Origin of the sequence: Sphingomonas horti (assembly GCF_009753715.1) — a bacterium.
GTDB lineage: Bacteria > Pseudomonadota > Alphaproteobacteria > Sphingomonadales > Sphingomonadaceae > Sphingomonas_B > Sphingomonas_B horti.
The window spans coordinates 1-56,830 of sequence record NZ_WQMS01000006.1; the positions used below are offsets into that span (position 1 = coordinate 1).

51 protein-coding genes, 1 tRNA gene and 1 pseudogene (1 of these 53 cut by a window edge) are annotated in these 56,830 nt (G+C 67.5%); 26 read left to right on the top strand and 27 right to left on the bottom strand.

All coding sequences use genetic code 11. The annotated features are described in order from the left end of the window. Window positions 1–85 precede the first annotated feature (85 nt). The 3 genes and pseudogenes from GON01_RS03575 to GON01_RS17395 all read left to right on the top strand — a co-directional run. Window positions 86–370 carry a tannase/feruloyl esterase family alpha/beta hydrolase gene (locus tag GON01_RS03575; RefSeq protein WP_309503168.1) on the top strand — a complete coding sequence of 95 codons (285 nt, stop codon included), beginning with the start codon at window positions 86–88 and terminating at the stop codon, window positions 368–370. 85 nt (window positions 371–455) lie between these two features. After that, window positions 456–2,312 carry a tetratricopeptide repeat protein gene (locus tag GON01_RS03580; protein WP_181599872.1) on the top strand — a complete coding sequence of 619 codons (1,857 nt, stop codon included), beginning with the start codon at window positions 456–458 and terminating at the stop codon, window positions 2,310–2,312. Window positions 2,313–3,362: 1,050 nt separating this feature from the next. Continuing rightward, window positions 3,363–3,470 (top strand): annotated as a pseudogene (locus tag GON01_RS17395) (PEPxxWA-CTERM sorting domain-containing protein); the annotation flags it as partial. 10 nt (window positions 3,471–3,480) lie between these two features. Here GON01_RS17395 and GON01_RS03590 read toward each other — a convergent pair. Continuing rightward, window positions 3,481–5,265 (bottom strand): adenylate/guanylate cyclase domain-containing protein, encoded by a 1,785-nt coding sequence (locus GON01_RS03590; RefSeq protein WP_198159772.1) that lies wholly within the window; start codon window positions 5,263–5,265, stop codon window positions 3,481–3,483. 181 nt (window positions 5,266–5,446) lie between these two features. Here GON01_RS03590 and GON01_RS03595 point away from each other — a divergent pair, with 181 nt between their 5' ends. The 4 genes from GON01_RS03595 to GON01_RS03610 are packed head-to-tail and all read left to right on the top strand — an operon-like array spanning window position 5,447 to window position 10,351. Next, window positions 5,447–7,135, top strand: coding sequence for a copper resistance system multicopper oxidase (locus tag GON01_RS03595; protein WP_258558380.1), 1,689 nt, complete (start codon window positions 5,447–5,449; stop codon window positions 7,133–7,135). Continuing rightward, complete coding sequence (locus GON01_RS03600; protein WP_157026444.1) at window positions 7,135–8,049, top strand: copper resistance protein B; 915 nt, start codon at window positions 7,135–7,137, stop codon at window positions 8,047–8,049. The genes GON01_RS03595 and GON01_RS03600 overlap by 1 nt, the downstream gene beginning before the upstream one ends. 50 nt (window positions 8,050–8,099) lie before the next feature. Further along, the gene (locus GON01_RS03605; protein WP_157026019.1) at window positions 8,100–9,590 is read left to right on the top strand and encodes a class I adenylate-forming enzyme family protein; all 1,491 of its coding nucleotides are present in this window, start codon (window positions 8,100–8,102) and stop codon (window positions 9,588–9,590) included. Further along, the gene (locus tag GON01_RS03610) at window positions 9,587–10,351 is read left to right on the top strand and encodes a crotonase/enoyl-CoA hydratase family protein (protein ID WP_157026020.1); all 765 of its coding nucleotides are present in this window, start codon (window positions 9,587–9,589) and stop codon (window positions 10,349–10,351) included. Before GON01_RS03605 ends, GON01_RS03610 begins: the two co-directional genes overlap by 4 nt. On the opposite strand, the gene mnhG is transcribed toward GON01_RS03610, so the two are convergent. From mnhG to GON01_RS03645, 7 genes are all read right to left on the bottom strand, one after another. Next, a complete protein-coding gene (mnhG, locus tag GON01_RS03615; protein ID WP_157026021.1) occupies window positions 10,348–10,692 on the bottom strand; it encodes a monovalent cation/H(+) antiporter subunit G in 345 nt (114 codons plus the stop codon). The genes GON01_RS03610 and mnhG overlap by 4 nt on opposite strands. Next, the gene (locus GON01_RS03620; RefSeq protein ID WP_157026022.1) at window positions 10,689–10,970 is read right to left on the bottom strand and encodes a K+/H+ antiporter subunit F; all 282 of its coding nucleotides are present in this window, start codon (window positions 10,968–10,970) and stop codon (window positions 10,689–10,691) included. The genes mnhG and GON01_RS03620 overlap by 4 nt, the downstream gene beginning before the upstream one ends. Continuing rightward, entirely contained in the window at window positions 10,967–11,455 is a 489-nt protein-coding gene (locus GON01_RS03625; RefSeq protein ID WP_157026023.1) for a Na+/H+ antiporter subunit E, read from the bottom strand. Before GON01_RS03625 ends, GON01_RS03620 begins: the two co-directional genes overlap by 4 nt. Next, window positions 11,452–13,017 carry a monovalent cation/H+ antiporter subunit D gene (locus GON01_RS03630; RefSeq protein WP_157026024.1) on the bottom strand — a complete coding sequence of 522 codons (1,566 nt, stop codon included), beginning with the start codon at window positions 13,015–13,017 and terminating at the stop codon, window positions 11,452–11,454. The genes GON01_RS03625 and GON01_RS03630 overlap by 4 nt, the downstream gene beginning before the upstream one ends. Window positions 13,018–13,019: 2 nt before the next feature. Beyond that, the gene (locus GON01_RS03635) at window positions 13,020–13,358 is read right to left on the bottom strand and encodes a Na+/H+ antiporter subunit C (RefSeq protein WP_157026025.1); all 339 of its coding nucleotides are present in this window, start codon (window positions 13,356–13,358) and stop codon (window positions 13,020–13,022) included. Beyond that, window positions 13,358–16,252 carry a monovalent cation/H+ antiporter subunit A gene (locus GON01_RS03640; RefSeq protein WP_157026026.1) on the bottom strand — a complete coding sequence of 965 codons (2,895 nt, stop codon included), beginning with the start codon at window positions 16,250–16,252 and terminating at the stop codon, window positions 13,358–13,360. The genes GON01_RS03635 and GON01_RS03640 overlap by 1 nt, the downstream gene beginning before the upstream one ends. A 61-nt stretch (window positions 16,253–16,313) precedes the next feature. Continuing rightward, entirely contained in the window at window positions 16,314–17,198 is an 885-nt protein-coding gene (locus GON01_RS03645) for a universal stress protein (protein WP_309503051.1), read from the bottom strand. A 116-nt stretch (window positions 17,199–17,314) separates the two neighbouring features. Here GON01_RS03645 and GON01_RS03650 point away from each other — a divergent pair, with 116 nt between their 5' ends. Beyond that, window positions 17,315–17,893 (top strand): NADPH-dependent FMN reductase, encoded by a 579-nt coding sequence (locus GON01_RS03650; protein WP_157026028.1) that lies wholly within the window; start codon window positions 17,315–17,317, stop codon window positions 17,891–17,893. 7 nt (window positions 17,894–17,900) lie between these two features. On the opposite strand, the gene GON01_RS03655 is transcribed toward GON01_RS03650, so the two are convergent. The 3 genes from GON01_RS03655 to GON01_RS03665 all read right to left on the bottom strand — a co-directional run bounded on the left by GON01_RS03655 (window position 17,901) and on the right by GON01_RS03665 (window position 21,430). Further along, a complete protein-coding gene (locus tag GON01_RS03655; RefSeq protein ID WP_232328645.1) occupies window positions 17,901–18,581 on the bottom strand; it encodes a trimeric intracellular cation channel family protein in 681 nt (226 codons plus the stop codon). A gap of 16 nt (window positions 18,582–18,597) precedes the next feature. Next, window positions 18,598–19,866 (bottom strand): amidohydrolase, encoded by a 1,269-nt coding sequence (locus GON01_RS03660; protein ID WP_157026029.1) that lies wholly within the window; start codon window positions 19,864–19,866, stop codon window positions 18,598–18,600. Between the two features lie 79 nt (window positions 19,867–19,945). Continuing rightward, a complete protein-coding gene (locus GON01_RS03665; RefSeq protein ID WP_157026030.1) occupies window positions 19,946–21,430 on the bottom strand; it encodes a catalase in 1,485 nt (494 codons plus the stop codon). A gap of 290 nt (window positions 21,431–21,720) precedes the next feature. Between GON01_RS03665 and GON01_RS03670 the strand changes: the two genes are divergently transcribed. The 5 genes from GON01_RS03670 (at window position 21,721) to GON01_RS03690 (ending at window position 25,126) form a co-directional block, all read left to right on the top strand. After that, the gene (locus GON01_RS03670; protein WP_181599873.1) at window positions 21,721–22,152 is read left to right on the top strand and encodes a DUF2231 domain-containing protein; all 432 of its coding nucleotides are present in this window, start codon (window positions 21,721–21,723) and stop codon (window positions 22,150–22,152) included. Further along, entirely contained in the window at window positions 22,149–23,471 is a 1,323-nt protein-coding gene (locus tag GON01_RS03675) for a PQQ-dependent sugar dehydrogenase (RefSeq protein WP_157026031.1), read from the top strand. The genes GON01_RS03670 and GON01_RS03675 overlap by 4 nt, the downstream gene beginning before the upstream one ends. Window positions 23,472–23,662: 191 nt before the next feature. Then, a complete protein-coding gene (locus GON01_RS03680; RefSeq protein ID WP_198159773.1) occupies window positions 23,663–23,986 on the top strand; it encodes a carboxymuconolactone decarboxylase family protein in 324 nt (107 codons plus the stop codon). Continuing rightward, entirely contained in the window at window positions 23,973–24,539 is a 567-nt protein-coding gene (locus tag GON01_RS03685; RefSeq protein WP_157026032.1) for a hypothetical protein, read from the top strand. Before GON01_RS03680 ends, GON01_RS03685 begins: the two co-directional genes overlap by 14 nt. Window positions 24,540–24,547: 8 nt before the next feature. Further along, entirely contained in the window at window positions 24,548–25,126 is a 579-nt protein-coding gene (locus GON01_RS03690) for a uracil-DNA glycosylase family protein (protein WP_157026033.1), read from the top strand. Window positions 25,127–25,178: 52 nt separating this feature from the next. On the opposite strand, the gene mreB is transcribed toward GON01_RS03690, so the two are convergent. From mreB to GON01_RS03760, 14 genes are all read right to left on the bottom strand, one after another. Next, window positions 25,179–26,183, bottom strand: coding sequence for a rod shape-determining protein (gene mreB / locus GON01_RS03695; protein ID WP_157026034.1), 1,005 nt, complete (start codon window positions 26,181–26,183; stop codon window positions 25,179–25,181). 56 nt (window positions 26,184–26,239) lie between these two features. Then, complete coding sequence (locus GON01_RS03700) at window positions 26,240–27,799, bottom strand: FAD-dependent oxidoreductase (protein ID WP_157026035.1); 1,560 nt, start codon at window positions 27,797–27,799, stop codon at window positions 26,240–26,242. Window positions 27,800–27,905: 106 nt separating this feature from the next. Continuing rightward, a complete protein-coding gene (locus GON01_RS03705) occupies window positions 27,906–28,319 on the bottom strand; it encodes a nuclear transport factor 2 family protein (RefSeq protein WP_157026036.1) in 414 nt (137 codons plus the stop codon). A gap of 18 nt (window positions 28,320–28,337) precedes the next feature. Next, the gene (locus tag GON01_RS03710) at window positions 28,338–29,252 is read right to left on the bottom strand and encodes a two-component system sensor histidine kinase NtrB (RefSeq protein ID WP_232328646.1); all 915 of its coding nucleotides are present in this window, start codon (window positions 29,250–29,252) and stop codon (window positions 28,338–28,340) included. A 310-nt stretch (window positions 29,253–29,562) separates the two neighbouring features. Next, window positions 29,563–30,960, bottom strand: coding sequence for an efflux transporter outer membrane subunit (locus GON01_RS03715; RefSeq protein ID WP_157026037.1), 1,398 nt, complete (start codon window positions 30,958–30,960; stop codon window positions 29,563–29,565). 119 nt (window positions 30,961–31,079) lie between these two features. Further along, window positions 31,080–34,265 (bottom strand): efflux RND transporter permease subunit, encoded by a 3,186-nt coding sequence (locus GON01_RS03720; RefSeq protein WP_157026038.1) that lies wholly within the window; start codon window positions 34,263–34,265, stop codon window positions 31,080–31,082. A 66-nt stretch (window positions 34,266–34,331) separates the two neighbouring features. Then, window positions 34,332–35,597 (bottom strand): efflux RND transporter periplasmic adaptor subunit, encoded by a 1,266-nt coding sequence (locus GON01_RS03725; protein ID WP_157026039.1) that lies wholly within the window; start codon window positions 35,595–35,597, stop codon window positions 34,332–34,334. 3 nt (window positions 35,598–35,600) lie between these two features. Further along, window positions 35,601–35,987, bottom strand: coding sequence for a hypothetical protein (locus GON01_RS03730; protein WP_232328647.1), 387 nt, complete (start codon window positions 35,985–35,987; stop codon window positions 35,601–35,603). A 279-nt stretch (window positions 35,988–36,266) separates the two neighbouring features. Beyond that, window positions 36,267–36,878, bottom strand: coding sequence for a TetR/AcrR family transcriptional regulator (locus GON01_RS03735; protein WP_157026040.1), 612 nt, complete (start codon window positions 36,876–36,878; stop codon window positions 36,267–36,269). Window positions 36,879–37,145: 267 nt separating this feature from the next. After that, the gene (locus tag GON01_RS03740) at window positions 37,146–37,778 is read right to left on the bottom strand and encodes a response regulator (protein ID WP_220128448.1); all 633 of its coding nucleotides are present in this window, start codon (window positions 37,776–37,778) and stop codon (window positions 37,146–37,148) included. Between the two features lie 8 nt (window positions 37,779–37,786). Further along, window positions 37,787–38,935 (bottom strand): sensor histidine kinase, encoded by a 1,149-nt coding sequence (locus GON01_RS03745; RefSeq protein ID WP_157026042.1) that lies wholly within the window; start codon window positions 38,933–38,935, stop codon window positions 37,787–37,789. A 73-nt stretch (window positions 38,936–39,008) separates the two neighbouring features. After that, a complete protein-coding gene (locus GON01_RS03750) occupies window positions 39,009–39,617 on the bottom strand; it encodes a thioredoxin family protein (protein WP_157026043.1) in 609 nt (202 codons plus the stop codon). Window positions 39,618–39,633: 16 nt separating this feature from the next. Then, window positions 39,634–41,679, bottom strand: a complete 2,046-nt coding sequence (locus GON01_RS03755) for a protein-disulfide reductase DsbD family protein (RefSeq protein ID WP_232328648.1) — start codon at window positions 41,677–41,679, stop codon at window positions 39,634–39,636. Window positions 41,680–42,014: 335 nt separating this feature from the next. Continuing rightward, window positions 42,015–42,887, bottom strand: coding sequence for a LytTR family DNA-binding domain-containing protein (locus GON01_RS03760; protein WP_181599874.1), 873 nt, complete (start codon window positions 42,885–42,887; stop codon window positions 42,015–42,017). 130 nt (window positions 42,888–43,017) lie between these two features. Here GON01_RS03760 and GON01_RS16555 point away from each other — a divergent pair, with 130 nt between their 5' ends. Further along, window positions 43,018–43,482: a hypothetical protein gene (locus GON01_RS16555; RefSeq protein WP_181599875.1), complete on the top strand. Its 465-nt coding sequence runs from the start codon at window positions 43,018–43,020 to the stop codon at window positions 43,480–43,482. Window positions 43,483–43,706: 224 nt separating this feature from the next. Beyond that, entirely contained in the window at window positions 43,707–43,922 is a 216-nt protein-coding gene (locus GON01_RS03770; RefSeq protein WP_157026046.1) for a hypothetical protein, read from the top strand. A gap of 196 nt (window positions 43,923–44,118) precedes the next feature. Here GON01_RS03770 and GON01_RS03775 read toward each other — a convergent pair. Next, window positions 44,119–44,193, bottom strand: a tRNA-Glu gene (locus GON01_RS03775). Between the two features lie 196 nt (window positions 44,194–44,389). Further along, the gene (locus GON01_RS03780; protein ID WP_157026047.1) at window positions 44,390–45,817 is read right to left on the bottom strand and encodes a hypothetical protein; all 1,428 of its coding nucleotides are present in this window, start codon (window positions 45,815–45,817) and stop codon (window positions 44,390–44,392) included. Between the two features lie 83 nt (window positions 45,818–45,900). Between GON01_RS03780 and GON01_RS03785 the strand changes: the two genes are divergently transcribed. The 11 genes from GON01_RS03785 to GON01_RS03835 all read left to right on the top strand — a co-directional run. Then, on the top strand, window positions 45,901–46,905 hold the full coding sequence (locus tag GON01_RS03785; protein ID WP_157026048.1) for a D-alanine--D-alanine ligase family protein: 1,005 nt from the start codon (window positions 45,901–45,903) through the stop codon (window positions 46,903–46,905). A gap of 52 nt (window positions 46,906–46,957) precedes the next feature. Then, on the top strand, window positions 46,958–47,740 hold the full coding sequence (locus tag GON01_RS03790; RefSeq protein WP_157026049.1) for a succinate dehydrogenase iron-sulfur subunit: 783 nt from the start codon (window positions 46,958–46,960) through the stop codon (window positions 47,738–47,740). A gap of 40 nt (window positions 47,741–47,780) precedes the next feature. Then, window positions 47,781–48,236, top strand: coding sequence for a PaaI family thioesterase (locus GON01_RS03795; RefSeq protein ID WP_157026050.1), 456 nt, complete (start codon window positions 47,781–47,783; stop codon window positions 48,234–48,236). Continuing rightward, window positions 48,233–49,345 carry a cell division protein ZapE gene (gene zapE, locus GON01_RS03800; protein WP_157026051.1) on the top strand — a complete coding sequence of 371 codons (1,113 nt, stop codon included), beginning with the start codon at window positions 48,233–48,235 and terminating at the stop codon, window positions 49,343–49,345. Before GON01_RS03795 ends, zapE begins: the two co-directional genes overlap by 4 nt. Window positions 49,346–49,373: 28 nt before the next feature. After that, window positions 49,374–50,774: a M20/M25/M40 family metallo-hydrolase gene (locus tag GON01_RS03805; RefSeq protein ID WP_157026052.1), complete on the top strand. Its 1,401-nt coding sequence runs from the start codon at window positions 49,374–49,376 to the stop codon at window positions 50,772–50,774. A gap of 61 nt (window positions 50,775–50,835) precedes the next feature. Next, window positions 50,836–51,630 carry a cytochrome b/b6 domain-containing protein gene (locus GON01_RS03810; protein WP_157026053.1) on the top strand — a complete coding sequence of 265 codons (795 nt, stop codon included), beginning with the start codon at window positions 50,836–50,838 and terminating at the stop codon, window positions 51,628–51,630. Next, window positions 51,627–52,376, top strand: a complete 750-nt coding sequence (locus GON01_RS03815) for a molybdopterin-dependent oxidoreductase (protein WP_157026054.1) — start codon at window positions 51,627–51,629, stop codon at window positions 52,374–52,376. The genes GON01_RS03810 and GON01_RS03815 overlap by 4 nt, the downstream gene beginning before the upstream one ends. 45 nt (window positions 52,377–52,421) lie before the next feature. Beyond that, window positions 52,422–53,699: an SAM-dependent methyltransferase gene (locus GON01_RS03820; protein ID WP_157026055.1), complete on the top strand. Its 1,278-nt coding sequence runs from the start codon at window positions 52,422–52,424 to the stop codon at window positions 53,697–53,699. 65 nt (window positions 53,700–53,764) lie between these two features. Then, window positions 53,765–54,988, top strand: a complete 1,224-nt coding sequence (locus tag GON01_RS03825) for an argininosuccinate synthase (protein ID WP_157026056.1) — start codon at window positions 53,765–53,767, stop codon at window positions 54,986–54,988. A gap of 48 nt (window positions 54,989–55,036) precedes the next feature. After that, window positions 55,037–56,749 carry a hypothetical protein gene (locus GON01_RS03830; RefSeq protein ID WP_157026057.1) on the top strand — a complete coding sequence of 571 codons (1,713 nt, stop codon included), beginning with the start codon at window positions 55,037–55,039 and terminating at the stop codon, window positions 56,747–56,749. Between the two features lie 8 nt (window positions 56,750–56,757). Beyond that, window positions 56,758–56,830: the beginning of a hypothetical protein gene (locus GON01_RS03835; protein ID WP_157026058.1), read on the top strand. Its footprint extends 1,412 nt past the window's final position; only the first 73 of its 1,485 coding nucleotides appear in the window; it begins with the start codon at window positions 56,758–56,760; the stop codon falls past the right edge of the window.

The following is a 56,830-nucleotide window of genomic DNA, read 5'->3' on the forward strand; positions in this document are numbered from 1 at the left end:
TGTGCCTGCGACCTGCCATCCCAATTCTCCTTCGGGTTCCAGACTATGATACAATCTGGACCACTCAGAAGGGGGCAGCTCACTGATCGCGCCGCGGCTCGCGCTCGATTTCTACCGCAGGGCAGGCGCGAGTGGCGACTTCTACCGGCTGTTCATGGTTCCCGGCATGAGCCATTGCCAGGGTGGCACCGGCCCCGTGGATTTCGGCCAGTCCGCCGCCGCGCCCGCCGCGACGGCCGATGCCGACCACGACATCCGCGAGGCGCTCGAACACTGGGTGGAGCAGCATGTCGCGCCTGTCCGCCTGCTGGCGAGCAAACCCGGCAGCAACGTCGTGGCCGAGCTCCGCCCGGAACAAGCCGGCCATTGACCCCGCTGCGGGTTTCGACCCGTGTGCGCTGCTTCACAGAAGCGCTCCCGTCGACAAGCGAGAATGATCGCCTATGGTTGCGGGAATGACCAAATACGCCGCGTTCATCAGCTACAGCCACGCGGACCAGGTCGCCGCGCGCTGGCTGCACCAGGCGCTCGAAACCTATCGCCTGCCGCGCGCGCTGATCGGAACGCCGTCCGCATTCGGTCCAGTTCCCCGCCGCCTGCCGCCGGTGTTCCGCGATCGTGACGAGCTGCCGGCCAGCGGCGACCTTGGCGAGAAGCTGCGCAACGCGCTCGCGGATTCCCGCTTCCAGATCGTGCTGTGCAGCCCGCGCGCCGCCCGGTCGAAATGGGTCAACGAGGAAATCCTCACTTTCAAGCGCATCCATGGCGAGCAGCGCACGCTGGCGGTGATCCTTTCCGGCGAACCCTATGCGGGCGGCGATACCGAATGCTTCCCGCCCGCGCTGCGCTTTCACCTGGGTTCCGACGGCGAGTTGTCCGACGATCCGGCGGAGCCGATCGCCGCCGACCTGCGGCCGGGCAAGGACGGCAAGCGCCTCGCGCTGCTGAAGCTGGTCGCGGGCATCGCCGACGTCCGGCTGGACGCGCTGGTCCGGCGCGACGCCGCGCGGCGGCAGCGGCGGCTGATGTGGATCACCGGGGCGTCGCTGGCAGTGATGGTGGTGACGATCGGGCTGGCGATTTACGCGGAGAGCCAGCGGCGGATCGCGGTCCAGCAGCAGCTGCTGGCCAATCGCAGCCTCGATTTCCTGATCGGCACGTTCGAGATCGCGAACCCGGCGACGGAGAACCCGCGCACGATCACCGCGCTCACCATCCTGAACCGGGCCAGCCGCCGCGCCGGCGTCGAGCTGAGGGGCGAACCGGCGGTCAGCGCGCGGCTGCTCCGGGCGACCGGTGAAATCTACTATAATCTCGGCCTGCCCAAAGAGGCGGCGGTCGATCTGCGCGCGGCGCTGATGCGGACACCGGAGAAGGGCGAAGAGCGCGCGCGCATCCTGCTCAAGCTGGCATCGGTGGATTTCAAGCGCGGCGATCTTGCCGCAACCCGGCGGGACATCGCGGCGGCTGCCTCCGCTTATCCCAAGAACGCCGACTACGCGCCCGTGCTGGATGCCGAGGTGATCGAGCAGAGAGGCATGGCGGAGATTCTCGCCGGGCAATATGCCGAGTCCGCGCGCCTGTTTGGAGAGGCGGCCGCCCGTTATGCCAAGCTGGACGGCGACCATCGCCAGGAACTCGGAAACATATGGATGGAGCAGGCCCAATCGCTGATCCGTCTCAAGCGCTTCGATGAGGCCGAGCGACTCTTCGCCCGTGCGCGTGCCATCTTCGCGGCGCGCTTTGGCGAAAATCATGTGCTGACCGCGACCGCCATCCAGAATCAGGCGCTTGCGGATTTCGAGCGCGGCGACGCCGGACGCGCAGCGCGGCGTATCGACCAGGCGCTCGCGATCTACGAGAAGGTACTGGACAGCAATCACCCGAAGATTGCCAGTGCGCTGATCCTGATGGGGCGTATCCGGACGGCCGAGGGCGATTACGGAAATGCGATCCGCGCACTGGACCGCGCCCGAAACCTGTACGCACGCCTGTACGGTCCGCGCAACGCCGCGGTGGGCGACGCCGATTTCTATGCGGCAGATGCGGAGGCCAGGCGCGGTGCAACCGATGCGGCGCTGGAGCGACTGGCGCGCACGAAGTCGATCTATGACGAGAATTACGGTCCCGAGGATCCGGATCAAGTCGAGCTGCTGATGGCGCGTTCCCGCATCCTGGCCAGGGCGGGGCGCAGGGCCGACGCGTGGCGGGATTGCAATGCCGGGGCCTTACTGCAGGCCAAGCTCGATGCGTCGGACCCCGAATTGCCCAGGACGCGCGCAACCTGCGCGGCGCTTGCCGCCCCCGGTTGAGACCAGTCGAGTCGCTTTGATCCTATTCTCACGACTGGAATAGGGTTAATATGGCAGCGTCATCGAAGGGGGTTTCGTATGATGCACAACAGTAATGGTCGGCGTCTTGCGCACCGGCTCTTCGCTTCCAGCGCCCCATTGGCGCTGATCGCTGCTTTTGCGGCGACCCCTGCAAAGGCGATCGTGATCGAGAACGTCACAATCGACAACAGCTATGGCTATGTGATCGGCAATCAGCCGGCAGTGGGCCCGCAGCCGGGCGGATCGACGCAGTCGTCCTTTGTCGGCTTCAAGTCACCCGGAGAGCAGGCCGAACTGGGCCTCAATTACAACGCCACGGCGGATAAGGGCGGGTTCTTCTTTCTCCACGATCATTATTGCGTCGGCGTCTGCGCGACGGTCAGCTCGACCCAGATCACGTTCGACCTGTTCAATGACGGCGACGGGCGGGAAGCGACGCGGTTCGATTCCCAGATCACGCCGGGCCACCTCGCGCGGATATTCGGTGAGGGCCGCAAGTTCGGCTCGTTCGACTTTACGGTGACGCAAGTGATCGGCGACCAGACGATCGAACTGTATCACGCCAGCGGCAATGTCGGCCCCGAGTCGATCTCTCTCGACACCGGCGGGCTGGCCTATAACGGCCTCACCCACACCGTCGACCCGAGCGGGAAATTCGAAGTCTATGACTGGGGCACGACGAACCTGAACCTTCCGCTGAATGTGATCTCCGGGTTCCAGAGATCGCAGCTGATATATACGGCGACATACCAGACGACGGTGCTGGCGACCTGCCCGGATGTCACCGATTGCGCCGGCGTGGAGGTCGCGTTCGGCGATCCGCGCAACAATGGCGGCGTGATCAACATCAGCGACGCTGCCGACCTGAAGGGTGTCGATCTGAATGCCGTCGAGCTGACGCGGCCGGTCATCGGGGGATTGTACGATCCCGTCTTTGTCAAATACGCATTCGTGCCGGCTGGGTCCGATCTGCCGCCGCCGCCGGATGCCGCACCCCATTCGACCTACAACCGGCTGTTCCAGTCGAACGTTCTTGCGGTGCCCGAGCCCGCCAGCTGGGCGATGATGCTGGGCGGCTTCGGGATCATCGGGACCGCGATCCGGCGGCGGCGCAAGGACCGCTTGGCCGCCGCCTAGCGCGCGGAAGCTATTCGGCGACGGCCTCGGCGGCGTGCAGCAGCGTGGTGGCGGGGCGCCGGCGCAAAGCGTACAGCGGATATTGACCGAACCCCTTCGGCAAGTCGATCTTGCCGACATAGGTCGCGCTGAACCGGTCCGACGAGGTATTGGCGAGCACCGCGGCCAGCGGCTCGCTCGCATAGACGCTGCCGGGAGGGGTCAGCGCCTCCACTCGCGCCGCGCGCGAGATTTCGGTGCCGTAGAAGGTCTCGCGATTGGTGATCGGGTCCTGCCCGAAATAGACCGGCCCGAAATGAAGGCTGACGCGCATCTGGGTCGGGCGGTCGCGGCCAAGCTCCTCCGGCGCGATGCCGAGCAGCGCCGCCTGGAGCGCGAGCCCCGCGTCGGCGGCCGCCTCGGCGGTGTCGAACACCGCGAACACCGCGTCGCCCCAGCTGTTCGCGAAATCCAGCGTCGCGCTGTAGCGGGCGAGCACGTCGCCGGCCGTCGCCATTACCCGTGACCAGAAATGCGGCAGCCGGTCTTCGGTGATGCGGGTGAACCCGGGAAAGTCCGCGAACATGAACGCCTTCAGGCAGCGGTCCGGCGGCGCGATGTCGCTGCCGCTATAGGCGATCGATCGATCGAGGCCGTCGGCGGGTATCACGAACGTCGTGCCGCCGGTCGACCGCCACTCCTGCACGTCATGGCCGGTGCCGGCTGGGCCGCCCTTGGCCTTGCCGTCCCAGATCGCGAGCTGGACGGCGCGCGTGCACAGATGCTGGGCCCTGAGGCGTGCCATCCCCATCGCAACGGTCGCGCCATAGCCGAATTGGGCCGGGTCATGGACGTAATTGGCGAGCGTGGCGAAGCTGATCCCGGCCGCTTTCTCGCGCACCGCATAATAGCGTTTCAGCCATTCGTCGCCGGCCGGCAGCACCGAGCTGGCGATGAAATCGTCCTCGCGGAACGGGAAGACGAGATTGAGGGTGGCGCCGCGCGCGAGCAGCCGCTCCGCGATCACAATGTCGGCGCCGGCCGCCAGAGCGCCATAGCCAAAGCCGATGTTCAGCGCCGCCAGCTGGTCGTCGATGGCGGCTGCGAGCGTGGCCTCGGTGGCCGGATCGGCCCGGAAGATGTGACCGGAGAAAGTCGCGACCGCCGGCGGGGTCAGGCGGCTGATGATCGGGCGCAACTGGTGGCCGCCCGAGCGGTGGCGCGCGAGCAGCTCGAATTGCCGCAGCGTCGTCGATCGCGCGCCGACATCGGCGCCCGGCAGCTTGAGCGCGAGCTCGATCGCCGCCATCGCCTCGGCTTCGCGGCCAAGAATGGCGAGCGCCTCCGCCCGTGTCGCGGCGCCGTAATAGTCGGCCGGGGCATCGACGGACGGCGCGCCAAGCGCCGCCTGCGCGAACTGGCGCGCCCGGTCCTCGTCCCCGGCAAGCAGGTTCAGCGTGGCGGCATTGATCGCCGGAAACGGGTCCAAGCTGCGACGATAGGCCTCCGCATAGGCTTCCGCGGCCAGCTTGAGGCCCGAATAGGCGGCGCCGTTCTGGAGGGCCTGATCCTTCAGCAGCCGCGCGCCGAGCGCCTGGCTGTCGACGTCGCCGGCCGTCGACAGGCCGCTCTGCTGATAGAGCCGCATCGCCTGCTCCGCCTCGCCCATGCGCGCCATGGCGAGCACCGCGATATAGGAGAGCTCGGCCGAGGTGCCGCTTCCGCCGTCCTGGCGCGCCAGATCATAGGCCGAGAGCAGGTCGCCGCGCCCGATCGCCGCGCGTGCGCGCTCGACCAGGGAGGGCTGCGACCACATCTTCACGGGAAGGGCGCCCGGCCGCGACCGCGTGGGAGAGGAACACAGGGCCGATCTGGCTGCATCGACTCAAATGTTAGCGTGCCGATGGGCAATTGAACATGGAGCAGGGAATCGGCATGTGCCGCGCCGAACACCGCGCTCGCTTTCAAGAGAGACCAGATCGTTGCTTCATTCCTGTTTGAGCCGCCGCGATCTGATGCGCGGCGCCGCGTTCGCCGGCGGCGGCGCCGCCCTGCTGTCGCACCTTCCGGCCTGGGCGCAGCCGGTTTCGGCCGGCATGGCGCCGCTGCCGACCGTTTCGGGCGAGGACATCACGCTCAAGATCGCGCGCCAGAGCCTGAAGGTCGATGGCCGGCCGAGCCGCGCAATCGGCATCAACGGCACCGTACCGGGCCCCCTGATCCGGCTGCGCGAAGGCCAGCCTGTGCGGCTGCATGTGCAGAACGCCCTGGACGAGGACAGCTCGATCCACTGGCACGGCCTGCTCCTGCCCGCGCAGTTCGATGGCGTGCCGGGGGTGTCCTTCCCCGGCATCCCGGCGCATTCGACCTTCACGTACGAATTCCCGATCCGGCAGGCGGGCACCTATTGGTACCACAGCCATTCCGGCTTCCAGGAGCAGCTTGGCCTCTACGGCCCGATCGTGATCGACCCGGCCGATGCTGACCCCGTTGCCTTTGACCGCGAGCATGTCGTCGTGCTCTCCGACCACAGCCGGATGGCGCCGGAGACGATCCTGCGAAAGCTGAAGCAGCAGCCGGGCTATTTCAACTATCACAGGCAGACCCTGGCCGGGCTGCTCGCCGGCCGCGGCCAGTCCCTTGCCGAGCGGCTGGAATGGGGCGCGATGCGGATGGACCCGACCGACATCGCGGACGTGACGGGGGCGGTCTATACTTTCCTCGTCAACGGCCATGGCCCTGGCGACAATTGGACCGCATTGTTCACCCCGGGCGAGCGGGTGCGGCTGCGCGTCATCAACGCCTCCGCGATGACGACCTTCAACGTCCGCATTCCGGGCCTTCCGCTCACCATCGTGCAGGCCGACGGCAATAATGTACGCCCGATCGAGGTGGATGAGTTCCAGATCGGCGTCGCCGAGACCTATGACGTGATCGTCACGCCACCCGACGATCGCGCCTATGCGCTGATCGGCGAGAGCATCGACCGCTCGGGGCTGGCGCGCGCCACGCTGGCGCCGCGCGCGGGGATGGCAGCGCCGGTCCCGCCGCTGCGCACGCCGCCGGTCGCCACGATGCGGGACATGGGCATGGATATGTCCGGCATGGACCATGCCGGGCACGACATGAGCATGGGGATGCGCGACTTCGCCAATGCCGCCCAGGTCGAGCGAAACCCGGGCGTCCAGACCATCTCACCGATGCCGGTGGACCGGACCGGCGAGCCGGGACAGGGGCTGGAAGACGTCGGCCACCGCGTGCTCGTCTATCGCGACCTGGTCGCGCTCGACCGCAACCCCGACCCTCGCGCGCCCGCTCGTTCGGTCGACGTCCATCTGACCGGCAACATGGAACGCTTCATGTGGTCGTTCGACGGGGTGAAGATGTCGGACAAGATGGAGCCGCTGCCGTTCTTCCACAACGAACGGGTGCGGGTGAACCTGATCAACGACACGATGATGGGGCATCCGATCCACCTTCACGGTCATTTCTTCGAGCTGGTGACCGGCCATGGCGACCACGCGCCGCGCAAGCACACGGTGATCGTGCAGCCGGGCGGCAAGGTCAGCTTCGACCTGACCGCCGACGCGCTCGGCGACTGGGCATTCCACTGCCATCTGCTCTACCACATGGAAGCGGGCATGATGCGCGTCGTCAGCGTCCGCGCGCGCGAGGGGCAGGCGTGATGCGGCTCGTGCAGGCACTCGCCGGGATCGCGCTTTCGGTGGCAATGCCCGCCGCGGCGCAGGACCATTCGATGCACGGCCAGCATGGCGGCCACGACACGCCCGCCGCGACGCAGGATCATTCGATGCACGGCCAGCACGGCGGTCACGATATGCCCGCCGCTCCCGTTCCGGCCGCAGAGGCAAAGGCACCGCCGGTCCCGACGGACCATTATGCCGACCGCTTTTTTCCGATCGCGGAGATGGGCCGTGCCCGTCACGCCATGATGAAGGAAATGGGCGGCCGCAGCTTTTATCAGGTCATGTTCAACCTGGCCGAGTACCAGGCCCGCAAGGGCAGCGACGGCTATCGCTGGGACGGCGAAGCCTGGTTCGGCGGCGACATCGACCGGCTGACGCTGAAAACGGAAGGCGAAGCGACGGCACGCGACGGCGTGGACAGCGCCGAGGTCCAGGCGCTCTACAGTCGCGCGATCGGACCCTATTTCAACATTCAGGCCGGCATTCGGCACGACATCCAGCCCGGTCCCGCGCGGACCTACGCGACCGTCGGCGTCGAGGGGCTGGCGCCCTATTGGCTCGAGGTCGAAGGGGCGCTGTTCCTGTCGGACAAGGGCGACCTGCTCGCCCGGGTCGAAGGCTATTACGACCAGCGGATCACCGAGCGGCTGATGCTGCAGCCGCGCGTGGAGCTGAACCTCGCGGCCCAGGACGTGCCGGCAAACCGCATCGGCGCCGGCCTCTCCAATGCCGAGCTCGGGCTGCGCCTGCGCTACGAAATCGCACGCGAGTTCGCGCCCTATGTCGGCGTCTCCTACGAGCGCAAGCTTGGCCACACCGCGCGCTTCGCCCGGGCGGCGGGCGACGACGTATCGGAAACCGGGCTGGTCCTTGGCGTGAGGTTCTGGTTCTGATCGGGACGCGCGGGCTTTCGACCCGCGACCGGGGCCGCTAGGCTGCCGCCATGCTCCTGACCGACATCATTCGCGCGGGCGCGGCGCGGTATGGACCCGAGGTCGCGGTCCGCTTCGGCGACGAAGCCTTGAGCTTCGCTGCGGTGGATGCGCTCTCGACCGGAATGGCGTTGCGGCTTGGCCGAGATCTTAGCGCTGGCGCAATGCTCGGCATCCTGGCCAGCAACGGGCTGATGAGCCTGCCGCTCGACTTCGCCTGCGCCAAGGCGCGGGTGGTGCGGGTGCCGTTGAACGCGCGCCTGTCACTAACCGAGCACGAGACGATGCTTCGGCGCGCGGGCGTCGGGCTGCTCGTCTATTCGCCGGACCAGCGGGAGCGCGCGGAGGTGCTGGCTGGCCTCGTTCCCGGCCTCGGCCTGCTTGCGCTCGACGAGCTCGCGACCGGGGCCGATGTGGAGGGCGGGCCGCTGCCGGAGCCGGCGGCGGACGATCCGGTGCTGGCGGTGTTCACGTCGGGCACGACGGGCCGGCTCAAGGCCGTGGTCCACAGCCAGGCGAGCTATGGCGCGGTCGCGCTGAACATCCTCGGCAATCTCGTCGATCCGCGCCGTGGCGACGCGATGCTTCACGCCGCGTCGCTGTTCCATGCATCGGGAACGCTGCTGCTGCCCTATTGGCTTCGCGGCGGGGCCGCCGCCGTCCTCCCCGGGTTCGAGCCGGCAGCCTATATGGATGCAGTCGAAAGATGGCGTCCCACCGCGGTCATGCTGGTGCCGACGATGCTGGGCATGCTGCTCGACCATCCCGGCTTCGATCCGGCGCGGTTTTCGTCGGTCGACACGATCCTTTACGGTGCGTCGCCCATGCCGCGGCCGCTGATCGAGCGGGCGCTGGCGGCGCTCGGCCCGCGCTTCGTCCAATTCTACGGCCAGACCGAGGCGCCGCTCGCGATCGCCGCCCTGAGCAAGGAAGACCATCGGGATTCATGCCGGCTCGGCGCCTGCGGCCGCCCCGCCCGCGACGTGGAGGTCCGCGTGGAGGCCCCCCCCGGCGAGCCCGGCGAGGTCCTGCTCCGCGCGCCGTTCCGGATGGTCGGCTATCATGACGAGCCTGCGCTCACCGCCGAGACGATCACGAGCGACGGCTGGCTCAGAACGCGCGACATCGGTCGGATCGACGAAGACGGCTATCTGACGTTGGTCGATCGAACATCGGACATGATCGTGACCGGCGGCTACAACGTCTATCCGAAGGAAGTGGAGGATACGCTGCTCGCCCATCCGGCGGTTCGCGAAGCCGTGGTGGTGGGCGTGCCCGACGCGAAATGGGGCGAGGCGGTGCTGGCCTTCGTGGTGCTTCGATCCGGGGCGAGCGCGCAGGCGGACGCGCTGCGCAGTCACTGCCAGGAGCGGCTGGCGCGCTACAAGACGCCGAAGGAGATCCGCTTCTTGGACGCCGTGCCGGTCAGCGCGGTCGGCAAGCCGCTGCGCCGGGCGCTTCGCGATCCGTTCTGGACCGGGCGCGACAGGAGAGTGGGATGAGCAAGGTCCTCCTTGAGCGGCGCGGGCATGCGACGGTGGTGACGATCAATCGCCCCGAGCGCCGCAACGCGGTTGACGCCGAAACCGCGAGTCTGCTCCGCACGGCGTTCGACGCGTTCGATTCGGATCCCGATGCGCGCGTCGCGGTGCTGACCGGCGCCGGCGGCAGCTTCTGCGCGGGCTATGACCTGCACAGCGTCGCGTCCGCGCCGCCGCCCTACGACCCGAACGGCCCGGGCCCGATGGGGCCGACCCGGATGCTGCTGTCCAAGCCCGTCATCGCGGCGGTCGAAGGGCATGCGGTCGCGGGCGGGCTGGAGCTGGCGCTGTGGTGCGATCTGCGCGTGGCCTCGGCTAGCGCCACTTTCGGAGTGTTCTGCCGCCGCTGGGGCGTCCCGCTGATCGACGGCGGCACCGTCAGGCTGCCGCGGATCGTCGGACAGGGCCGCGCGCTCGACATGATCCTGACCGGGCGGCCCGTGGGCGCCGAGGAAGCGCTGGCGATCGGGCTCGCCAACCGCGTCACGCGAGAGGGTGAGGCGCTCGACGGAGCTCTCGAACTGGCGGACGCGATTGCGGCTGTCCCGCAGATGTGCATGCGCGCCGATCGGCTTTCGGCATATCGGCAATGGGACGCCGACCTGACCGGCGCGCTGCGGGCGGAAGCGATCGGAGGCGAGGCGCCGCTCCGCGCGGAAGGACTGGCAGGGGCCGGGCGCTTCGCCGGCGGCGCCGGCCGCGGCGGGCAATTCCAAGGCTAAACAACCGGCGGGACACTGTCCTTTCCTTCGATGCGGTCGCGCGAAAGCGCCGACCGCGCCAGCAGCATCAGCGACACCGGCGTCGTCACCGTCACGAACAGCAGGATCAGCAGCTCGTGCGCGACGAAGCGGGACTGGAGCGCGGAAAAGCAGGTGATCGAGCTCAGCACGATGAATAATGTGCCGAGCGTCGTGCCGAGCGTCGGCGCATGGACGCGCTCGTAGAAAGTCCTCAGCCGCAACAGGCCCAGCGCGCCGATGAGGGTGATGCCGGCGCCGAGCAGGATGAACAGCGCGGTGAGAATGGCCGCCCAGGCGGGAAGGTCCGGCGCCTGCGTCATTCGATCACCTCGCCGCGCATCAGGAACTTGGCCAGCGCCACGGTCCCAGCGAAACCGACCAAAGCGATCGTCAGCGCCGCCTCGAAATAGAGCGTGCGGCCGGTCTGGATGCCGAATGTGACCAGCATCAGCATCGCGGTCGCGTAGAATGTGTCGAGGCCGAGGATACGGTCCTGCGCCCTCGGCCCGAACAGGAGCCGATAGGCCGCGCAGGCGGCGGCCAGCCCGAGCATCACCTGCGCGGCGGTAATGGCCCAGGCGAGCTGCAGCGTGGTCATCCGAAAATCTCCATCAGCGGGCGCTCGTAGCGGTGCTTGGTTTCGCGAATCCATGCGTCCGGGTCGACGAGATCGAGAACATGGACGACCAGCACGTTCGCGCGCCGGTCGAACTCGACCCAGATAGTGCCGGGTGTGGCGGTGATGATGCAGGCGAGGACGGTCAGGCCGTAGCGGCTCCGCATGTCGAGCGGCAGCCGCACGAAGCCGGACACGCGTTCCGGCCGGTCGCGCAGCAGCACGATCCGGGCGACCGCGACGTTCGACCGCACGATATCGGCGAACACGATCGCGGCGAGGCGGGGGATCGGCCGGACCGAGCGGATGCCGGCGTCTTCGGGCTGAAGCGCCGCCATCGCGTGGGAGCCGAGCACGGCGACGATCGCGCCGAGAACGAGCTGGCCAGGCGACAGCGACGCGGTCAGCAGCAGCCACATGAGGAGGATGCCGAGGGCCAGCAGCGGATGGGGAAGCAGGCGCTTCATCGCGCCACGCCCGGCGGTGGTCCCGCCGCTCCCGGCAGCGCCCGGGCGGCCGCCTCCATATAGACGTAAGCCGGGCCGGCGAAGACCGTAAGCCCCAGGCAGAGCGCCAGCAACAGGCCGACCGGCGCCGCCTCGGCCAGGCGCAGCGTCCGCGGCGCGCGCTCCGACGCCCAGAGGAGATCGATGCCGGCGCGGCTGGCCGCGATGATCGTCGCCATCCCGGAGACGATGATCAGCGCGATCAGGGTCCAGCGCGCCCAGCCGATCGGGGGCTGCGCGTCCAGCAGCCCGTCGATGATCGCGAACTTGGCGACGAAGCCGGACAGCGGCGGCAGGCCGGCAAGCAGCAGCGCGCACATCAGGAAGCCGCCGCCCAGGATCGCGAGCGTCGCGGGAATGACGACGCCGACTTCGTCTCCTTCATCGTCCGGGTCATGGACGACCTCGTCCTCGAAGACCGGGTCGGCTGCGGCGGCGACGTTCGGCTCTGCTTCGTTGCGCGCGATCGGCTCGATCAGCAAATAGAGCGCGCCGACCGCCAGCGTGGAGCTGACCAGGTAGAACAGGGCTCCCGCCAGCGGTCCGCCGCCGGCGATGGTCGCAAGCAGGATGCCGGAGGAAATGATCAGGCTGAACCCGGCGAGGCGCGACAAGGTCCGCGACGCAAGCACGCCGATCGTGCCGAACAGGATCGTCGCCATGCCGCCGGCCTGCAGCCATTGCCCGGCGATCGACGCCGGATCGGCGGCCTCTCCGCCCCTCCCCAGCAGCAGGACCCGCAGCACCGCGTACACGCCGACCTTGCTGAGGATCGCGAACAGGGCGGCAACCGGCGGGCTGGCGGCGGAATAGGTCGTCGGCAGCCAGAAGCCGACCGGCCACATCGCGGCCTTGATCAGGAAGGCGACGCCCAGGATCGCGAGGCCGCTTTGCAAGAGCATCCGGTCGCTCTCCGGCACCGACGGCATGCGGATGGCGAGGTCGGCGATGTTGAGCGTGCCCGTCGTCCCGTAGATCAGGCTGGCCCCGACCAGGAAGAGCAGCGACGTCGCGACGTTGATCGTCACATAATGTAGCGCCGCGCTCACCCGCGCGCGGCCGGAGCCGTGCAGCAGCAGCCCATAGGACGCCGCCAGCAGAACCTCGAAGAACACGAACAGGTTGAACAGGTCGCCGGTCAGGAAGGCGCCGTTCAGCCCCATCAGCTGGAGCAGGAACAGCGCGTGAAAGCGCGGCCCCCCCCGGTCCCAGCGCGCGGATGCGTAGATCAGCGATGCCAGGCCGAGCACGCTGGCGAGTGCGAGCATCATCGCCGACAGCCGGTCCACGATCAGGGTGATGCCGAACGGCGCCGGCCAGCCGCCGATCGCATAGACGATCGCGGCGGCGCTGCCCGCCCGGCCGACGAGCACTATCGAGATTCCCACCAGCGCGATCGTCGTCAGCATCGCGACCGCAAGCTTGGCCCCGCGCCGGCGCTCGTCGAACAGCAGCATCAGCGCGCTGGCGGCGAGCGGCAGCAGGATCGGCGCGACCGCGAGATGATCGATCCATGCGGCCATGGCTAGGGCTCGTCCCCGTCGACATGATCGTTGCCGGTCAGCCCGCGAGACACCAGCAGCACGACGAGCAGCAGCGCTGTCATCGCGAAGGAGATCACGATCGCGGTCAGCACCAGCGCCTGCGGCAGCGGATCGGCATAGGCGGCCGGATCCGGCGCCGCGTCGCGGCCGACGATCGCCGGCGCGTCGACGCGCAGCCGCCCCATCGTGTAGATGAACAGATTGACGGCATACGACATCAGCGACAGGCCCAGCACCACCTGGAAGGTGCGCGGGCGCAGCACCAGCCACACACCCGAGGCGGTCAGGACGCCGATGCCGAGGGCGAGAACGATTTCCATCAGCTCTCCCCGGCCCTGGAGAGCGGCTTGCGGATCGACTGGTGGGCGATCGCGATCAGCATCAAGGCGGTCGCGCCGACCACCAGCACGAACACGCCGAGATCGAACAGCAGCGCGCTGGCCGCCGGCACGCGGCCGAACAGCGGCAGGTCGAGATAGCTGAAATAGGTGGTGAGGAACGGGCGCCCGACGATCAGCGCCGCCGCCCCGGTCAGCACGGCCAGGAGCAGGCCGATGCCGATCCACCGGACCGGCTGCACCCGCAGCCGCGCCTCCACCGACCGCGTTCCCGCCGCCATATATTGGAGGATCAGCGCGGTCGCCATCGTAACGCCGGCAATGAAGCCGCCGCCGGGCATGTCGTGGCCGCGCACCCACAGATAGAGCGCGAGCGCGACGATGAAGGGGAACAGCCATTCCATCAGCACGCGCGGGATCATCAGATAGTCGACCAGCGTGTCCCCGACCTCCCGCCCGCTCTGCGCGTCGTCATAGGCGTTCTGCAGCCTCTGCTGCGCCGGCAGGCCCAGGCTTTCCGGGGCGGGGCGGAAGCGCCGGAGCAAGGCGAAGACGGTCAGCGCGACGATCGCGAGCACCGTGATCTCGCCCAGCGTGTCGAAGCTGCGGAAATCGACCAGGATGACGTTGACGACGTTGGTGCCGCCCGCGTCCGGATAGGCGCGCTCCATGTAGAAGCGGGAAACCGCGTCGGCGGGCGGAGCCCGCGTCAGCGCGGCATAGGCCAGCAGCCCCAGGCCCAGCCCGGCCGCGACCGCGATCGCGGCGTCGACGGCGCGGCGGAACGGGAAGGCCGCACCTTTCGCGGGTGCGAGCGCGGCGCTGCGCTGCGGCAGCCAGCGGAGCCCGAGGAGAAGGAGCACCGTCGTGACCGTTTCGACCAGCAGCTGCGTCAGGGCCAGGTCGGGCGCCGACAGCCAGACGAAGCTGATGCAGCTCACCAGGCCCGCCCCGCCCATCAGCACCAGGGCAGTGAGGCGGTGATATTTCGCCCGCCACGCTGCGCCGAGCGCGCAGGCTCCGCCGACGGCCCAGATCACCGCGAAGCCGGGATCGACCACGGTTCCTTCCATACCGCCCAGCGAATAGCCGTGCCGCATAACCGGCAGCAGTCCCGCCGCGATCGCCACGAACAGCAGCAGGCGAAGCTGCGGCTGAAGCCGCCGCGTCCCCAGCCGGCGCTCCAGGACGCGCGCCGCCGACGCGGTGAAGGCGAGCGCGCCGTCGAATATCCGCCGGGTGTGGAAACGGCGCAGGAGCGGCGCGCCCTCGGTCCGGTTGAGCATCTTGCCGAAGCGCAGATAGGCGATGGTGCCCAGCACCAGCGCCGCCAGACTCATCAGCATCGGCCAGGTGAAGCCGTGCCAGATCGCGAGGCTGTAGCTGGGCGTGGCGTCGCCCAGCACCGACCGGACCGCCGACGAGAGGACCGGGCCGATCGTCATCGCCGGGATGATGCCGACCAGCAGGCAGGCAAGCACCAGGATCTCGATCGGCACGCGCATCCAACGCGGCGCTTCGCCGGGCGTGCGGGCCAGCTCCGTCGGTGGCGGGCCGAAGAAGGTCTGGTGGATGAAGCGGACCGAGTAGAGCACCGCGAAGGCGCTCGCCAATGTCGCCAGCACAGGCAGCGCCTGGTCGATCACTGTGCCGCTATGCCGCTGCAGCGATTCCGACAGGAACATCTCCTTGGACAGGAACCCGTTGAGCAGCGGCACGCCCGCCATCGCGGCAGCCGCGATCATCGCCAGCGTGGCGGTGATCGGCATGAACCGGTACAGTCCGCTCAGCCGCCGCAGGTCGCGGGTGCCGGTTTCGTGGTCGATGATGCCGGCGGCCATGAACAGCGATGCCTTGAACGTGGCGTGGTTGACGACGTGGAAGATCGCCGCGACGGCCGCGAGCGGGCTGCCGAGCCCCAGCAGCAAGGTGATCAGGCCCAGATGGCTGATCGTCGAATAGGCGAGCAGGCCCTTGAGGTCCTGCTGGAAGATCGCCGCCCAGGCCCCGACCAGCAAGGTCAGCAGCCCGGCCGAGGAGACGAGGACATACCATTCGTCGGTCTGCGACAGCACCGGCCACAGACGGATCAGCACGAAGATGCCAGCCTTCACCATCGTCGCCGAGTGGAGATAGGCGGAAACCGGCGTCGGCGCGGCCATCGCTTTGGGCAACCAGAAATGGAAAGGGAATTGCGCGCTTTTCGTGAATGCGCCGATCAGGATCAGGGCCAGCGCGGGGCCGTAGAGGCCGCTCGACCGGATGAGGTCGCCCGCAGCCAGTACGCGGTCGAGGTCATAGCTGCCGACGATGTTGCCGAGCAGCAGGACGCCGGCGAACAGGCACAGGCCGCCGCCGGCTGTGGTCAGCAGCGCCATCCGCGCGGAGTCGCGGGCCGCGCGATTGTGATGCCAATAGCCGATCAGCAGGAAGGAAAAGAGGCTGGTCAGCTCCCAGAAGAAAGCGAGCTGGACGAGATTACCCGAGAGCACCAGTCCCAGCATCGATCCCGTGAAGGCCAGCAGGAACGAGAAGAAGCGCGGCACCGGATCTTCCGGCGACATATAGTAGCGCGCGTACAGCACGACGAGCGCGCCGATGCCCAGCACCAGCGTCGAGAAAAGCCATGAAAGGCCGTCCAGCCGGATGACGAGGCTGAGGCCGAGCGACGGCATCCACGCGATCTCGCCGCGAACTGCGGTGCCGTCGGCCACTGCCGGATAGAGCAGCGCGACCAGGATCAGGCCGGCCAGCGCGACGGCGCCGCTGAGCAGTGCCGCGGCATTGCGGGCGGCGGTCGGCAGGAACGCGGCGAGGATGCTTCCCGCAAAAGGGAGGACCAGGATCGAAAGGAGCAGCCCGTCAACTCCCGTCATGCCGGCGCCGCCCCGATCGGAACCTGGGCCGAGCTTCGCAACCGGGCGCGCGCGACAAAGCTCATCGCGCCGGCACCACCAGCACGTCGCGGTCCGCATCGCCGAGCACCGTCTCCGCGATGCTGCCAAGCATGAAGCGTTCGATGCCCGTCCTCTGGCTCGTCCCGACGACGATCAGCGACGCGCCTTCGTCGCGCGCGCTTTCCAGGATTCGCCTGCCGGGCGAACCGTGGGCAGGCATGGTGATCTTGCGCGCGCCGGTCAGGCCGATATCGGCCAGCAGCGCATCGAAATCGGACTGCGCCTCGGTCTGCGCGTCGGCAACGGAGTCGAGGATCAAATCCGGCTCGACCATGGCGCGCCGCATCATGCCCTGCCCCGGCACCTCGAACGCGTGCATGGCGACGATCTCCGCGCGATCGACGAGCTCCAATTCCTGCACGAGGGGCGCGGCCGCCCGGGATGCCTGATCCAGATCCAGCGCCACGAGCACGCGGTCATAGGGAGCGGAAGGGACGCCGGCGGTCATCAGCACGGGCCGGCGGCTGTGCGCGATCGTCCGCTCCGCAGTGGTGCCCATGAACACGTCGCGCAACTGGCGGCGATGGGGACCGACGACGACCAGGCCCGCCGCGACGTCGTCGGCGATCTGCAGGATGCCCGAGAAGACATCGCCGGCGAGCAGCTGCGCCCTGGCCGCGATACCGTCCATCCGCTCGATCGTCTCGACGGTCTCATCGAGAATCGCGCGCGATGCGGCCAGCTGATGATCGACGAGATGCCGCGGCTGATCGTCGTCCACCACATGCGCCAGCACCAGCGCTGCGCCCGATTGCCGCGCGATGATCGTGGCGCGGCGCAGCGCCCGATCGGATCGGGTGGAGAAATCGGTCGCTACGACGATGGGGCCGGTGATCGGCATCTGGTCCTCCGTGCCTTCCGCCACCCATGCAGGTTCGTTCGCGGTCCCGCAACCGGCCGATCGGCGACGAAACGGGCGCCCGTGCGTTGGCGACGCAGCGACGGGGTGATCGGCAACCTGTCGCGCTGAGGAGGAATGTCATGACGACATACAAGGTCGGCTATCTGGTCGGCAGCCTGGCGAGGGAGTCGATCAACCGCAAGCTGGCCAAGGCACTGATCCGGATCGCGCCCGAACAGCTTCAATTCTCGGAGATTTCGTTCCGGGACCTGCCGCTCTACAGTTACGACTATGACGCGGATTATCCGCCTGAGGCGCGCGCCTTCAAGGATGCCATCAAGGCGGCGGACGCGGTGCTGTTCGTCACGCCTGAATATAACCGCTCGATTCCGGGGGGCCTGAAGAACGCGATCGACTGGGCGAGCCGGCCCTATGGCACGAACGCCTTCACACACAAGCCGTCGGCTGTGATCGGCACCTCGCCCGGCGCGATCGGAACCGCGGTCGCGCAGCAGAGCCTGCGCAGCGTGCTCAGCTTCTGCAACTCGCCGCAGATGAATGCGCCGGAGGCCTATATCCGCTTTACGCCCGGCCTGATCACGGACGAAGGCGAGGTCACGGTCGCGGCGACCGAGGAGTTCCTGCGCACCTACATGGCGGAGTTCCACACCTTCATCGCCCGCGTGCTCGCCGTATTGCCGCGCGAGGCGCTGGCCTGACGCCTGTTCAGCCCTGGTCCTCATCCGACCGGGCCACCGGCAGGCTCCACCCGCGCCGGATCGCGACGAGGCGAAGGGCGAGGCACGCCATCGCGCCGCCGATCGCGGTCGGCACCACCGGCCAGCCGAGCAGGTGCCCGACCACGACCACCCCTGCGCCGAGCAGCGCGGCCACCGCATAGAGGTCGCCCTGCAGCACCGCCGGGGTACGGGCGACGAGGAGGTCGCGCGTGATGCCGCCGCCGATCCCGGTCAGCATGCCGAGCAGCGCGGCCATCAGCGGGTTGAGCCCGAAAGCGAGCGCCTTCTCAGCGCCGGCCACTGCGAAAAGCGCCAGGCCTCCGGCGTCGAAGACGAGGATCGGGGTCTGCAGCCGGGACAAGGGCGAGTACCAGAAGAAGATCACCAGCCCCGCGGCGGCGGCGACGGCGATATAGCGCCAGTCGCTGATCGCGGCGGGCGGCGTCGCGCCGATCAGCACGTCCCGCGCGATCCCGCCCGCGCTGGAGGCGGCGAACGACAATACCATCACGCCGAAAATGTCGAGCCTGCGCCTGACCCCGAGCATTGCCCCGCTGATCGCGAAGACGAAGGTTCCGGCGAGATCGAGGACGAGCAGCAGGTCCTTAAGGAGGCGTTGGTCGAGAAGCGGGTTCAGCGGCAACGGCGCGTCACCCCCACGTCCCAATCTGCCGCCGTCTGCCTCACTTGCCGAGCCAGGCGAGAGCGCCGATGGCCATCGCTTCGACGCCAGTCTGCAGGGTCGGATGAATTACCGGGGCAAACAGCGGGCTGTGGTTCACGGGCAGGTCGTTGACCCGGCCTTCCGCCTTGGCGCGCGCATAGGTCGCTGGATCGGTGCCGCCGACGAACCAGAACACCGAAGGCACGTCCCATTCGGTGCCGAAGCAGCCGAAATCCTCGCTTGCCGGAGCGGGACCGGTATGGCGGACGCTGTCCGCCGGGAAATGGCGGCGCAACGCTTCCGCGACGCGTTCGCTCGCCTGCTTGTCGTTGACGTTCAGCGGATAGCGATCGAGCGGCGTGATCTCCGGCGGTCGCGGCGCGCCCGATGCGGCGGCCTCGGCGTTGGCGATCCGCGCGATCGCATCCAGCACATGCTTGCGCACGCCTTCGTCGAACGTGCGCACGTTGAGCTTGATCACGGCTTCGTCGGGAATGACGTTCTCCTTCGAGCCGGCCTGCAGCACGCCGACAGTGACCACAGCGGCGTCGGTCGCAGCAATCTCGCGGGAGACGATGGTCTGCAGCCGCAGCACGAGCGAGGCGGCCATGACGACCGGATCGACCGCTGCCTGCGGCATCGAGCCGTGCGCGCCGCGGCCGAACAGCCGGATCTGGAGGCTGTCGGCGGCCGAGGTGATAGGCCCCGCGCTGCCGGCAACCATCCCCGCTGGCCCGACCATCACATGCTGGCCCAGCACGACCTCGGGCTTGGGAAAGCGGGTAAGCAGGCCGTCGCCGATCATCGCGCGGGCACCCTGCGCGGTTTCCTCGCCGGGCTGGAAAACAGCGAGCAGCGTGCCGCGCCAGGCATCCCGCGCCCCGGCGAACAGCGAGGTGACGCCCATCAGCCAGGCGACGTGCATGTCGTGGCCGCAGGCGTGTGCGACGGGGACGCTGTTCCCGTCCGCGTCCTCCGCCGTCGCCTTGCTCGCATAGTCGAGCCCGGTCGCTTCGCGGATCGGCAGCGCGTCCATGTCGGCGCGCAGCATCACGGTCGGGCCGTCCCCGTTGCGGAGCAGGCCGACCACACCCGTCTCGCCGACACCCGTGGTGACGTCGTAGCCGCTATCCTGAAGGTGCTTCGCGGCAATCGCCGCGGTGCGATGCTCCCGCATCGACAGTTCGGGATGGGCGTGAAAGTCCTTGTAGGCCGCCTCGAGGGCCGGGAGCATGGCCGGCAGGCCGGCGAGGAGCGGGGCCGCGGAATCGCGTGACGTCGCTTCCATGAACCCACTCCTGCGCTGTCCGGCAATCGCTGCTTAGCCGCCACGACGCCGAACTAATGGCGGCCTGTCAAGTTGCGCCTCAGCCTTCGCCCATGCCTTCGGCAGGCCTGGAGGCGCTTCCCGCGCGAACCTTCTCCTCGATCCGGGCACCGACATCGGCGTCGACATTCTTCCAATATTGGAAGGCGCGGCTCAGCACCGGCTCACGCACGCCGCCCAACAGGCTGCCGGCGACCTGGTTGACCAGCGCGGCGCGCTGGGCTTCGTCGAACACCTCGCGGACGAGGATGCCGGGCTGGGTGAAGTCGTCGTCGTTCGAGCGCGGCGTATAGGCGCTGCGCACCATCGCGCCGTCCGCTTCCCAGCCGTCGTCAACCGGGCCGGTGTCGTCTGCCCAGGGCCGGCCGCCGCTGTTGGTCGCATAGACCGGCGCGGCGCCGCTGTGGTGATAGGCCATCGGCCCGTCGAACATGTAGCTGTTCACCTTCACCTTGGGTTGGTTGACCGGCAGCTGGTGGAAGTTCGCGCCGATCCGGTTCCGCTGCGCGTCATTGTACGCAAAGGCACGGCCCAAGAGCATCTTGTCCGGCGACAGGCCGATGCCGGGCACGGTGTTGCCGGGCGAGAAGGCCGCCTGCTCGATCTCCGCGAAGAAATTCTCCGGGTTGCGATTGAGGGTCATCGTTCCGACCCGGATCAGCGGATAGTCCGCGTGCGGCCAGGTCTTGGTCAGGTCGAACGGGTTGATCCGGTAGGTCTTGGCATCCTCGTAGGGCATGACTTGGACCGACAGAATCCAGCTCGGGTGCTCGCCCCGCTCGATCGCCTCGAACAGGTCGCGGCGGTGAAAGTCGGCGTCCGTTCCGGACATGGCCGAGGCTTCATCGTTCGAGAAGAACTTCATGCCCTGCTGAGTGTGGAAATGGTATTTCACCCAGAATTTCTCGCCCCGGGCGTTGATCCACATGTAGGTGTGGCTGCCATAGCCGTTCATGTGGCGCCAGGTGCGCGGCAGGCCGCGCTCGCCCATCAGATAGGTGACCTGGTGCGCGCTCTCCGGGTTGTTGGTCCAGAAATCCCACTGCATGTGGTTGTCGCGCAGGCCCGAGGCCGGGAGTCGTTTCTGGCTGCGGATGAAATGCGGGAACTTCATCGGGTCGCGGACGAAGAAAATCGGCGTGTTGTTGCCGACCAGGTCGTAATTGCCTTCGTCGGTGTAGAACTTCAGCGAAAAACCGCGGACGTCGCGCCAGGTATCGGGGCTGCCCTGCTCGCCGGCGACGGTCGAGAACCGGGCCAGCATGTCGGTCTTCGCGCCCGGCTGGAACAAAGCCGCCTTGGTATAGGCGGACACGTCCTCGGTCGTCTCGAACACGCCGAACGCGCCCGACCCCTTGGCGTGCGGCTGGCGCTCGATCGTCTTTTCGCGGTTGAAGTGCGCCATCTGCTCCAGGAAGTGAACATCGTGCAGCAGGATCGGGCCATCGGGGCCGATCGTCAGCGAATTGCGGTCGCTGGGCGCCGGCGCGCCGGCACCGGTGGTCGAAGCTGGAAGTTCTGACATGCGGAATCCTTTCCCTGGCTGCAGTTGAGCGGCCCCGGGCCGCAAATGTTCCCCTTCAACCTGAGGTCGGTCCGCAGGATAACAAGCCGAATAAATCGAATGCTGTATTCGGGATTATTGATCAGAGCCTCGCTCTTGTCCCAACGATCTGGAATATGATCATATTCTCACGAGGCCCCTTCGCCGCCGGGGGAGGTTCCTTCCCGGGCCGGAACAATGCGCCGCCCCTCGCATTCTCGATCTGATCCCGGCTCGCGTCCGGCTCGCCGCGGCCGCAAAGGAGGAATGTCGTGACCGCTGCGGCTCCAGTCCGAACCTATCGAGGCCCGCTGCACCCGCTTCACGCGGTGCTGCTGGCGGGGATGCTCCCGCTGTTCCTGGGCGCGCTGCTCAGCGATATCGCCTATTCGCAGAGCTATCAGGTCCAGTGGAAGAATTTCGCGTCCTGGCTGATCCCGGGCGGACTGGTGTTCGGCGGTTTCGCGCTGCTGTGGGCGTTGATCGAATTGTTCCGTGCGGACCGGCGCGGGCAGAGGGCGATCACTTACGTCCTGGTGCTGCTGGCCGCCTGGGTGCTGGGCTTCATCAATGCCTTCATCCACGCCAAGGATGCCTGGGCCAGCATGCCGGCCGCCCTGATCCTGTCGATCATCGTCGCGGCGCTGGCAATCGCCGCGACCTGGCTTGGCTTCGCGACGCTGCGCACGGGAGAGGTGAGATGAGCCGCGCTGCTCCCTTTGTCGGTGCTGCGCTCCTGGGCGTCCTCGGCGCCTGCGGCAGCACGTCCGAACCACAGCAATACGGGCCGAACCCGACGCTGCCCGACCCTCAGCGCGGCCTGCTGCCGACGATGAAGATCGCGAAGCCGGCGGAATGGGGCGACCAGCGCCCGATCGTGCCGCAGGGATACCGGATCGCGGCCATCGCCACCGACCTTCAGATCCCGCGCCAGACGCTGGTGCTCCCCAATGGCGATATCCTGGTCGCCGAAGGCCGGGGCGGCGGCGCGCCGAAACTGACGCCCAAGGACGTGGTCGCCGGCATCATCAAGGCGAAAGGCACCAGCCCGGTGAAGGGCGGCAACCGCCTGACCCTGCTGCGGGATAGCGACGGCGACGGCACTTATGAAGGCCGCTGGGTGTTCGCCGAGAATTTGAACGCGCCCTATGGCCTCGCCCTGGTCGGCAGCACCCTCTACGTCGCCAACCAGGACGCGCTGGTGCGCTTCGACTATCGCGACGGGCAGACCCGCGCGAGCGGACCTCCAGTCAAGGTCACGGACCTGCCGTCCGCGATCAATCATCACTGGACGAAGGCGCTGACCGCCAGCGCCGACGGGCGGCTCCTCTATGTGGGGATCGGCTCCAACAGCAACATCACCGAGCGCGGGATGGCGGCCGAGATCGACCGGGCTATGGTCTGGGAAATAGACGCGCAGACGGGCGCGCACCGGCCCTACGCCACTGGGCTGCGCAACCCGACCGCGCTCACCATCCAGCCGGGCACGGGGCAGCTCTGGGCGGTGGTGAACGAACGCGACGAGATCGGGCCGAACCTCGTCCCCGATTATATCACTTCGGTGCGCGGCGGCGCGTTCTACGGCTGGCCCTACAGCTATTGGGGACGCCATGTGGACACGCGCGTGCGGCCGCAGGACCCGCAGAAGGTCGCCTCCGCGATCGCGCCCGATTATGCGCTCGGCTCGCACGTCGCCGCGCTCGGCCTCGCCTTTTCGGCGCCGGCGATGGGCGCGCGCTTCGCCGACGGCATGTTCGTCGGCGAGCATGGCAGCTGGAACCGCAAGACGCCGTCCGGCTACAAGGTCGTCTTCGTGCCATTCCGCGCAGGACGGCCGGCCGGCCCGCCGATCGACTTCGTCACCGGCTTTCGCGGCGACGACGGCAAGACCCGCGGACGGCCGGTGGGCGTGACCGTGGACCCGCGCGGCGCCCTGATCGTCGCCGACGACCTGTCGAACACCGTCTGGCGAGTCACCCCCGTCGGCCCGCCGCAGCCGGTCCCGGCGGCGGGCGGTCGATGAACGACGAGCGGTCGCTGCCGAGACGGGTTTGAATGCAACTTCTTGCCTCGTACGCGGCAATACTATTCCTTTGCTTTCCTGAATCCGCACCCCACCTCATTTCCTGAGGAGGAGCTGTGGAGCATCCAGTCGACATGCCGAAGCGCGAGGACGCTTCGCTTTATCCGCGACCCACGCGTGACCTTGCCCGGATGCGGCGCGATCTCGCGCCCGAGATGTCGGACGCGTTCAGCAGCTTCAGCCAAAAGGTGTTTGCCGACGGCGCACTGCCGGCGCGGATGAAGCAGATCATCGCGGTCGCGGTCGCACACGTCACTCAATGTCCCTACTGTATCAAAGGACACACCCGAGCCGCGCTGCGCGCAGGCGCGTCGGCCGAGGAACTGATGGAAGCGATCTGGGTGGCGGCCGAAATACGCGCGGGCGGCGCCTTCGCCCATTCGATCATCGCGCTCGCGGAAGTCGAAGCCGAGGCGGCAGCCAGCCCGGAAGAAGCGCACCATGATCATGGATGAACCCCAGGCCGCCGTCCGCGAAGCCATCGGCATTTTCCAGAATCCGCACGATCTCGAAGCGGCAATCGACGAGCTGCTGAGCTCGGGTTTCGATCGTGCCGAGGTCAGCCTCCTCGCCGGTGAACGGGCGATCGAGGACAAGCTTGGCCATCGCTATCGCCGGGTCAATTCGCTGGCGGACGATCCTGCGGCTCCGCGCACGGCTTATGTCTCGACCGAAGCCATAGGCGATGCCGAGGGTGGGCTGGTCGGCGGCCTGATGTATGTCGGCGCGACGGTCGCGGCCGGCGCGGTCGTCGTCTCCGGCGGCGCGATCGCAACCGGCCTTGCGGCAGCCGTGCTGGCCGGCGGAGCCGGCGGGCTGATCGGAGCGCTCCTCGCCAAATGGGTAGGCCATCACCACGGACACTATCTGCAGGAGCAGATCGAGCGCGGAGGCCTGCTGCTGTGGGTGCGCACCTGGGATAGCGCGCACGAGGCGCGTGCCGCCGACATCCTGCGCCGGCACGCAGGCGATTGCGTTCACGTGCACGGCCCGGCGCTGACGGCATAAGGCGCCCGATGGACTCGCTGCATTCGCTACTGGCCGAGGTTCGCGGCTGCCGGGTTTGCGCGGACATGCTCCCGCTCGGGCCCCGCCCCATTTTTCAGCTGTCGCCAACGGCGAAGCTCCTGGTGGCGAGCCAGGCGCCGGGATCCAAGGCGCACGGATCGGGCGTGCCCTTCTCCGATGCGTCCGGCGACCGGTTGCGCGAATGGATGGGGTTCTCGGAAGCAGAATTCTACGATCCCGCCAATGTCGCGATCCTGCCGATGGCGCTTTGCTATCCGGGGCGCGCGAACAGCGGCGGCGATGCGCCGCCCCGGCCAGAATGTGCGCCGCTGTGGCGCGAACGGCTGATCGGCGAGCTGCCGATGCTGCGGCTGACCTTGCTGGTCGGATCCTATGCGCAGAACCATGTGTTCGGGCCAGGGCCGATGACCGAGCGCGTGAGGCGGTATCGCGAATTTCTGCCGCGCTATTTCCCCCTGCCGCACCCGTCCTGGCGTTCCGCGATCTGGATGAAGAGGAACCCGTGGTTCCAGTCGGACGTGCTTCCGGTCCTCCGATCGGAGATCAGGCAGGCGCTGGCGGACTGATCGCGCTCACCTGACCGGCGGAGCCGATCGGCGGCCACCCGGGCTGTCGGACTTACAGCGCTTGTGCCAATCCGTGCGCCACGCAATCCAGCGGCGCCGCCGCGATCCGGGCTTCGAGCCCGGTCGCTTCGGTGATGCGCCGGCTCAACAGCCCCGTCATCGCGCCGCCGCCGGTGAGCAGGATTCCGTCATCCAGAATGTCCCGCGACAGTTCCGGCGGCGTGTGCTCGAGCGCCGCGATGACGATGCCGACGATCGCCTGAAGATGCTTTTCACACACGTGGAGCAACTCGTCCGCGGCGATCGACAATGTTTCGGGAAGGCCGGCCGCCAGGCTCAATCCCTTGATCGTGACCGCGCGGTCGCGCGCCTCATCGGCAGCGCCGAGGCGAGCGAGCTCCAGCTTCAGCTGTTCGGCTCCCGGGCGGCCGATCTGGAAGCGATGCCGGCGCACCAGATGCTCGAGCAGCGCCTCGTCGAGCGTGTCACCGCCGATGCGCGCGGTGCTCGACAGACAGATCGCGCCGAGCGAAATGACCACGACTTCGGTGGTGCCGGCGCCGCAATCGATGACCATCCGTCCACGGGGCGCATCAACGTCGAGGCCGGCGCCGATCGCCGCCATCAAAGGCTCCGGCAGCAGCTGGACATGCCCTAGTCCCGCGTCGTGAACCGCCGTCGTCAGGGCGCGCCGCTCCGCCTGGGTGGCGTCATTCGGGACGCCGACCAGCGCCCGCGCTCTACGCACGCGCCACGCTCCGCCCGCCCGACGCGTCGCGAAACGGATCAACTCGCGTGCCGCCGCCATGTCGCTGAGCACGCCGCCGCGAAGCGGGCGCGCAATCCTGAACGGGCCGGACACGCGACCGATCATGGCACGCGCCTCCGAACCGGCAGCGACGAGGTTGGTCGAAACGCCGGTTTCGAAGCAGCAGATAGACGGCTGGTTGAAGATCGTCCCGGCGCCGCGCTCGGCCACGATGATGTTGGCCGTGCCCAGGTCGATGGCGATGTCGGGCGCGCCGAACGAACGGCGACGCGAACGGAAACTGAACATCGAGCCGCGTTAGCAGGTCGCCGCCGATCGGGCGAGGCTCGCCGTGGATCGCGCGATCAGGGAGCAGCGGTTGCGACAGCATGCGGCTTCCGCGACGCGGCGATCGCCCGCTCGAACGCGAGCTCCGCGCACAGTCCGTCACGATCGCGGTGAATCACCGCGACCGCGACATCGCGGCCACCAGCACGGTACGTGACCGTGCAATCCCTTGCCTCGATGCTGCCATCGATCGCCGCTTCGTCCCAGCTCCCCGCATGACCGACATAGGCAAGGCCCAGGTCATATTGTTCGGTCCAGAAGAAGGGCACCGCCTCATAAGGTTCCTGCAGCCCCAGCATGTTCCGGGCCGCCGTCTGGCCCTGGCGTTCGGCGACGACGAAATGCTCGACGCGAATCGATTCGCCGCTGAGCGGGTCGGGCCAGCGCGCGATGTCGCCGGCCGCGAAAATGCCCGGCGCGCTCGTCTGGAGAAACCGGTCCACCTCGACGCCATCGCCGGTCTTGAGGCCCGCAGCTTCCGCCAGCGCCGTCGCCGGCCGCACGCCGATGCCGACGACGACCAGATCGGCCTCGATCCGTTCGCCGTCGACCAGCGTCACCCCGGCCGCGTCGATTGCGCCGACATCGGCGTTCAGGTGAAAGACGACATCGTGCTGCTCGTGCAGGGAACGCAGGAACGCGCCGAGTTCGGGGCCCAGGATGCGCGCCATCGGGATCGCTCCGCGCCCGACGACATGCACCTCGATACCGCGTTGGCGGAGCGAGGATGCGACTTCCAGTCCGATAAAGCCGCTGCCGATCACCACCGCGCGGCGGGCGGTCTGGGCCTTCGCGAGCAGCGCGCGGCCATCGGCGAAGGTGCGGAGATAGCGGACATGAGGAAGGTCCGCGCCCGGCACGTCGAGTCGCACAGGCTCCGCGCCGGTCGCGAGCAGCAGCGCGCCGTAGCTGTAGCGGCTGCGATCGGCGAGCTCGACCGTGCGACTGTCGGGATCGATATGGACGACGCGCGCATTCAGCCGCACCTCGATGCCCTGATCGCGGAAGAACTCCGCCGGACGGAGCAGCATCCAGTCTTCGGGCGCGGTCCCGGCCAGATAGCCCTTGGAGAGATTGGGGCGGTCGCAGGGCAGGGACGCGTCCGCGCTCAGCATCGTTATCGGTCCGGCATAGCCTTCGCGGCGAAGCGTCTCGGCCGCGCTGTGGCCCGCCGCGCCTCCGCCGACGATGACGATCGAGGCCGGCCCGCGCGGGTCGCGATCGGGCGACGGGCTCTCCTGCCGCTCACGGGCATAGACCTTGCCGCCGGCCTGCTCGGTTCGCCAGCAGGGCAGCGGGGCGAGCGCGGGGGCCCGCAGCACGTGTCCGTTTTGCAGGCTGAAGCAGGCGTGGTGCCACGGGCAGCGGATGGTGCCGTCGACGATCAGCCCGTCGGCAAGCGGCGCGCCATAATGGGTGCAGGTCGCGCCGACCACGACGAAGCTGTCGCCTTGCCGGACGAGAAGCGCGGCCTCGCCGCCGACCTGGCCGGCGAGCATGGCGCCGTCGCCGATCGACGCGACGTCGATGCCTTCGCCGAAATCTGGTCCGTCGATCGCCACGGGGTCCTGGCTCATCCCATCCTCCAAGATCCGACATCGCGGGCCGGCACGGACCGCGATCGGATCATCCTGTCCCCCGAGCTTCGATGCCCGCTTCGGCGAACCGTTCCCGCAGCTCGGCTCAGTCCATCTTGCAGAGCGTGTGCGACGACGACGACGATTGCCAGGCGATCATGCGCCACTGGCTGTCTGTCCGCCGCCAGATACTGAGGCAGCGGAAATGAAAGACCTGCTGTTCGCCTTCGAACCGGGAGTGGCCGAGCATCACGCCGATCAGGATCACAAGGTCGTCATACGTACGGGAGTCGGTCTCCAGAACGTCGAAATCCCGGTCGTAGGTCAGGCAATGAGTCCGGATGTCGGTCAGGTAGCTCTCTTTATCGTACATGCCGCCGACGCTGTTGATGTAGATCAGATTGTCGTCGAGCAGCGGCGCGAGCGCGTCGACATCGTTGTTGCGCGTGGCTTCGATCCGGCGGAGTTCGAGCGACCGCACTTCGTCCAGTGCGGAGGTCTCAAGGTTGGTCGCCAGCATGGTTCCATCTCCTCTTGCCTAGGCGGAGCGCCGGAATCGCGGCGTCAGATCGCCGGGCGCTCCGCCTTCGTTCACCCACCGGTCGAGTTGCCGCCACAGCCCCGGAAACGCGGGCGAATCCTGGTCGCAGGCCGGGAAGAAGAGATCGAACGCGGTCCCCTCGCCGACCCGGCTGTCGATCCTGACATAGCCGCCCACGCTCTTCATGAACGCGCAGACCTGCGGCACGCCGAGGCCGGTCCCGGTCTCGCCCTTGGTCGTGAAATAAGGATCGAAGATTCGGCGAGCGACCTCCAGGGGCATGCCTTCACCTTCGTCCTCGACCCGGACGCGCACGAAGAGGTCGTGATCGGCGGCACGGCCGGCCGGCGGAGCGCCGACGACCGGCGCGGTGTCGATCACGATCTCGCCGCCATCGGGCATCGCATCGCGGGCATTGACGACGAGGTTCAGGATCGCCGCGTTGAATTGGGGCGGATCGATCAGACAGGTTGGTAGGTTGGGCGAAAGCCGAAGCACCAGCCGGATGCTGGGGCCGGCACCATATTTCAGGAACAGCTCAAGGTCGCGCAGGAGATCGTTCAGACTCCGGGGGCCGGGCGCGAGTTCCTGCCGATTCGCGAAGGCGAGCAGGCGGGACGTCATCCGGAGCCCGCGCGCGACCCCGTCATGCGCGGCCGCGAGGCACGGGCCGCGCTTCTCCGCGTCGTCGAGGCAGTCTTCCGCCAGCCGCAGGCCGGATTCGATCACGCAGAGGATGTTCCGGAAATCATGGGCGATGCCCGTGGTCATCTCGCCCAGCGCGGTGATCCGCTGGACAGCCCCGGCGCTGCGTTCGGATGGCGTTGCGGAACTGTCCGGCTCCGCGCAGCCGACGCCGCGATCGTCCGGTTTCGGCCGGTCCCCGGCTGCTGCAGACATCGCGAGCGGCATGGTGCCTGTCCCTCCTGTTGCGTCCCCGAGGTCACGGCCGGGGCATGAGGCAAACATGGTGAGGCAATTATCTATATGCAAAGGAATGTTATTGCGGCTTTTGACGGATAATATTGCACTAAACGCCCTCGGCTCGGCGAATGCTTCAGCGTCAGCTCGGTCGCCACGCCAAAGGTCCGATGGGACGCACGCCCGCGAGCATGAACCTGCAGGTGCCGGAGACAAAGGAGTGGCAGCGGCTGCCGGGCAATCTTCGACGAACTCCAATGATGGCTGCAATGGGCGCAGACCGGCCGGTGAGGCTCAGACTTCAGCTCTTCTGCCATCCTCCGCCCAGGGCGCGGAACAGGTCGATCTGCGCGCGGGAAATGGCGGCGTCGGCGGCCGCCAGGTTCGCTTGGGTATCGGCGAGGGTGCGTTCGGCGTCGAGCAGTTCGAGCGAGTCGACCTGGCCCTCGCGTTGGCGCGCCCGCGTGATCCGTGCCGCGACGCCCGCTGCGTTGCTCGCTGCCTGGAGCGCCGTGCGGCGCTCGAGCGCGCGGGCATAGACGGTGAGGGCGGTTTCCGTCTCCTCCAGCGCCTGGAGCAGCGTGCCGTCGAACGTCGCCAGCGCGGCCTTGCTGTCGGCTTCAGCCTCCGCGATGCGGGCGCGTGCGGGCGCCTGGTTGACCGACCAATTGAGGAGCGGACCGAGCAGCCATGTAAGCGGGTTCGCGCCGAACACATTGCCGAAGCCGGTCCCGGTCGACCCGACCGATCCGCCCAGCGTGATCCGTGGATACAGGTCGGCCGTCGCGACGCCGATGCGCGCCGTCGCCGCCGCCAGCCGCCGCTCGGCGGCGCGGACGTCCGGGCGCCGGGCGAGCAGCGCCGCGCCGTCGCCCACGGGAATCGGCTCGTCGAGCTTCAGCGTAGTTGTCCGCTCCGCGACTTCGGCGGGCAGCTCCTGCGGTGCGCGGCCGGTCAGCGTCGCCAGCCGGAACAGCGCCGATTGACGCTGTGCCTGGAGCGGCGGGATATCCGCTTGGCGCTGGTCGCGGAGCGTCTGAATGCGGGCGGTGTCGAGCGGGGTCTGCAAGCCTGCCTGCTCGCGTTTCCGCATCAGCGCGACCGACTGGTCGAGCAGCGCCACGATCCGCCTGGCCACGTCCAGCCGCTCGGCTGACGAGACCGCGTCCGCATAGGCGCGGGTGGTCTCCGCCGCGACGGCGACGCGGACCGCGTTCGTATCCGCTTCGGCAGCGCCGACATCTCCCCGCGCGGCTTCGACGTTGCGGCTGACCCGACCGAACAGGTCGACTTCATAGGCGACGTTCAGCCCGGCATCGACCACCCAATTCTCACGGTCCGCGCCCGGGGCGCGCTGGCTGGCGGGGAGCCGGCCATATTGGGCACTGCCGCCGACATTGACCTGCGGCGTCCGGTCGGCTTGCACTTCGCGCAGCGACGCGCGGGCGCGCTCCAGGTGCGCGACCGCGACGCGGATATCCGTGTTCGCCTTCAGTGCGTCCGCCACGAGCCGGTCGAGGACCGGATCGTTGTAGAGCCGCCACCAGTCGCCTTCGACGGCCGGCGCGGTGCTGGCGGCCTGGGGCGTGGTGGTAACGAACGGCGCGGTCGCGGCCGCGCGCGGCGTCGGCGCGACATAATTCGGGCCGGCAGCGCAGGCGCCGAGGGCCAAAGCCGATGCAGTGATAAAAAAGCGCATTGAAAATGCTCCATTTCCTCTCCCGTTCGCGCTGAGCTTGTCGAAGCCCTCCTCTTCTTCCTGAACACGCGGGTCCAAAGAGGAAGGGGGGCCTTCGACAAGCTCAGGCCGAATGGAGTTCAAGGCTGTTCCGCAGGAAACATGATGGTTCCGCCCGCTGGCCCAGCGCCGCGCCACCGGGCGACGCGATCGCCCAGGGTCCGGCTCACGACGTAAAAGGTCGGGGTTAAGAGCAGGCCGAAAGCGGTGACGCCCAGCATGCCGAAGAACACCGCCGTACCGAGCGCCTGGCGCAGCTCCCAACCGGGCCCGCTCGCGATCACCAGCGGCAGCACACCCAGGATGAAAGCGAAGCTGGTCATCAGGATCGGCCGCAACCGGCTGCCCGCCGCCGATACGGCGGCCTCGACCAGGCTCTCGCCCCGCTCCTCCGCCTGCTTGGCGAACTCGACGATCAGGATCGCGTTCTTGGCCGCGAGCGCGATCAGCACGATCAGGCCGATCTGCGTCAGGATGTTGTTGTCCATACCCCGCAGGTTCACGCCGGTCATCGCCGCGAACAGCGTCATCGGCACGATCAGGATCACCGCCAGCGGCAGCACCAGGCTTTCGAACTGGGCGGCCAGCACCAGGAAGACGAACACGACCGCCATGCCGAACGCGATGCCGGCGACATTGCCCGCAGCCTTCTGCTGGAAGGCGAGGTCGGTCCATTCACCGCTGAATCCGGCCGGCAGCTTTGCCGCCCGCTGCTCCATCGCCGCCATCGACTGACCGGTGGAATAGCCGGGCGCGGTCTCGCCATCCACCTCGACCGACGGGAACAGGTTGAAGCGGGTGACGCGATAGGGACCGGTCAGGTCGCGGAACGTCGCGATCGACCCAATCGGCACCATGCCGCCGGTGTCTGACCGCGTCTTCAGGTTGGCGATGTCGCCGATATCGTCGCGGAACGGAGCGTCGGCCTGAGCCGTCACGCGGAAGGTGCGGCCCAGCAGGTTGAAATCGTTCACATAGGCCGAGCCCAGATAGACCGACAGCGTCTCGAACACCCGCGAGGGGGGCACGCCCAGCATGTCCGCCTTAGCGCGGTCGATGTCCGCGAAGATCCGCGGCGTGCCGGTGTTGAACAGCGTGTGGACCTGGGCGAGGCCGGTCGTCTGGTTCGCCTGGCCGATCAGCCCGCCGGCGGCCTGCTCCAGCGCGCGATAGCCGGCGCCGTTCCTGTCCTGCACCATCATGCGATAGCCGCCGCCATTGCCGATGCCCTGAATGACAGGAGGCGGGATCACGAACACCATCGCCTCGTTCATGTCGGCGACGGCACCGCGCATCCCGGCGACGATCTCGGCTTCGGTCTTGCCGCCCTCCGGCCGCTCGCCGAACGGCTTGAACGTCACATAAGCCGCACCGGCATTTGACGCCTGAGTGCCCGACGCGCCGTCGAAACCGGTAAACATCACCGCGGCCTGGGTGCCCGGCACTTTCAGCAGCCTCCCCACCGTCTGGCGCAGCACCTTGTCGGTTTGCGCGAGCGAGCTGCCGGGCGGAAGCTGGACCGCCGCGAGCGCATAGCCTTGGTCCTGCGCGGGGATGAAGCCGCCGGGCGTGATCCAGAACAGGCCGAACGTCGCCATGACCAACCCGGCATAGCCGAGCAGCATCCGCTTCGGCCGCGTGACCAGCCTGCGCGTCAGCTCCGCATACCGGCGGCTGAGCGCGTCGAAGCCGCGGTTGAACCGCTCGCCCGCCACGAACAGCGCGCGCCGCCAGCCATGCGCCGGCGCCTCGACCGCGTTGGGCCGCAACAGCATCGCCGCGAGCGCCGGCGACAGGGTCAGGGACAGTAGCAGTGAAATCACCGTCGCGCTGGCGATCGTCACCGCGAACTGGCGATAGAACTGGCCGGAAATGCCGGTCAGGAACGTCGTCGGGATGAACACCGCGCACAGCACCAGCACGATCGCGACCAGCGCGGTCGACACTTCGTCCATCGACCGCCGCGCGGCCTCCAGCGGCCTCAGGCCATGCTCCAGGTTGCGCTCGACATTCTCGACGACGACGATCGCGTCATCGACAACGATGCCGATCGCGAGCACCAGCCCGAACATGGACAGCGTGTTCAGCGAATAGCCAAGCCCCGCCAGCACCGCGAAGGTGCCGATCAGCGACACCGGGATCGCGACGATCGGGATCACCGCCGCCCGCCAGCTCTGCAGGAAGACGAGGATCACCAGCACGACCAGCACCATCGCCTCGAGCAGCGTCTTCTGCACCGCGTGCATCGATTCGCTGATGAACTGGGTCGGATTCCAGATGACGCGGTATTCGAGGCCCTTGGGGAACGTCTTCGACGCGGCCTTCAGCTCGCGCAGGATGCCTTGCTCGGCCGCGAGCGCGTTGGTGCCCGGCCGCTGCGTGATGCCCAGGATCACCGAATCCTTGCCGGAGAGATACGCGTTGACGCCATAATCCTCGGCGCCCAGCTCGACGCGGGCGACATCGGACAGCCGCGTGATCGCGCCGGTGGCGGGATCGGTGCGGATGATGATGTTGGCGAATTGCTGCGGGGTGTCGAACCGGCCCTGCGTCTCCACGTTCAGCTGGTGCGCCGCGCCATTGTCGAACGGCGGCTGGCCGATCGTGCCGGCTGCGACCTGCACGTTGCGGGACCGCAGCGCGGAAACGATCTCGCCCGCCGTCAGGCCAAGTTCGGCGGCCCGGCCCGGATCGATCCAGACCCGCATCGCAAAGTCACGCGCGCCGAACACCTGCACGTCGCCGATGCCGTCGACGCGGGTCAGCCGGTCCTTCAGCTGGGTGAGGACGTAGTTCGAGACATAGCTGCGATCGAGCGAGCCGTCGGGCGACAGCACGTTGACCGCCATCAGCCACGACGGCGAGGTCTTGCGTACCACCACGCCCTGGCGGCGCACTTCCTCCGGCAGCTTGGGCTCGGCGAGCGCGACGCGGTTCTGGACCAGCACCTGCGCAGTATCGAGATCGGTGCCGAGCTTGAAGGTGACGGTGATCGTCAGCCGCCCGTCGCCCGTGGACTGCGACGACTGGTAGAGCATGTTGTCGACGCCGTTGATCTCCTGCTCGATCGGCGCGGCGACGGTATCGGCCACCGTTTCGGCCGAGGCGCCGGGATAGGCGGTCGACACGGTGACAGTTGGGGGCACGATCTCCGGATATTGGGAGACCGGCAGGCCGAAATAGGCGATCGCGCCGACGATCGTGATCACGATCGCGATGACGCCGGCGAAGATCGGGCGCGTGATGAAGAAACGCGAGAGGCGCATGGGGCTTCTCCTCGCTCGAATGGAGCTGATCTGTTGGATGCGAGGGGCTCCGGGCCCCCCTTACGCTTAGCGGGCGGCGAAGGTCGCCTGGTCAGGCGGCGGCGTGCCGATCGCCGGCGCGTCGGCGATCCGCTGAGGCGTCACCTGGCCGGGGCGGACCTGCACCTTAGCGCCGGGAGCGGCCAGCTGCGTTCCCGAGATCACGACGCGATCGACCGGCGTCAGGCCGGATCGGATGACGCGCAGTCCGTCGACGAGCGCGCCGACCGCGACCGGCCTGGCGGCGACGGTGCCGTCCTTGCCGACCACCAGCACGATCTTGCGCGCCTGGTCCGTCTGGACCGCGGCATCGGGCACCAAGAGCGCCTTGACCGTGCCGCCGCTCGCCAGCCGCATGTTGCCGAACATGCCAGGCGTCAGGAACATGCCCGGATTGTCCAGCACCGCGCGGCCCCGGATCGTGCCGGACCTCGGATCGATGCCGTTGTCGGTGAAGTCGAGCCGGCCTTTCCAGCGATAATCCGGCTCGTCCTGCAGCCGGATTTCGACCCTCGAGGCTTCGGCGCCTTGTTCCTGGGCACGCTTCGCTTTCAGGAACAGGGCCTCGGACGCGTCGAAGCTGAAATAGATCGGATCGAGCGCATTGATGGTCGTGAGCAGCGAGCCTGCCGCACCGTCGCCGGCAATGACGAGATTGCCTGGATCGATGCGCCGGTCGGACACGCGGCCGCCGATCGGCGCGCGAACCTGGGTGAACTCCAGGTCGAGCGCGCGTGAGCGGACCCGCGCCTGCGCGCCGGCAACGGCAGCCACGGCCGCGCGCACCCGCGCCTGGAGCCGGTCGACTTCGCTTTGCGACACCGCCTGATCGTCGAGCAGCCGCTGCGCACGGCCCAGATCGGCCCTGGCCAGCGCGAGATCGCTCTCGGCGCTCGCCAGCCGGGCGCGCGCTTCGGCAAGCGCCGCCGCGAACGGGCGCGGGTCGATCGTGAACAGCACCTGCCCTTTGTGCACCGTCTGTCCGTCGGTGAAATGAACGGCCGTGATCTGGCCAGACACCCGCGGTCGCACCTCCACCGCGCGGCTCGCTTCGAAGCGGCCGACATAATCGTCCCACTCGTTGACGTCGCGAACCAGCGGCTGGGCGACGGTCACCGTCGGCGCCGGCGGCGCGGGAGGGGGCGGCGCTTCGCGATTGGCGACAACCAGTCCGCCGAGCAGCACGGCGAGCGGCACACCGACAAAGGCGCCCTTGCGCCACCGCGCGCCAGCCCCGGGCTCGCCCGACGCGGCGACGTCGTTCGTCTCTTCGATCTTCGAAATCATGTTCATGGCTCAGGCCCTCCGGCGGCGCTCGCTGCGGCCGCGGCTGATGCTGGTGACGACGAGTTCGAGATGGTCCGGCGTGAAGCCTGCCGCGTAAAAGCCATCGACCTCGGATTCCGGAATGGCAAAGCCGCGATACCAGGCGTGCACCGACACCCGGCGCAGCGCTTCGAGCCGCGGATCGGCCAACCGGTTCTCGGTCCTTCCTCCGAACAGCGCGGCAAAAGCCGTCGCCATCCGTCCCGGCGTGCGCAGCGACGCGAGCGTATCGCGCCGCGCCAGCGCCACGACCGACCATTCGATCGCGCTCAGGCTCACCTTCGGCGGGATCGGATCGTGGCGCGCCATCATCGGCGCGGTCGCCGCGGCCGGCTCGGCGAAGCTCAGATAAGCCATGGTCAACTCCCTTTTTCTCCGCCGGCGCCGGGCGACCAGCACCCGTTCGCGAAAGCGCAATGCGCCCGCGTGCTCCGGCACTTGTTTTCGGCGGCACGAATGCGTCGCAGCGATGCTATCGCCGCAGCTCGTTTCCGTGGGTTTATGTTAGTGGTGGCACCTCGGCCGCTAATCTCTACCGGCCGGTATATAATCCGTTCAGCCGGCGTTCAAGGCTATTTTATACCGATCGGTATGAAGTTTGGGCGCAGGGACTTGATTTGCCGGCGAAACTTTTTTTCACGCAGCCGGCCAGAACGCCAGGCTGGTCTCGATCAATCGCTCCAGATCCTCGCGCGATGCGCCGGCGCCCGCCTGCACGGCCATGCCCTGCAGGATTGCGTAGAGATAGCTGGTCAGCCCTTCGACATCGACATGGCCGGGCAGGTCGGCCTCGGCCTTGGCGCGCTCCATACGCGCGACCAGCGCGCGACGGGCCGAAGCACCGCGTTCGAGCACGAATTCGCGTATCGACTGCGCTTCCTCGCCGCACGCGACCGAACTGATCACGCCCAGGCAGCCGCGCGGCTCGCAATTGCTCGTCTGGTTTTCCAGCGCGCCACGCAGCAGATGCTCGGCGACTTGGCGCGCGGTCGGCTCGGCCAGGGCCTTGCCGACATAGTCCATCTTCTCGCGCTCGTAGAGGTCGAGCGCCTTGCAGAACAGCTGTTCCTTGTTGCCGAAAGCGGCGTAAAGGCTGGGCCTGGTGATCCCCATGGCGCTGGTGAGGTCGGTCATCGACGCGCCTTCATACCCCTTGCTCCAGAACACGCGCAGCGCCGCCGTCAGCGCCTGCTCCGTGCAGAACTCACGCGGACGGCCGCGATGGGGAACGGCGGCGCTCGATTCCATAACGAGCGGTATATAAGTTATCGGCGCCGGTCTGACCACCCCCCGACGTCACATCGTCCGATTGGGGAATCTGGCCTCGCGCAGGCATGGTGCAGAACGTCCGCCTTGGCGTTTGATAGAACTTCAGGTCCGTTTTGCGCGCCGGCCAGTCGGCCAGCGGCCCCGTTGGAAGGCGGCGCCTCGGCCCGAAACGCAATCAGGAAGAAAGAATAGCGGAATGACTAATTCGGCCAGGCTGAGGCAGGTCGCGGCAAGTCGACGAATGGGCTAGCCCAGATGCCCTTCCTGCAACGCTTTGAGCGCCGCGCGTGTCCTGTCCCGGGCGTTGAGCTTGAGCAGCAGGTTGGAAACGTGGTTCTTGACGGTCCCTTCCGCCAAGGCCAGCAGATCGGCGATCTCCTTGTTGCTGTAGCCCGCGCAGATCAGATGCAGCACCTCTTTTTCGCGCCCGGTGAGCGCCTCCGCGGCATAGTCGTCGGATGACGCCAAGGGACTGCGGCGGATTGCCGCCATCAGGCTCTCGGTCATGGCGGGCTGGAATGCAGTCTTGTTGTCGGTGAGGGCTCGAATGGCCTGCGCTAGATCATCGAGCGCGACATCCTTGAGCATCAGGCCCTTGGCGCCGGCCTTGATCGCCGCGATCGCTGCGTCGCCATCGTCGAAGGTCGTCAGAACAAGCGTCGGCGGCAGCGCATCCGCCGCGCGTAGCGCCTCGAGAACGGCGATGCCGTTCAGCCGAGGCATGCGGATGTCGAGGAGGAGCACGTCGGGTCTGAGCTCCGGAATCCTTTCCAGCGCCTCCTCTCCGTCCCTCGCTTCCCCCACCACCTCGATGTCGTGAACGAGCTCGAGCAGACCGCGAATGCCCTGGCGGACCAGTGTCTGGTCGTCGACGAGCATGACCCGGATCATGCGGGCCGCGGCGCAACCAAAGGCAGCCAAGCATCCAGCGTGAAACCGGGAGCGGCCTCGGTTCGCACGGTGAGCCGGCCGCCGAGGGATTCGACCCGCTCACGCATGCCGAGAAGGCCGTAGCCGGCAGCCGAAGCGATACGCCGCGTCGCGCCGTCGTTGCGCGCCACGAGACGCACGCCGTCACCATCCGAGGTTACGTGAAGCCACAGGTTCGAAGCGTCCGCGTGCCTGACCGCATTGGTGATGGCCTCCTGGGCGCAGCGGATCAGAGCATGTGCCTGGTCGGGGCTGACTCGCACTCCTGGAGACACCGCCACATGGACCGCGGGCGTAGGAACGCTTCGCGCAAGCGCCTCCAATGCGTCCTTCAGATCGCGAGGTTCATTCTCGCGCAGAGCGGCGACGACGTCGCGCACCTTGGCGAGCAGGTCGCGGGCCAAGCCTCTCGCCCGGATCACATGATCGGTCGCTCGCCCGTCCCCGGTCACATGGCTTGCGATCTCAAGCTGCAGCCCCAGCGCGGTCAGCTCGTGGCCCCAGGCATCGTGGAGCTCGCGCGAAATGCGCAGGCGCTCGGCGTCGCGGGCGGTGTTGGCGATGACGGCCTGAGCGGATTGCAACTCCCTGTTCGTCTGGCCTAACACCCGCGCCGTCTCCGCTTCGCGCCGCAGCGCCTGTGCCGTGAAGACGAGCAGCAGCTGCACCGCAAATGCCTTGCCGATGACCCAGCAAAGATCGGGATTAAGCGCTTGCGCGAGCGCGCCGATGACCGCGAGCGTCTGAAATGCCACCCAACCGAGCGCCCTTGCAGGGGTGGTCGCCAGCGCTGCCTGCCACGCGATGATGACGAGGAATTCCGACATGCCGGCCCATGGAACGATGATCGCCATCGCCAATACCGCCGCGAGCTGAACGCACAGCAGGGTCCACAAAAGCCTCGGACGCAGCCTCAGTATCATCGCCCCGAGGACTGCCGCTCCGAAGATCATGAAGGGCGCGAGCCAGGGCGCCGGCACGGGCGCCCCGCGCACGGTCGCGCCGGTCATGAACTTCTGGAGGACCGGCCAGCCCAGCGCCAGCCACACCGCCAGCGCAGCGACGCAGAAGAGCCAGTGGTGCCGGGATCTGAACTGGCCTGCCATTGACCGATGCTGTCACAGCGAAGGACGCATGGCCATAGGCCAAAGGTCATGGTTCCAAGGTGCGACCTGGTCCTCAGCTCTCCGCATATTTGACCGCACAGCCATAGGGGCGGCTCGTCGGTACCGACACGGCCTTTCCGGCCTTCAGCTCGGTGAGCGCCGCCAGTACATGATTGCGCGCGCTTTTGATATCGGCGGGGTTGGCGGTCGGCTTGTCGTCGATCCCGCCGGCATAGACGAGCGTGCCGGCCTTGTTGACGACGAACATGTGCGGCGTTGTCTTGGCATCATAGGATTTGCCGACGTTGCCGCGCGGGTCGAGCAGATAGGCGGTCGGCCGGGCACCGCTTTGCGCCACAAAGGCCTTGGCTTCCGGACCGCTCATATATCCCTGCTTGCCCGGCGCGCCCGAGTTGATGGTCAGCCAGACCACGCCGTCCTTCGCAGCGGCTGCCTGCGTCCTTTGCATGTTGCCGCTGCCGTAATGTTTCCTCACGAAGGGACAGCCGGGATTGGTCCACTCGAGCACCACCGTCTTGCCTCGGAAGCCCGAGAGAGTGACGATCCGGCCGTTCGCGTCGGTCAGCTTGAAATCGGGCGCGGGCTTGCCCACGACCGGAGTTGCCGAAGCGGGTGCGGCGATGATGGCGAGCGCGGCGAAAGCGTTGAGCATCTGCTTCATTTGGACATTCCTTCCTTCAGCTGAGCATCGACACGAGCCGCGAGGGTGTCAGGACCTGCGGCAGGATTTCGGCCGGCTTGCCCGGCGCGTAATAGAGGTATAGGGGCACGCCGGAGCGGCCGTGCTTCTCCAGGAAACGCCCGATCGCCGGATCGCCGCGTGTCCAGTCGCCGACCAGCACCGCGACCTGCCTGGCGGCGAACGCCTTCGCGACCTGCTGGCGTTGGAGCGCGCCTCGCTCGTTGACCTTGCACGTCACGCACCAATCGGCGGTGAAGTACGCAAACACGGGCCGGCCTTCCTGTTGGAGCGCAGCAAGCCGACCCTCGCTGAACGGCTCAGTTTTCAGCGCACCCTGAAGGGGCGCCTGCGCGGAGCCCGCCGCGGCGACAGGAAGAAGGAGCATGACCTCCAGGGCGATCAGCACGGCGGGGGCGAGCGGAACCCATGCGGCGCCGCGACCCTGGCTTCGTCCCACCCACCACAAGGCAAGCCCGAGGACCATCGCCGCAGTCAACCCCAGCGCCATCCCGTCCACGCCCGCCTGGCGGCCGAGGATCCAGGCCAGAGCAAGCGCCGTGAGGAACATGGGCACCGAGATCAGTCGCCGGAACTGTTCCATCCACGCGCCCGCCTTCGGCAGGCGCCGCCGCAGCGCCGGAACGAAGCCGAGAAGCAGGAACGGCAAGGCGAGACCAAGGCCCAGGCCGGCGAAAATGGCGAGCGCGGCGGGCGCGGGAAGCACCAGGGCTGCGCCGAGCGCGGCGCCCATGAACGGGCCGGTGCAGGGCGTCGCGACGAACGCTGCAAGGGCACCGGTCCAGAAGGCGCCAGCAAGGCCACGCCTTTCGGCGAGCCGCCCGCCCAGAGTGACGGCGGGAAGTTCGAACAGCCCGGCGAGATTGAGCGCAACGGCGGTGATGAGCAGCAGCAGCAACAGGATGATGCGGGGATCCTGCAGCTGGAACGCCCAGCCGGCCGCGGTGCCGCCCGCCCGAAGGGCGAGCAATGCTGCCCCAAGTGCAAGACAGATCAGCACGGCGCCCGCCGTATAGGCGATCGCTTCCTTCTTCGCCGCGCTTTCATCGCCGCTGGCTTTCGCCAGGCTCAATGCTTTCAGGCTCAGGATCGGAAAGACGCACGGCATGATGTTCAGCAGCAGCCCGCCGAGAACAGCGCCCAGCAAGGCAGGGAGCATCGCAGAGGCACCTGATGCCGAGTGTTGGATCGCCAGCTTGACTGGCTTGCCGCCTGCGGGGACGGTGCCCGGTGTCGCCCTCAACGTCACGCTCGTGCCTTCGTTCAGCTTCAGCACGCCATCGACGACGCCGAAGCCGCTGCCATTCGAGAGCGCCTCGGTTTCGACGATGAGCGTATCGCCCGCCCGGGAGAAGATCTGCGGCGCCGCGTAGGGCACGACTCCGTCCGTCAGGGGATAGAAATACGGCTCGCGAAGCGTCAGGTCGGCGGGAACTGGGATTGCCATCCTGAAGCGAGACCCGATCCGCTCGAATCGCGCTTCGCTCCCGAGCGGCTGCGGCAGCGCCTGCCGGAAGGGATCGAACATCGCGCGCTTCGTCTGCGCGACCGTTGCCGCCCCTGTTTCCAGATCGACGGCGACGTTCGCCGTTTCCGGCACGCACAACTCTTTCGTGCAGGCGAGATAATCGACACGGGCGCGGATCGGCAGCTTGGTGCCTGCCGGAAGCGTCGCGGGCACCTTCACATCGACAAGAAGGGCGTAATCGCGCTCATAGACATAGTTCATCAGGCCAGCGACGATCAGCCGCCCTGGCAGCGGGTATCGGATCGGCCCGGCTGCAAGCCCCGCCGGCAGATCCCACGCAATCTGCGTCTCCATGCCGCTGTCGCCGGGATTCTTCCAATAGCCGTGCCAGCCCGGCGCGGGCCGCATCATCAGTGCCAGCGCCACGGTCTCACCCGGGGCGACGACCGACATTTCGGGGATCAGGCTGACCGCGATCGCCCTCTTGCCCGGCTCGGGCAGCTGACAATGGGCGGCCGTGCCGAGCAGCATCGCGGCGAGCCATGCGACAACCAAATGCGGCAAATATCCGTGGCGTGACATGCGGCAGAAGCTGCCACTGCGCAGGCCGCTTCACCAAGTGCCGAAGGTCACGGCTCCAAGGTGCGACTTCCGGCACTTAGGCGAGGTACGGAAGGCCGCCACACGCGTCACATCGGGAGGTGCGATATCCGCGTCAGTCGGCGGACGATGATCGTGGGTGCTGCTGCAGCAGCCGCGGCGCGGCCTGCATTGTCTCGGGCCATCCAGGTGGATGGTACGACCGCGCCATCATCATCGGCGCGCTCTCGCCAAGACGAAAGAGCGCCTTGCCGCCTGCCCAGCGGATAGCTCAGCGGGCATGAGGATAGCTAGACGCCGTCGGCAGAGGCCCCGTTTGCCGGCGGCTGAAGCCGACCGGCCCGGCCGATGTTGCGAGCATGGGCAAACCTCGCCTTGACTGCGGTGGAGAAGGTCCTGCCGACCGGCACCAGGCTATTGTCGGTCAGGCAGAGGGAGAGCCTCTGCCCGTCTATCCGCACGCCCGCGACCGCTGTGTGGGCCACCCACCAGCGGCGATGAACCTGCGCTCCCAGCTTCGGGTCGAGCAAGGCTACCGCATCGGCCATCCGCATCAGGATCAGGGCGCTTCCACCGAGCGCATGCACGCGAAGATAGTGATCCTCCGTTTCGAGCGCGATTATCTCGCCGCCGATGCCCGGCGGCAGTCTGCTGAGCAGCGCGGACGGATAGGCAGCAGGAATCGCGTCTTCTTCTGGTTCCGGTTCTTCTGGTTCCGGGAGGACCGGCGCCCGGCCGGGTGTCCCGGCATCACCCGAACCAGGCGCGATCACCGTCGTCGCGTAAGCTATCAGCAGTTGAACGGCCGTCACCGCCGCGAACAGCGCCGGCAGCTGCTGGGGCGTGTAAAAGCGCCCTGGCTGAACGAGCGACATGGTCCAGGCGACGACGAACGTCATCGGCAACGCAGAGACCAAGGCGACGGCTCCGATCCGGATCGCACCGGCGCGACGCCTTGTCATCGGCAGCACAGCGTTCGCCGCGACGACAGCTACCGCGCCGGCTGCCGTCAGCCCCAGCCAGAATGCGTAACGCGTTGCGGTTGGAAAGGCCGGGTAGGAGCCGAAGGGGCCCGCGAAGCCGAGAAGCAGGCCGACCGGTATTGCGGCCAGGAAAGGCCTCCAACTTCCCCAGGAGGGCCGTTGGCGCTGCGTGAACTGCATGCGTCTCCCATTGGCGAAAAAGTGGACGCTATTGGCGAAGGCACGGCTTGTCGATGGGAACAAGACAAGCAGATGTCGAACTGCTGCCGGCGCGATCCGCGCCCCAAAGCTTGTCCATGGAGAAATGACAATGAAACGCTTGATGACGCTTGCCCTGGCGGTTGCCTTCGCTGCCCCTGCAGCGGTTGCTGCCCAGCCCGTACCGTCGATCGCGGTCAACTGCGACGCGGGAGCCGCTACGGCGGCCGCCGAGGCCCCGAACCTCCATGGCCATTGGGATTTCCTGATGGTTCCCCGGGGCACCCCGAGTTTCGGGCTTATGTCGATCGGCTTCATCGGCGCTGACTATGGCGGATCGCTGGCGCCGGTGAGGACCGCGCCCGTTGTCCTGCGCAATGTCACCTTGACCGGCAACAGCATCCACATGGTCGTCGCCTCTCGCGAGGGCGATGTGCTGTTCGACGGCAAGCTCTCGGCCAAGGGCGACTTTATGTGCGGGACCGTCACCTACCATGGCGGCGACACCTTCCCGATGGTGGCGCAGAAGCGGCCATCAACCTACCAGTCCCAGCCTCAGGCTCAGCGGGCGCGGTAACCGGAAGAAGGTGGGCGGCAGCGGGGGCCTCGGGTTCCGGCGCCGTCATTGTTTGCGGCAAGGTGGTCGTTCCTAACGACCGCGGATATACGCCGAATGGACAGTGCCCAATCCGGCGCCCATGTGGGCTCAAAATCAGCGCCAGCCCGTTTGAGGGCGGCGTATAACTCAGGCGCCGTCTTGGGCGGCGCCGGCAATGTGCTCAGAACGCCGAGGATGGCGACATGGTTGGCGTGGGTAAGCGGGAACGCGCTGAACTCCGGATGCTGGGGATCAGGTTCCTCGAGCGCTTCGTTGATCAAGTGCTCGGCCGTGGCGAGCGCCTCGTTGACCGAGCGTGTGCTCACCGCTCGCAGGAACACATCGCCGGGCAGAAATTGCGGATCCAGTTGCGCGAGTCCTCGCCCCGATCCGGCGGCGCAAGTGTGATCGGCGCCTGAAGCATCGCCGACGTCGCCACCTCGCACTTACGTCGCGCCTCTTCCGGGATGTTCGGGGGAATCTGCCGCCAGATGTACTACGCCCCGGTCTGGAAACGCCACCAGGGGCGTTGCCATCGAAGCCAATCCCGCCTCGCTGTACCAGCCTTAGGCGAACCCGGTGTAAAACCAGGCTTTTCAGCAGCATGGGCGAGACTGGTGACCCCTACGGGAATCGAACCCGTGTTTCAGCCGTGAAAGGGCCGCGTCCTAACCGCTAGACGAAGGGGCCATAAGGCGTGGTCCGCGCGCCCTATTGAATCGCCGTGCGCGGGTCAAGCGGGTCAGCCGCGGGGCTGTGGCAGACCGCCCGCAGCGTGGCTGCCTCGTCCCGGTTCCATTCACCGTACCGTTCGCTTCGTGGAAGTGGAGAAGCGGCGGGTTCGGAGTTGTCGTTTCTCCACTTCGCTCGAAACGGGCGGCGCGGACTAGCCGGAGAGATCTTCGATCCCGCTCGCGACCCGGTTCATGTCCGCCGCCAGCTTCGCCTCAAGCGCGGCGTCGTCCAGCCGGTTGAGCGCGACGACCTGCGGCATCGAGAGCCCCAGCCGCAGCGTCGCGCCCCAGCGGCCGTCTTCCAGCTTCACGCATTTGACCGGCTGGCCAAGCCGGATGCCGAGCTCGACCAGCGCCTTGTGGATGCGCGTGGCCTCGTCGAAATCGGGATGGCCGGGCCGCCGCGAGAGGTCGATTGTGGAGAGCGTCCGCATCTCGATCGGATGCGCGTCGCCTTCGGCGCGATGGCCGGGCGGGTAGGGCGCCATCCGCCGGCCGCCCAGGCGATCGACCATAGCGGCGCGAACGGCGGCGTGGAAGGCGAGGATCACGCGCGTGACCCGCTTCAGAGAAAGCTGCTGGAAGCGCTCCAGCTCGAACACCGATGCTTCCAGCCGGAGCAGAAGGCCCGGATTGGCGCTGTCCTCCAGTGCGTCGGCGCCCGGCCAGCCGGCGGGCCATTCCGCCCGGCGGAACACATTGTCCAGCCGTTCGGGCAGCTTCGGCGCGCGCGCGGCCAGTGCCGGCGGCACCAGCGCGAAGCCGCTGAACGGCGGGCCGCCCATGAATTTTGAACCGGTCACGAACACGATCGCATCGCGCTTCAGATAATCCGCGATCGCGGCGCTGGTGATCCGCGCCTGGCAGGCGTCGACGACCAGCGTGATGCGATCGCCATGCCGCGCCACCAGATCGTCGATGTCCTCGATCAGCGGCAGGATCAGCCCGGTCTTGGAGCCATGCACGACATGGACGAGCGTGCGGGCGTCGCCGGCATGCTCGATGCCCTGCTCGATGCGGTCGCGGATACAGGCGCTGGTGAAGGCATGGCCCAGCGCGTCGCGGACGGGCACGTCCTCAATGCTCACGCGCTCGCCCAGGCCCGGAACCAGGTCGCCGGGCTTCACGCTCGCCCCGAGCGCAGTCTCGTTCGCGAAGTAGCGGCCGTGCGCGGAATGGATGCAGCCGCTGCCCACCTCGTCGGCGCCGAGCAGCACATTGTGCAGCCCCGCGGCGCGGTCGTGGACGCAGGCGAGCGCGACATATTCGAGGTCGGTGCCCGAAGGCGCGAACACGATCGCGACATCGTCCGGCACGCCATAGGCCGCGCGGATGCGGCCGCGCAGCGCCTCCAGCCCCGACGCATAATCCTGCGCACCGAGTTCGCTCACGCGCGCGAAGGCGTCCGGCGAAATATCGTTCGCAGTCGAGGATGCGTAGGCGAGCACCTCCTGCGGCCAGGGGGCCGAATAATAGCGGTTCTGGTGCCGCTCGGGCGTGAGGACTATCCGGGCGTCGCCGCCGGTTGTCATCAGTTCGGCGGCGCGGCTCTCGGCGGGCGACAGGTCTTCGAAGCGCATGGCGGGCGGGTTTAGCCCCGCCTTTCGCATGCGCAAGCCGTCCCATGCTTGGCGAGACCGTTCGGCAGGCCTATGGGGCGCGCATGACCGTTCAGCCGCTGACCATTCCGCAGGAGGCGAAAGACCGCCTCAAGATCATGTTCATCGCCAAGCACGCCAAATGGGGCGGCGGCCTGCATCCCGAAGACGGCAACCACGCTCTCTATCACGTCGAGGTGCGCGAGATTCTGCAGAGCCTCGGGCTGAACCTGACGCTTGCCGACAAATATGACGCGCTGTTCGGCGATCCCGGCGTCGATTTCGTGTTCCCGCTGCTCAATCGCGGCGGTTTCCTCAATTCGGAGATGATGCTGCCGCTGCTCTGCACGCGGCTGCGTCTGCCCTATCTGGGGGCGTCGCCGATCCTGCGCGGCCTATCCGACGACAAGCACCTGACCAAGCTCTGCGCGGTGTCCCGCGGCATCCCGACCGCGCCGTGGAAGATCTTCCGCCGCGGCGCGCCGGTAACGGAGGACGGGGCGCCGATGGCCGAGCGGATGGTGATCAAGCCCAATGCCTCGTCCGCGTCATGGGGGGTGATGGATGCGCATGACTGGATGAGCGTGAAGCGCGCGATCGCCGAGATCCACGATATGGGCCATGATGCGATCATGGAGCCGTTCCTGATCGGCTCCGACGTGGAGGTTCCCGTGATCACCGTCGGCGGCCAGCCGCTGGTGATGCCGATGATGCTGTTCCAGCAGGCCGATCCCAGCCACCTGCGCACCTATTACGAGAAGCGCGACCTGGTCGATCGCGCGCAGAAATATCAGCTCGTCGACTTCGAGGATGCGAAGATCCAGCCGATCATCGACGGCCTGACGCGCAAGATGCTCGGCGAGTTCTTCCCGTTCGACTATGGCCGCTACGAGTTCCGGGTCGACCTGGAAAAGGGCGAGGTGCGGTTCCTGGAGGTCAACCTCAACTGCAACCTGTGGTCCGAAAAGGTGTTCGGCCGCTCCGCGAGACGCTACGGCTGGACCCAGCCGCAGCTGATCGAGACGATCCTCGCCGAAAGTCTGGATCGCCACGGCCTTCTGAACGGTTGAGTCGGGCGCGCCTGCGCCGTATCAGGCTTGCAAATCCAAGGCGGGGAAGAAGATGGCCGAATTCGCGCTGCCCAAGAACAGTGTCGTCAAGAAGGGCAAGGCCTTTCCCGCCGCGCCCGGCGCGATGCGCGTGCGCAAGTTCAAGATCTACCGCTACGATCCGGATTCCGGCGAGAACCCGCGCTACGACATTTTCGAGGTCGATCTGGACAGCTGCGGGCCGATGGTCCTGGACGCGCTGATCAAGATCAAGAGCGAGCAGGATTCGAGCCTGACCTTCCGCCGCTCCTGCCGCGAAGGCATCTGCGGGTCCTGCTCAATGAACATCGACGGCCGCAACACGCTCGCCTGCACCCACGCGATCGAGGATTGCCGCAAGGAAGTGCAGATCACGCCGCTGCCGCACATGGACGTGATCAAGGACCTGGTGCCCGATTTCAGCCGCTTCTACGCGCAATATGCGTCGATCCAGCCCTGGCTGAAGACGGTGACGCCGCCGCCATCGGGCAAGGAGCGGCTGCAGACCCCCGAAGATCGCGCCAAGCTGGACGGCCTCTACGAGTGCATCCTGTGCGCCTGCTGCTCGACATCCTGCCCCAGCTATTGGTGGAATTCGGACAAGTTCCTGGGCCCCGCGATCCTGCTCCAGGCCTATCGCTGGCTCGCCGACAGCCGCGACGAAATGACCGGCGAGCGGCTGGACGAACTGGAAGACCCGTTCCGCCTCTATCGCTGCCACACGATCATGAACTGCGCGAACGTCTGCCCGAAAGGCCTCAGCCCGGCCAAGGCAATCGCGGAGATCAAGAAGATGGAAGTCGAACGGATCATTTGATGCATTTTCCTCCCCTCCCTTGCAGGGAGGGCGATCCGGCATGACCGATCTCCCCACCGGCTTCCTCCACGAGCCCGATCCCGACAATCCCGGATGGATGCGCTGGGGGTTCCGCGACCCGACCCGGTTCAATTCCGCGCTCGGCAAGATGATCGTGCGGGTCGAGGATGACGGGCGGGTGCGGATGCGCGCCTTTCCGGACCGCAGCCACTCGAACCTTGCCGACAATGTGCATGGCGGCGCGCTCCTGGGATTCATCGACGTCGCCCTGTTTGCGACGTCGCGCAGCAAAGGGATCATCGAGGCCGGGACTGCAGTGACGCTCGACCTGTCGACTCAATTCATCGGCGCTGCCGGTATCGGCCGATCGCTCGATTTCGTCAGCGAAGTGCTGCGCACGACCCGGCGGCTGGTGTTTATCCGCGGCCTGGTGGAGCAGGGCGACACCGTCGTCGCTTCCTATTCCGGCACGATCCGCAAGCCGAGCGGCACATGAGCAGCGTTTACGAGCGCTACGACGCGCTGGTCCGTGACGGCCAGTTGCGGCGTGATCCCGCTCAGGCCAGCGCGGCGCAGCTCCTCGACCGGCTCGCGAACGAGCTGGAGGCCGTGGCGGACCGCGGCAGCATCCTCTGGCGGTTGGCCTCCCGGCCGCGGCCGCAGCCGCGCGGCGTGTACATGTGGGGCGGCGTCGGGCGCGGCAAATCGATGCTGATGGACCTGTTCTTCCACGAGGTCCGGATCGAGAAGAAGCGCCGCGTCCATTTCCATGAGTTCATGCTGGAAGTGCACGACCGGCTCCGCATCGAGCGCGCGAAGGAGGAAGGCGATCCGATTGCCGCCGTCGCCGCCGACCTGAAGGGCGAGGCGCGGCTGATCGCGTTCGACGAGATGGTCGTCAACAACTCGCCCGATGCGATGATCCTGTCGCGGCTGTTCACGTCGCTGATCAACGCCGGCACCACGGTCGTCGTCACTTCCAACCGGGCCCCGCGCGATCTCTACAAGAACGGGTTGAACCGCGAGCATTTCCTGCCCTTCATCGATCTGGTCGAGCAGAAGCTGGACGTGGTCGCGCTGAACGGTCCGACCGACTATCGCCTGCAGCGCATGTCGGGCCTGAAGACCTGGCACGTGCCGAACGGGCCCGAGGCGACCAAGGCGCTCTCCGACGCCTTCTTCCGCCTCACCGACTTTCCGGTCGAGGATCGCGCGCACGTGCCGACGGAGGACATTCCCGTCCCCGGCGGCCGCACGCTGCACGTGCCCAAAAGCTTGAAGGGCGTCGCCGTCTTCTCGTTCAAGCGGCTGTGCGGGGAAGCGCGCGGCGCGCCCGATTATCTCGCGATTGCGCGGCGCTTCCACACCGTGATCCTGGTCGGCATCCCGAAGCTCGGTCCCGAGAACCGCAACGAGGCCGCGCGGTTCGTGACGCTGATCGACGCGCTCTACGAGCAGAAGGTGAAACTGCTCGCCGCAGCCGATGCCGAACCCGCCGGGCTCTACGAAAGGGGCGACGGCCGCTTCGAGTTCGAGCGCACGGTCAGCCGCCTGATGGAGATGCGCTCCGACGCCTATCTCGCCGAAGGCCATGGCGAGCGCTAATCATGGAAGAATCGCGAGGGGAAACGAAATGCGCCTGATCGGACTGACTGCCCTGCTGCTCGCCGCGCCTGCGCTGGCAACGCCGGCGAACAATCAGTGGCACGCCAAGGCGCGAGAGATGCTGGACAAGGCAATCGCCTATCCGACCGTCGCGGGGCGCGGGCAGGTGCCCGCCTATGCGCAATACCTCGCCGACCAGTACAAGGCCGCCGGTTTTACCGACATCCGCATCGTGCCTTATGAAGGACTGAAGGACGACCACACCGCCGCGCTGATCGTGCGCTGGCCGGCCGCCGGCAGGGCCAAGGCCAAGCCGATCCTGCTGCTGTCGCACATGGACGTGGTCGAGGCGAAGGCATCCGACTGGACGATGGACCCGTTCAAGATGGTCGAGAAGGACGGCTATTATTACGGGCGCGGCAGCACCGACATTAAGTCGGGCAATGTTGCCGTCACCGCCGCGCTGCTGAAGCTCAAGGCGGAAGGGTTCAAGCCGAAGCGCGACCTGATCGTCTTCTTCACCGGCGATGAAGAGACGCAGATGAACGGCGCAAAGCTGGGCGCCAACGACTGGCGCAAGCAGGGCTGGACCGATGCCGAATTCGCCCTCAATTCCGATGGTGGCGGCGGCGCGTTCACGAAGGACGGGCGTTCGCTCGGCTTCGGTCTCCAGACGGCCGAGAAGACCTATCAGAGCTATGACTTCACCGTCCGCAACCGCGGCGGGCACAGCTCGCGGCCGCGGCCGGACAATGCGATCTACGAGCTCGCGACGGCGCTGAAGAAGCTGGAGGCCTATCGCTTCGAGCCGCAGCTGAACGAGACCACGCGCGCCTATTTCACCGAGCGGGCCAAGCAGGAGAAGGGCGCGCTGGGTGACGCGATGCGGGCCTGGCTCGCGAATCCGGCCGACGGCGCCGCCGCCGACGCGATCGAGGCCAGCGAGCTGGAAGTCGGCACCACCCGCACGCGCTGCGTCGCGACGATGCTGTCGGGCGGGCATGCCGACAACGCACTGCCGCAGATCGCCACGGCGCGCGTCAACTGCCGCATCCTGCCCGGCGTCGAACCCAGGGTAATCGAAGCGGAGCTGAAGCGGATGGTCGGGCCCGGCGTCGAAGTGACGGTCGCCGACGATCCGAACGTGCCGACCCCGGTCTCTCCGCTGCGGCCCGACGTGGTCGGCGCCTACACCGCGTCGGTGCACGCGATGTTCCCGGACGCGCAGATCATCCCGCAAATGTCGACCGGCGCGACCGACGGCAAGGAGTTCCGGGCGGTCGGCATCCCGACCTACGGGGTCGACGGCGGCTGGATCATCTCGCCCGATGACGAGCGCGCGCACGGCCGCGACGAGCGGCTGCCGGTCAAGGCGCTCGACGACGATGTCGATCATTGGGTTCGCATGATCACGGCACTCGCGAAATAGGCTGAAGCCGGCCGCTTCTCGCGCCCGTATCTCTCGGGCATAAGGCGGACCGGGAGGGCCAATGGCCAAGCCGACTGAGCGCATCTACCGTCACCGGCTCGGCACGCGCATCTGGCATTGGGTGAACGCCGTCGCGATCGTCGTGCTGCTGATGAGCGGCGCGATGATCTTCAACGCACACCCGCGCCTCTATTGGGGCCAATATGGCGCGAATTTCGACCGTGCCTGGCTCGAGATCGGCGCCGATGCCCGTGGCGGCTATTTGCATCTGGGCGACCGCCGCTTCGACACCGATGGCGTGCTGGGGCGTTGGCGGGCGAGCGACGGATCGGTCCGCACCAACGCTTTCCCCGGCTGGGCGACGATCCCTTCCGGCTACAACCTGGCTCTGGCCCGGCGCTGGCATTTCACCTTCGCGCTGGTGCTCGCTTTCGGCCTGCTGCTCTTTCAGGTCGCCAGCCTGTTCAACCGCCATATCCAAAAGGATTTCGCGCTGCGGCGGGGGGAGATCGCGCCGGCAAGCCTGTGGCGCGACGCGGTCGCTCATTTGCGGCTCCGCTTCCACGATCCCGACAATCCGGGCGCATTCAACACGCTGCAGAAGCTGAGCTACATCACCGTCGTCTTCATCCTGATCCCGCTGATGATCTTCACCGGCCTGACGCTGTCGCCCGGCATGGATGCCGCCTGGCCGTGGATGCTGGACCTGTTCGGCGGGCGCCAGTCGGCGCGGTCGATCCATTTCATTGCCGCCGCGCTGATCCTGCTGTTCATCCTCGTGCACCTGGTGCTGGTGCTGCTCGACCGGCCGCTCGACGGGCTGCGCGGCATGATCACCGGATGGAGCCGGCGATGATCGTCACCCGGCGCAAGCTGATCGGCGGCCTGGCCGCGGGCGGGCTGCTCGGCGGCTGCGACAGGCTAGGCGAGAGCCCGCCATTCCGCAAAATCCTGTTCTCGGCCGAGCAGGCGCACCGGTTCCTGCAGCGGGCGCTGACCGATCGGATGGCGCTCGCGCGCGAATACCGGTCCGACCAGATGAGCCCGGTCTTCCGCACCAACGGCACCAACAATCCAGGAACGCCTGACTATCAGGCGCACGTCGACACCGGTTTCACCAATTGGCGCCTGCAGGTGGACGGGCTGGTCGCACGGCCGCTCGCGCTGCCGCTGGCCGAGCTGCGATCCATGCCGACGCGGGTCCAGATCACGCGCCATGATTGCGTCGAGGGCTGGAGCGCGATCGGCAAATGGCACGGCGTGCCGCTGAAGCTGCTGCTCGACCTGGCCGGCCTGCGCCCGAGCGCGCGCTACATCGTCTTCCACTGCGCCGACCGGATCGGCGGCGCGCCCTATTACGAATCGCTCGATCTGGTCGACGCTTTCCACCCGCAGACGATCCTGGCCTGGGGCATGAACGATCGCCTGCTGTCGGTCGGGCACGGCGCTCCCGTTCGGCTGAGGGTGGAACGGCAGCTCGGCTATAAGCACGCCAAATACGTGATGCGGCTGGAGGCCGTCGACGATCTGCGCCGCGCGGGCCGCGGCAAGGGCGGCTTCTGGGAAGATGTCGCCGATTACGAATGGTATGCGGGAATTTAGCACGGCGGATGCGACCAAATCGATTCGCATGCGTTCCGCAATCAAATGGCTCTGTTCGACGCATTGATGAGACGTGTGATCAAGCGCGGCGAACTCACGATCATCCATGCCGACGGACGCGAGCAGACATTCGGCCGGCCCGGCCCCGACTTGAAACCGGTCACCGTCCGCTTTGTCGACAAGGAGACGCCGCGGCGAATCGCGCGCTGGCCGCGGATCGGTGCGGGCGAAGCCTATATGGACGGCCGGCTGATCGTCGAGAATGGCGATATCCTCGACCTGATCCGCCTGGTCCGCAACGGGAACCCGTTCGAAAAGGGCGGCAAGCTGCAGGCGCCCAATCCGATCCGCCGCGCAGTGCTCGATATCCTGGGCCGGCTCGACAGGCTGAACTGGTCGCGGCGTTCCAAGCGCAATGTCGCCCATCATTACGACCTGTCGGACCGGCTCTACGATCTCTTCCTCGACGCCGACCGGCAGTATAGCTGCGCCTATTTCACCGACCCGGCGAACAGCCTCGAGCAGGCCCAGGCGGACAAGAAGGCGCATATCGCGGCCAAGCTGGCGCTGCGGCCCGGCCTGAAGGTGCTCGATATCGGCTGCGGCTGGGGCGGCATGGCGCTCTATCTGAACCGCGTCGCCAATGTCGATGTCCTCGGCATTACTCTCAGCGAAGAGCAATTGGCGGTCGCCCGTCGCCGCGCCGAGGAGGCCGGCGTCGCCGATCGCGTCAAATTCGAGCTGCTCGACTATCGCGCGGTGACCGGCGAGTTCGACCGGATCGTGTCGGTCGGCATGTTCGAGCATGTCGGCCCGCCGCATTACCGGACTTTCTTCCGCCAGTGCCGCAATCTGCTGTCGGAAGACGGCGTGATGCTGCTGCACACCATCGGCCGCATGGGCGGCCCCAGCACGACCGATGCCTGGACCGCCAAATACATCTTTCCGGGCGGCTATATCCCGGCGCTGAGCGAGATCGTGCCGGCGAGCGAGAGCGCGCGGATGATCGCGTCCGACGTGGAGGCGCTGCGGCTTCATTATGCCTTTACGCTCCAGCATTGGTACGACCGAACGGTCGCGCATCGCGCAGAGATCGAGGCGCTCTACGACGCTCGGTTCTTCCGCATGTGGCAATTCTATCTGGCCGGCGCGCTGACCTCGTTCGAGGGCGGCGGCATGTGCAATTACCAGATCCAGTATATCCGCAATCGCCGCACGCTGCCGATCACGCGCGACTATATGGTCGAGGCGGAAGCGGCGCTCCGCCGCCAGGAAGCCGGTGACGGAGAGGCGCAGATCGCGGAGCGCCGCCGCTTCGGCTGATCGCACCCTGCCTTGCACCCCCCGGCCATTGCGCATAGTCCGCCCGCGAAACGGAGGTTCGGTCGATGGCGAATGGCGTAAACCGGGTCGTGCTCGCGTTTTCGGGCGGGCTCGACACGAGCGTGATCCTGAAATGGCTGCAGCAGACCTATGACTGCGAGGTGGTGACCTTCACCGCGGACCTCGGCCAGGGCGAGGAGCTGGAACCGGCGCGGCAGAAGGCGCTGCTGATGGGCGTGAAGCCCGAGCATATCTTCATCGACGATCTGCGCGACGAATTTGTCCGCGACTATGTCTTCCCGATGATGCGCGCGAACGCGGTCTATGAGGGCCAGTATCTGCTCGGCACGTCGATCGCGCGGCCGCTGATCGCGAAGCGCCAGATCGAGATTGCGAGGGCCGTCGGCGCCGATACCGTATCGCACGGCGCCACCGGCAAGGGCAACGACCAGGTGCGTTTCGAGCTCGGCTATTACGCGCTCGCGCCCGACATCAAGGTGATCGCGCCGTGGCGCGAATGGGACCTGACCAGCCGCACCCGGCTGATCGAGTTCGCGGAAGCGCACCAGATCCCGATTCCGCGGGACAAGCGCGGCGAGGCGCCGTTCTCGACGGACGCGAACCTGCTCCACACCTCGTCCGAAGGCAAAGTGCTTGAGGACCCGTGGGAGGAAGTGCCCGATTACGTTTATTCGCGCACCGTCAACCCGGAGGATGCGCCCGACACGCCCGAATACATCACGATCGATTTCGAACATGGCGATCCGGTCGCGGTGAACGGCGAGGCGCTCGGGCCGGCGGCACTGCTGGAGAAGCTGAACGACTATGGCCGCAAGCACGGCATCGGCCGCCTCGATCTGGTCGAGAATCGCTTCGTCGGCATGAAGTCGCGCGGCATGTACGAAACGCCGGGCGGTACCATCATACACCTGGCCCATCGCGGCATCGAGCAGTTGACGCTCGATCGCGGCGCGACCCGGCTGAAGGACGAGATGATGCCGCATTATGCGGCGCTGGTGTATAACGGCTTCTGGTTCTCGCCAGAGCGCGAGATGCTGCAGGCGGCCATCGACCACAGCCAGAAGAACGTGACCGGCACCGTCCGGCTGAAGCTCTACAAGGGTTCGGCCTGGGTGGTCGGCCGCAAGGCGGACGTAAAGTTTAATCTCTATTCGACCGACATCGTCACCTTCGAGGACGATATGGGTGCCTATGACCAGCGCGACGCCGAAGGCTTCATCAAGCTGAACGCGCTGCGGCTGCGCCTGCTGGGTCGGCGGGATCGGTAAATCAGCCCCTCTCCCGGAGCGGGTGAGGGGCTGCTAAAGCGCGACCGAATGACCCCCGCCCGGCCGGCGCCGACCCTCTCGCTTGCTCTCGTCCTGACCGTGCTGATGACGGCGTGGTGGGCAGCGCTCGGGCGCGCCGACCTGGCGGCGCTGCGGCTGCCCGAACCCGACGACATGATGCGGCTCGCGCAAATCCGCGACTGGATCGACGGGCAGGCGTTCGGCGACCTCACCCAGGCACGGCTGGGACCGCCGGGCGGCACCGCGATGCATTGGTCGCGGCTTCCGGACCTGGTGCCGGCGCTGGTGATCCGCCTGCTGTCGCCGCTGATGGGTTCGGCGCGCGCGGAGATCGCGGCAGTGATCTTCTGGCCGGAGCTTCTCTTCTTCTTCCACCTGCTCCTTTCGGGGGCGCTTGCGAAGCGCCATGGCGCCGAGGGCGCCGCGCTGCCGGCCATCGCGCTCGCCGCACTCGCCTTCCCGGCAGTCGCGCTGTTCATGCCCGGCCGCATCGATCATCACGGCCTCCAGCTGGTGCTGGTCGAGGCGATGGCGCTCGCGCTGCTCGACCGGCGTACGTTTCTTGCCGGGGCCGTCGCGGGGGCCAGCCTGCTGATCGGAGTCGAGACGGCGCCCGTCATCGTCGCGGCGATGCTGTGGCTCGCTGCCATGTGGGCAGGCGAACGGCGGCCGGTCGGTGGCTTCGGCCTTGGCCTGGTCACGGCGGCAATTACGGGTCTCGCGTTGCTGCGCCCGGATGTCTGGCCCGCCGATCGCTGCGACGGCTTCACCCGGCCGTTGTTCGCCGCGATGCTGATCGCGGGCGCTGGATGGCTGCTGCTCGCGGCTTCCGGGAAGCATCCGCAGGAACGGCGCTGGCGCCTCGGTGCGGCAGCGGCGGTGGCGGTGCTGGCCGCGGCCGCGCTATGGCTCGTCGCGCCGGCCTGCATCGGCCATCCTTATAGCGCCACCGATCCGCTGATCGCGCGGATATGGCCGGACCATGCCGGCGAATATGGCGGATTGCTGCGCCAGCCGATCGGCCGCGCGGTCGCTTTCCTGGGGCTTCCCCTGATTGCCCTGGCAGCGGCGATCCTGTTCGTGGCGCGCGACCGCGATCGCCGTACCAACTGGTTGCTGCTTGCGGCGATGATTGCCGTCGCGGTCGCAACCATGCTGGTGCAGCTGCGCGGCGCCTGGTTCGCCGCCGCATTGGCCGCGCCGGTGCTGGGGCAATGGGTGGACCGGGCAGGCCGGCATGGTCTCGCACTGCTCACGGCCGTGTGGCTGCTCTCGGCCGGGCTGGTGTGGCAGACGCTCGGGACTGTCTTGGATGCTCGTCCCGATCCCGCTGCAGCGGGTTGCACCAGCCGGGAGACGCTGGCGGGACTCGAACGCCTCGACGTCGGCACCTTCGCCGCGCCGATGGAGCTGAGCGCCTATCTCCTCGGCGGCACCGGGCACCGTAGTCTGGGCGGGCCCTACCACCGCGACGTCGACGGCAATCGCGCCCTGGCCGAATTCTTCCTCTCGACGCCGGACGAGGCGCGCTATCAGGCAAGCCTCTGGACGATCGACTATGTGGCCTTGTGCCCGACGCCCACCGGCGGCTTGCCGCCGGCGCTGCTGCGGCAAGGCGGCCTTGCCGCGCATCTGCTGAACGGCGCCGTGCCCGAATGGCTGGAGCCGGTCTCGCTGATCGGCAGCGACCTGCTCGTCTGGCGCGTCCGCGGCATTGCCGCTCCCGGCGCGCGGCCCTAAGGGAAGCTATGCCCGGGCGGGGGGATTTTCTCGACAGACGGTGGACGGTCGCGCTGCTGGCGATGGCGGCGGCGATCCCGC

Excerpts from the sequence above, each read along its gene's own strand:
- GON01_RS03760 (WP_181599874.1), bottom strand. The coding sequence starts at position 42,887 with ATGCAGTTCACGCAGCGCCAACGGCCCTCCTGGGGAAGTTGGAGGCCT.
- GON01_RS03735 (WP_157026040.1), bottom strand. The coding sequence starts at position 36,878 with ATGGAATCGAGCGCCGCCGTTCCCCATCGCGGCCGTCCGCGTGAGTTC.
- GON01_RS03685 (WP_157026032.1), top strand. The coding sequence starts at position 23,973 with ATGATCATGGATGAACCCCAGGCCGCCGTCCGCGAAGCCATCGGCATT.
- zapE (WP_157026051.1), top strand. The coding sequence starts at position 48,233 with ATGAGCAGCGTTTACGAGCGCTACGACGCGCTGGTCCGTGACGGCCAG.
- GON01_RS03700 (WP_157026035.1), bottom strand. The coding sequence starts at position 27,799 with ATGAGCCAGGACCCCGTGGCGATCGACGGACCAGATTTCGGCGAAGGC.
- GON01_RS03715 (WP_157026037.1), bottom strand. The coding sequence starts at position 30,960 with ATGCGCTTTTTTATCACTGCATCGGCTTTGGCCCTCGGCGCCTGCGCT.
- GON01_RS03630 (WP_157026024.1), bottom strand. The coding sequence starts at position 13,017 with ATGGCCGCATGGATCGATCATCTCGCGGTCGCGCCGATCCTGCTGCCG.
- GON01_RS03795 (WP_157026050.1), top strand. The coding sequence starts at position 47,781 with ATGACCGATCTCCCCACCGGCTTCCTCCACGAGCCCGATCCCGACAAT.
- GON01_RS03680 (WP_198159773.1), top strand. The coding sequence starts at position 23,663 with ATGCGGCGCGATCTCGCGCCCGAGATGTCGGACGCGTTCAGCAGCTTC.
- GON01_RS03580 (WP_181599872.1), top strand. The coding sequence starts at position 456 with ATGACCAAATACGCCGCGTTCATCAGCTACAGCCACGCGGACCAGGTC.
- GON01_RS03610 (WP_157026020.1), top strand. The coding sequence starts at position 9,587 with ATGAGCAAGGTCCTCCTTGAGCGGCGCGGGCATGCGACGGTGGTGACG.
- GON01_RS03660 (WP_157026029.1), bottom strand. The coding sequence starts at position 19,866 with ATGGAAGCGACGTCACGCGATTCCGCGGCCCCGCTCCTCGCCGGCCTG.
- GON01_RS03635 (WP_157026025.1), bottom strand. The coding sequence starts at position 13,358 with ATGGAAATCGTTCTCGCCCTCGGCATCGGCGTCCTGACCGCCTCGGGT.
- GON01_RS03710 (WP_232328646.1), bottom strand. The coding sequence starts at position 29,252 with ATGCCGCTCGCGATGTCTGCAGCAGCCGGGGACCGGCCGAAACCGGAC.
- GON01_RS03825 (WP_157026056.1), top strand. The coding sequence starts at position 53,765 with ATGGCGAATGGCGTAAACCGGGTCGTGCTCGCGTTTTCGGGCGGGCTC.
- GON01_RS03740 (WP_220128448.1), bottom strand. The coding sequence starts at position 37,778 with ATGCTCGTCGACGACCAGACACTGGTCCGCCAGGGCATTCGCGGTCTG.
- GON01_RS03705 (WP_157026036.1), bottom strand. The coding sequence starts at position 28,319 with ATGCTGGCGACCAACCTTGAGACCTCCGCACTGGACGAAGTGCGGTCG.
- GON01_RS03640 (WP_157026026.1), bottom strand. The coding sequence starts at position 16,252 with ATGACGGGAGTTGACGGGCTGCTCCTTTCGATCCTGGTCCTCCCTTTT.
- GON01_RS03805 (WP_157026052.1), top strand. The coding sequence starts at position 49,374 with ATGCGCCTGATCGGACTGACTGCCCTGCTGCTCGCCGCGCCTGCGCTG.
- GON01_RS03820 (WP_157026055.1), top strand. The coding sequence starts at position 52,422 with ATGGCTCTGTTCGACGCATTGATGAGACGTGTGATCAAGCGCGGCGAA.
- GON01_RS03590 (WP_198159772.1), bottom strand. The coding sequence starts at position 5,265 with ATGTGGTCGCAGCCCTCCCTGGTCGAGCGCGCACGCGCGGCGATCGGG.
- GON01_RS03815 (WP_157026054.1), top strand. The coding sequence starts at position 51,627 with ATGATCGTCACCCGGCGCAAGCTGATCGGCGGCCTGGCCGCGGGCGGG.
- GON01_RS03790 (WP_157026049.1), top strand. The coding sequence starts at position 46,958 with ATGGCCGAATTCGCGCTGCCCAAGAACAGTGTCGTCAAGAAGGGCAAG.
- GON01_RS03730 (WP_232328647.1), bottom strand. The coding sequence starts at position 35,987 with ATGGCTTATCTGAGCTTCGCCGAGCCGGCCGCGGCGACCGCGCCGATG.
- GON01_RS03620 (WP_157026022.1), bottom strand. The coding sequence starts at position 10,970 with ATGACCACGCTGCAGCTCGCCTGGGCCATTACCGCCGCGCAGGTGATG.
- mreB (WP_157026034.1), bottom strand. The coding sequence starts at position 26,183 with ATGTTCAGTTTCCGTTCGCGTCGCCGTTCGTTCGGCGCGCCCGACATC.
- GON01_RS03600 (WP_157026444.1), top strand. The coding sequence starts at position 7,135 with ATGCGGCTCGTGCAGGCACTCGCCGGGATCGCGCTTTCGGTGGCAATG.
- GON01_RS03770 (WP_157026046.1), top strand. The coding sequence starts at position 43,707 with ATGGTTGGCGTGGGTAAGCGGGAACGCGCTGAACTCCGGATGCTGGGG.
- GON01_RS03720 (WP_157026038.1), bottom strand. The coding sequence starts at position 34,265 with ATGCGCCTCTCGCGTTTCTTCATCACGCGCCCGATCTTCGCCGGCGTC.
- GON01_RS03780 (WP_157026047.1), bottom strand. The coding sequence starts at position 45,817 with ATGCGCTTCGAAGACCTGTCGCCCGCCGAGAGCCGCGCCGCCGAACTG.
- GON01_RS03830 (WP_157026057.1), top strand. The coding sequence starts at position 55,037 with ATGACCCCCGCCCGGCCGGCGCCGACCCTCTCGCTTGCTCTCGTCCTG.
- GON01_RS03690 (WP_157026033.1), top strand. The coding sequence starts at position 24,548 with ATGGACTCGCTGCATTCGCTACTGGCCGAGGTTCGCGGCTGCCGGGTT.
- GON01_RS03725 (WP_157026039.1), bottom strand. The coding sequence starts at position 35,597 with ATGAACATGATTTCGAAGATCGAAGAGACGAACGACGTCGCCGCGTCG.
- GON01_RS03810 (WP_157026053.1), top strand. The coding sequence starts at position 50,836 with ATGGCCAAGCCGACTGAGCGCATCTACCGTCACCGGCTCGGCACGCGC.
- GON01_RS03650 (WP_157026028.1), top strand. The coding sequence starts at position 17,315 with ATGACGACATACAAGGTCGGCTATCTGGTCGGCAGCCTGGCGAGGGAG.
- GON01_RS03665 (WP_157026030.1), bottom strand. The coding sequence starts at position 21,430 with ATGTCAGAACTTCCAGCTTCGACCACCGGTGCCGGCGCGCCGGCGCCC.
- GON01_RS03675 (WP_157026031.1), top strand. The coding sequence starts at position 22,149 with ATGAGCCGCGCTGCTCCCTTTGTCGGTGCTGCGCTCCTGGGCGTCCTC.
- GON01_RS03745 (WP_157026042.1), bottom strand. The coding sequence starts at position 38,935 with ATGGCAGGCCAGTTCAGATCCCGGCACCACTGGCTCTTCTGCGTCGCT.
- GON01_RS03625 (WP_157026023.1), bottom strand. The coding sequence starts at position 11,455 with ATGAAGCGCCTGCTTCCCCATCCGCTGCTGGCCCTCGGCATCCTCCTC.
- GON01_RS16555 (WP_181599875.1), top strand. The coding sequence starts at position 43,018 with ATGAAACGCTTGATGACGCTTGCCCTGGCGGTTGCCTTCGCTGCCCCT.
- GON01_RS03785 (WP_157026048.1), top strand. The coding sequence starts at position 45,901 with ATGACCGTTCAGCCGCTGACCATTCCGCAGGAGGCGAAAGACCGCCTC.
- GON01_RS03750 (WP_157026043.1), bottom strand. The coding sequence starts at position 39,617 with ATGAAGCAGATGCTCAACGCTTTCGCCGCGCTCGCCATCATCGCCGCA.
- GON01_RS03605 (WP_157026019.1), top strand. The coding sequence starts at position 8,100 with ATGCTCCTGACCGACATCATTCGCGCGGGCGCGGCGCGGTATGGACCC.
- mnhG (WP_157026021.1), bottom strand. The coding sequence starts at position 10,692 with ATGACGCAGGCGCCGGACCTTCCCGCCTGGGCGGCCATTCTCACCGCG.